The sequence below is a fragment of the Methylomonas aurea genome (assembly GCF_024505045.1).
In the GTDB taxonomy this organism is placed as follows: domain Bacteria; phylum Pseudomonadota; class Gammaproteobacteria; order Methylococcales; family Methylomonadaceae; genus Methylomonas; species Methylomonas aurea.
In genome coordinates this window covers 1-49,805 of the sequence record NZ_JANIBM010000030.1, presented here as the reverse complement: position 1 = coordinate 49,805, position 49,805 = coordinate 1, and the positions used below count along the sequence as shown (strand labels likewise).

54 protein-coding genes are annotated in these 49,805 nt (G+C 53.8%); 16 read left to right on the top strand and 38 right to left on the bottom strand.

Features of this window, described 5'->3' with window-relative positions; translation table 11 throughout:
* The 5 genes from NP603_RS17420 to NP603_RS17400 form a co-directional block, all read right to left on the bottom strand.
* Window positions 1–1,184, bottom strand: a 1,184-nt coding sequence (locus NP603_RS17420) for a transketolase family protein (protein WP_256612170.1), incomplete at its 3' end; no start/stop codon positions are given.
* A 152-nt stretch (window positions 1,185–1,336) separates the two neighbouring features.
* The gene (gene hxlA / locus NP603_RS17415) at window positions 1,337–1,984 is read right to left on the bottom strand and encodes a 3-hexulose-6-phosphate synthase (protein WP_256612169.1); all 648 of its coding nucleotides are present in this window, start codon (window positions 1,982–1,984) and stop codon (window positions 1,337–1,339) included.
* 218 nt (window positions 1,985–2,202) lie between these two features.
* Window positions 2,203–2,784, bottom strand: a complete 582-nt coding sequence (locus NP603_RS17410) for a UbiX family flavin prenyltransferase (RefSeq protein WP_256612168.1) — start codon at window positions 2,782–2,784, stop codon at window positions 2,203–2,205.
* An 11-nt stretch (window positions 2,785–2,795) separates the two neighbouring features.
* Window positions 2,796–3,743 carry a prolyl aminopeptidase gene (pip, locus tag NP603_RS17405; RefSeq protein WP_256612167.1) on the bottom strand — a complete coding sequence of 316 codons (948 nt, stop codon included), beginning with the start codon at window positions 3,741–3,743 and terminating at the stop codon, window positions 2,796–2,798.
* A gap of 139 nt (window positions 3,744–3,882) precedes the next feature.
* Entirely contained in the window at window positions 3,883–4,800 is a 918-nt protein-coding gene (locus NP603_RS17400; protein ID WP_256612166.1) for a putative outer membrane beta-barrel protein, read from the bottom strand.
* A gap of 315 nt (window positions 4,801–5,115) precedes the next feature.
* Between NP603_RS17400 and thiO the strand changes: the two genes are divergently transcribed.
* The 3 genes from thiO to NP603_RS17385 all read left to right on the top strand — a co-directional run bounded on the left by thiO (window position 5,116) and on the right by NP603_RS17385 (window position 7,966).
* Entirely contained in the window at window positions 5,116–6,219 is a 1,104-nt protein-coding gene (thiO, locus tag NP603_RS17395; protein WP_256612165.1) for a glycine oxidase ThiO, read from the top strand.
* A complete protein-coding gene (locus NP603_RS17390) occupies window positions 6,216–7,259 on the top strand; it encodes a quinone-dependent dihydroorotate dehydrogenase (protein ID WP_256612164.1) in 1,044 nt (347 codons plus the stop codon). The genes thiO and NP603_RS17390 overlap by 4 nt, the downstream gene beginning before the upstream one ends.
* Window positions 7,260–7,435: 176 nt before the next feature.
* Window positions 7,436–7,966: a PEP-CTERM sorting domain-containing protein gene (locus tag NP603_RS17385; protein WP_256612163.1), complete on the top strand. Its 531-nt coding sequence runs from the start codon at window positions 7,436–7,438 to the stop codon at window positions 7,964–7,966.
* A gap of 76 nt (window positions 7,967–8,042) precedes the next feature.
* On the opposite strand, the gene pmbA is transcribed toward NP603_RS17385, so the two are convergent.
* From pmbA to NP603_RS17355, 6 genes are read right to left on the bottom strand one after another with little or no spacing between them, the layout of a single operon-like run.
* Window positions 8,043–9,374 (bottom strand): metalloprotease PmbA, encoded by a 1,332-nt coding sequence (gene pmbA / locus NP603_RS17380; RefSeq protein ID WP_256612162.1) that lies wholly within the window; start codon window positions 9,372–9,374, stop codon window positions 8,043–8,045.
* A gap of 58 nt (window positions 9,375–9,432) precedes the next feature.
* On the bottom strand, window positions 9,433–10,869 hold the full coding sequence (gene tldD, locus NP603_RS17375; protein ID WP_256612161.1) for a metalloprotease TldD: 1,437 nt from the start codon (window positions 10,867–10,869) through the stop codon (window positions 9,433–9,435).
* A 36-nt stretch (window positions 10,870–10,905) separates the two neighbouring features.
* Window positions 10,906–11,370: a hypothetical protein gene (locus NP603_RS17370; protein ID WP_256612160.1), complete on the bottom strand. Its 465-nt coding sequence runs from the start codon at window positions 11,368–11,370 to the stop codon at window positions 10,906–10,908.
* Window positions 11,371–11,372: 2 nt separating this feature from the next.
* Window positions 11,373–12,239, bottom strand: coding sequence for a 23S rRNA (adenine(2030)-N(6))-methyltransferase RlmJ (locus NP603_RS17365; protein ID WP_256612158.1), 867 nt, complete (start codon window positions 12,237–12,239; stop codon window positions 11,373–11,375).
* 39 nt (window positions 12,240–12,278) lie between these two features.
* A complete protein-coding gene (locus NP603_RS17360) occupies window positions 12,279–12,629 on the bottom strand; it encodes a DMT family protein (protein WP_256612157.1) in 351 nt (116 codons plus the stop codon).
* Window positions 12,626–13,864 (bottom strand): multifunctional CCA addition/repair protein, encoded by a 1,239-nt coding sequence (locus NP603_RS17355; protein ID WP_256612156.1) that lies wholly within the window; start codon window positions 13,862–13,864, stop codon window positions 12,626–12,628. The genes NP603_RS17360 and NP603_RS17355 overlap by 4 nt, the downstream gene beginning before the upstream one ends.
* 158 nt (window positions 13,865–14,022) lie before the next feature.
* Between NP603_RS17355 and NP603_RS17350 the strand changes: the two genes are divergently transcribed.
* The 7 genes from NP603_RS17350 (at window position 14,023) to pqqE (ending at window position 18,772) form a co-directional block, all read left to right on the top strand.
* Entirely contained in the window at window positions 14,023–14,811 is a 789-nt protein-coding gene (locus tag NP603_RS17350) for a sulfite exporter TauE/SafE family protein (protein WP_256612155.1), read from the top strand.
* Window positions 14,812–14,964: 153 nt separating this feature from the next.
* Window positions 14,965–15,039 (top strand): pyrroloquinoline quinone precursor peptide PqqA, encoded by a 75-nt coding sequence (gene pqqA / locus NP603_RS17345; protein WP_054760176.1) that lies wholly within the window; start codon window positions 14,965–14,967, stop codon window positions 15,037–15,039.
* Window positions 15,040–15,145: 106 nt separating this feature from the next.
* Window positions 15,146–16,057: a pyrroloquinoline quinone biosynthesis protein PqqB gene (gene pqqB / locus NP603_RS17340; RefSeq protein WP_256612154.1), complete on the top strand. Its 912-nt coding sequence runs from the start codon at window positions 15,146–15,148 to the stop codon at window positions 16,055–16,057.
* A 12-nt stretch (window positions 16,058–16,069) separates the two neighbouring features.
* Window positions 16,070–16,798, top strand: coding sequence for a pyrroloquinoline-quinone synthase PqqC (gene pqqC, locus NP603_RS17335; RefSeq protein WP_256612153.1), 729 nt, complete (start codon window positions 16,070–16,072; stop codon window positions 16,796–16,798).
* A gap of 2 nt (window positions 16,799–16,800) precedes the next feature.
* Window positions 16,801–17,364: a Uma2 family endonuclease gene (locus NP603_RS17330; RefSeq protein WP_256612152.1), complete on the top strand. Its 564-nt coding sequence runs from the start codon at window positions 16,801–16,803 to the stop codon at window positions 17,362–17,364.
* 33 nt (window positions 17,365–17,397) lie between these two features.
* Entirely contained in the window at window positions 17,398–17,670 is a 273-nt protein-coding gene (gene pqqD / locus NP603_RS17325; protein WP_256612150.1) for a pyrroloquinoline quinone biosynthesis peptide chaperone PqqD, read from the top strand.
* A complete protein-coding gene (gene pqqE / locus NP603_RS17320; RefSeq protein ID WP_256612149.1) occupies window positions 17,648–18,772 on the top strand; it encodes a pyrroloquinoline quinone biosynthesis protein PqqE in 1,125 nt (374 codons plus the stop codon). The genes pqqD and pqqE overlap by 23 nt, the downstream gene beginning before the upstream one ends.
* 46 nt (window positions 18,773–18,818) lie before the next feature.
* Here the strand turns inward: pqqE and msbA are convergent, their stop codons facing one another.
* Window positions 18,819–20,567: a lipid A export permease/ATP-binding protein MsbA gene (gene msbA, locus NP603_RS17315; protein WP_256612174.1), complete on the bottom strand. Its 1,749-nt coding sequence runs from the start codon at window positions 20,565–20,567 to the stop codon at window positions 18,819–18,821.
* Window positions 20,568–20,644: 77 nt separating this feature from the next.
* Here msbA and NP603_RS17310 point away from each other — a divergent pair, with 77 nt between their 5' ends.
* The 6 genes from NP603_RS17310 to NP603_RS17285 all read left to right on the top strand — a co-directional run bounded on the left by NP603_RS17310 (window position 20,645) and on the right by NP603_RS17285 (window position 26,849).
* On the top strand, window positions 20,645–21,733 hold the full coding sequence (locus NP603_RS17310; protein WP_256612148.1) for a glycosyltransferase family 9 protein: 1,089 nt from the start codon (window positions 20,645–20,647) through the stop codon (window positions 21,731–21,733).
* A 171-nt stretch (window positions 21,734–21,904) separates the two neighbouring features.
* A complete protein-coding gene (locus tag NP603_RS17305; RefSeq protein WP_256612147.1) occupies window positions 21,905–22,843 on the top strand; it encodes a hypothetical protein in 939 nt (312 codons plus the stop codon).
* Window positions 22,844–22,995: 152 nt separating this feature from the next.
* Window positions 22,996–24,285, top strand: coding sequence for an O-antigen ligase family protein (locus tag NP603_RS17300; RefSeq protein ID WP_256612146.1), 1,290 nt, complete (start codon window positions 22,996–22,998; stop codon window positions 24,283–24,285).
* Between the two features lie 19 nt (window positions 24,286–24,304).
* Complete coding sequence (locus NP603_RS17295; RefSeq protein ID WP_256612144.1) at window positions 24,305–25,129, top strand: glycosyltransferase family 2 protein; 825 nt, start codon at window positions 24,305–24,307, stop codon at window positions 25,127–25,129.
* A gap of 77 nt (window positions 25,130–25,206) precedes the next feature.
* Entirely contained in the window at window positions 25,207–26,013 is an 807-nt protein-coding gene (locus NP603_RS17290) for a glycosyltransferase family 2 protein (protein ID WP_256612143.1), read from the top strand.
* Window positions 26,014–26,021: 8 nt separating this feature from the next.
* Complete coding sequence (locus NP603_RS17285) at window positions 26,022–26,849, top strand: glycosyltransferase family 2 protein (RefSeq protein WP_256612142.1); 828 nt, start codon at window positions 26,022–26,024, stop codon at window positions 26,847–26,849.
* A gap of 24 nt (window positions 26,850–26,873) precedes the next feature.
* On the opposite strand, the gene NP603_RS17280 is transcribed toward NP603_RS17285, so the two are convergent.
* From NP603_RS17280 to NP603_RS17155, 26 genes are all read right to left on the bottom strand, one after another.
* Window positions 26,874–27,293, bottom strand: coding sequence for a DUF2802 domain-containing protein (locus NP603_RS17280; RefSeq protein WP_256612141.1), 420 nt, complete (start codon window positions 27,291–27,293; stop codon window positions 26,874–26,876).
* Window positions 27,293–27,466: a hypothetical protein gene (locus NP603_RS17275; RefSeq protein ID WP_256612140.1), complete on the bottom strand. Its 174-nt coding sequence runs from the start codon at window positions 27,464–27,466 to the stop codon at window positions 27,293–27,295. The genes NP603_RS17280 and NP603_RS17275 overlap by 1 nt, the downstream gene beginning before the upstream one ends.
* A gap of 37 nt (window positions 27,467–27,503) precedes the next feature.
* On the bottom strand, window positions 27,504–27,977 hold the full coding sequence (locus NP603_RS17270) for a chemotaxis protein CheW (RefSeq protein ID WP_054760137.1): 474 nt from the start codon (window positions 27,975–27,977) through the stop codon (window positions 27,504–27,506).
* 25 nt (window positions 27,978–28,002) lie between these two features.
* The gene (locus tag NP603_RS17265; RefSeq protein WP_256612138.1) at window positions 28,003–28,743 is read right to left on the bottom strand and encodes a chemotaxis protein CheW; all 741 of its coding nucleotides are present in this window, start codon (window positions 28,741–28,743) and stop codon (window positions 28,003–28,005) included.
* Window positions 28,740–29,543: a ParA family protein gene (locus tag NP603_RS17260; RefSeq protein ID WP_256612137.1), complete on the bottom strand. Its 804-nt coding sequence runs from the start codon at window positions 29,541–29,543 to the stop codon at window positions 28,740–28,742. Before NP603_RS17260 ends, NP603_RS17265 begins: the two co-directional genes overlap by 4 nt.
* Before the next feature lie 2 nt (window positions 29,544–29,545).
* Complete coding sequence (gene motD / locus NP603_RS17255; protein WP_256612136.1) at window positions 29,546–30,430, bottom strand: flagellar motor protein MotD; 885 nt, start codon at window positions 30,428–30,430, stop codon at window positions 29,546–29,548.
* 10 nt (window positions 30,431–30,440) lie between these two features.
* Complete coding sequence (locus NP603_RS17250) at window positions 30,441–31,187, bottom strand: flagellar motor protein (RefSeq protein ID WP_054760144.1); 747 nt, start codon at window positions 31,185–31,187, stop codon at window positions 30,441–30,443.
* Window positions 31,187–32,287 carry a protein-glutamate methylesterase/protein-glutamine glutaminase gene (locus tag NP603_RS17245; protein WP_256612135.1) on the bottom strand — a complete coding sequence of 367 codons (1,101 nt, stop codon included), beginning with the start codon at window positions 32,285–32,287 and terminating at the stop codon, window positions 31,187–31,189. Before NP603_RS17245 ends, NP603_RS17250 begins: the two co-directional genes overlap by 1 nt.
* Window positions 32,288–32,296: 9 nt before the next feature.
* Window positions 32,297–34,534, bottom strand: coding sequence for a chemotaxis protein CheA (locus tag NP603_RS17240; RefSeq protein ID WP_256612134.1), 2,238 nt, complete (start codon window positions 34,532–34,534; stop codon window positions 32,297–32,299).
* 11 nt (window positions 34,535–34,545) lie between these two features.
* Complete coding sequence (locus tag NP603_RS17235) at window positions 34,546–35,271, bottom strand: protein phosphatase CheZ (protein ID WP_256612133.1); 726 nt, start codon at window positions 35,269–35,271, stop codon at window positions 34,546–34,548.
* Between the two features lie 17 nt (window positions 35,272–35,288).
* Window positions 35,289–35,663, bottom strand: a complete 375-nt coding sequence (locus NP603_RS17230; protein ID WP_443192647.1) for a chemotaxis response regulator CheY — start codon at window positions 35,661–35,663, stop codon at window positions 35,289–35,291.
* Between the two features lie 101 nt (window positions 35,664–35,764).
* A complete protein-coding gene (locus NP603_RS17225; protein ID WP_256612131.1) occupies window positions 35,765–36,511 on the bottom strand; it encodes an RNA polymerase sigma factor FliA in 747 nt (248 codons plus the stop codon).
* A complete protein-coding gene (locus NP603_RS17220; RefSeq protein WP_256612130.1) occupies window positions 36,508–37,341 on the bottom strand; it encodes a MinD/ParA family protein in 834 nt (277 codons plus the stop codon). Before NP603_RS17220 ends, NP603_RS17225 begins: the two co-directional genes overlap by 4 nt.
* Window positions 37,342–37,372: 31 nt before the next feature.
* Complete coding sequence (gene flhF, locus NP603_RS17215) at window positions 37,373–38,788, bottom strand: flagellar biosynthesis GTPase FlhF (RefSeq protein ID WP_256612129.1); 1,416 nt, start codon at window positions 38,786–38,788, stop codon at window positions 37,373–37,375.
* A gap of 18 nt (window positions 38,789–38,806) precedes the next feature.
* On the bottom strand, window positions 38,807–40,903 hold the full coding sequence (gene flhA, locus NP603_RS17210; RefSeq protein ID WP_256612127.1) for a flagellar biosynthesis protein FlhA: 2,097 nt from the start codon (window positions 40,901–40,903) through the stop codon (window positions 38,807–38,809).
* A gap of 18 nt (window positions 40,904–40,921) precedes the next feature.
* Complete coding sequence (flhB, locus tag NP603_RS17205) at window positions 40,922–42,049, bottom strand: flagellar biosynthesis protein FlhB (protein WP_256612126.1); 1,128 nt, start codon at window positions 42,047–42,049, stop codon at window positions 40,922–40,924.
* A complete protein-coding gene (gene fliR / locus NP603_RS17200) occupies window positions 42,050–42,826 on the bottom strand; it encodes a flagellar biosynthetic protein FliR (RefSeq protein ID WP_256612125.1) in 777 nt (258 codons plus the stop codon).
* Window positions 42,823–43,092: a flagellar biosynthesis protein FliQ gene (fliQ, locus tag NP603_RS17195; protein ID WP_256612124.1), complete on the bottom strand. Its 270-nt coding sequence runs from the start codon at window positions 43,090–43,092 to the stop codon at window positions 42,823–42,825. The genes fliR and fliQ overlap by 4 nt, the downstream gene beginning before the upstream one ends.
* 8 nt (window positions 43,093–43,100) lie before the next feature.
* The gene (gene fliP, locus NP603_RS17190) at window positions 43,101–43,805 is read right to left on the bottom strand and encodes a flagellar type III secretion system pore protein FliP (protein WP_256612173.1); all 705 of its coding nucleotides are present in this window, start codon (window positions 43,803–43,805) and stop codon (window positions 43,101–43,103) included.
* 37 nt (window positions 43,806–43,842) lie between these two features.
* A complete protein-coding gene (locus NP603_RS17185; protein ID WP_256612123.1) occupies window positions 43,843–44,247 on the bottom strand; it encodes a FliO/MopB family protein in 405 nt (134 codons plus the stop codon).
* Between the two features lie 44 nt (window positions 44,248–44,291).
* Window positions 44,292–44,741, bottom strand: a complete 450-nt coding sequence (gene fliN, locus NP603_RS17180; protein ID WP_256612122.1) for a flagellar motor switch protein FliN — start codon at window positions 44,739–44,741, stop codon at window positions 44,292–44,294.
* A gap of 19 nt (window positions 44,742–44,760) precedes the next feature.
* Window positions 44,761–45,744 carry a flagellar motor switch protein FliM gene (fliM, locus tag NP603_RS17175; protein WP_256612121.1) on the bottom strand — a complete coding sequence of 328 codons (984 nt, stop codon included), beginning with the start codon at window positions 45,742–45,744 and terminating at the stop codon, window positions 44,761–44,763.
* On the bottom strand, window positions 45,745–46,287 hold the full coding sequence (locus tag NP603_RS17170; protein WP_256612120.1) for a flagellar basal body-associated FliL family protein: 543 nt from the start codon (window positions 46,285–46,287) through the stop codon (window positions 45,745–45,747). It lies immediately after the preceding gene.
* A 287-nt stretch (window positions 46,288–46,574) separates the two neighbouring features.
* The gene (gene fbaA, locus NP603_RS17165; protein WP_256612119.1) at window positions 46,575–47,651 is read right to left on the bottom strand and encodes a class II fructose-bisphosphate aldolase; all 1,077 of its coding nucleotides are present in this window, start codon (window positions 47,649–47,651) and stop codon (window positions 46,575–46,577) included.
* A gap of 104 nt (window positions 47,652–47,755) precedes the next feature.
* Complete coding sequence (locus NP603_RS17160; RefSeq protein WP_256612118.1) at window positions 47,756–48,745, bottom strand: transaldolase; 990 nt, start codon at window positions 48,743–48,745, stop codon at window positions 47,756–47,758.
* Between the two features lie 253 nt (window positions 48,746–48,998).
* A complete protein-coding gene (locus NP603_RS17155) occupies window positions 48,999–49,706 on the bottom strand; it encodes an LPXTG cell wall anchor domain-containing protein (protein ID WP_256612171.1) in 708 nt (235 codons plus the stop codon).
* Window positions 49,707–49,805 lie beyond the last annotated feature (99 nt).

The window sequence follows — 49,805 nt, the reverse complement described above, 5'->3', positions numbered from 1 at the left end:
AAGGTCAGGTTGGAGCCGGCCAGGTCGGCGGAGCCGCCCATCAGTTCCGGCAGCAACGGGCCGAAGCCGTTCAGGGTGTTTTGCGAGGCTTTGCGGCTGGCGATGGTTTCGGCTTTGGCGTTGACCTCGGCGATGAAGGCGTTGGCTTTTTCGCTCCAGTCTTTCGGCAGTTCGCCGGCCATGCGGCGTTCGAATTCTGCAGCCAGTTCCGGGTGCGCGGCTTGGTAGGCGGCGAATTTGTCGTTCCACGCGCTTTCCAGGCGGTCGCCTTTGGCTTTGGCATCCCAACCGGCGTAGATGTCGGCCGGAATTTCGAACGGCGCGTGCGGCCAGCCCAGTTGTTCGCGGGTGGCGGCGACTTCGGCTTCACCCAGTGCAGCGCCGTGGCATTCTTCTTTGCCTTGTTTGTTCGGCGAACCGAAGCCGATGATGGTTTGGCAGCAGATGATCGAAGGTTTGTCGGTGACTTTTTTAGCTTCTTCGATGGCTTTTTTCACCGCGTCCGGATCGTGGCCGTCGACTTTGGGGATGACGTGCCAGCCGTAGGCTTCGAAACGGGCCGGGGTGTTGTCCAGGAACCAGCCGGTGACGTCGCCGTGGCCGCGGACTTCGCCGTCAATGGAGATGTTGTTGTCGTCGTAGATGGCGATCAGTTTGCCCAGTTTCATCGAGCCGGCCAACGAGCAGGCTTCGTGGGAGATGCCTTCCATCAGGCAGCCGTCACCCAGGAACACGTAAGTGTAGTGGTCGACGATGTCGTGGCCGGGACGGTTGAATTGGCCGGCCAGGGCGCGTTCGGCAATGGCGAAACCGACGGCATTGGTGATGCCTTGGCCCAGCGGGCCGGTAGTGGTTTCGACGCCGTCGGTGTAGCCGTATTCCGGATGGCCCGGGGTTTGCGAGTGCAGTTGGCGGAACTGTTTCAGTTCGTCGATCGGCAGGTTGTAGCCCGACAGGTGCAACAGCGAGTAAATCAGCATGGAGCCGTGACCGTTGGACAGCACGAAGCGGTCGCGGTTGGCCCATTTCGGGTTGTTCGGGTTGTGGTTCAGAAAATCGTTCCACAGTACTTCGGCGATATCGGCCATCCCCATCGGGGCTCCAGGGTGTCCTGAATTGGCTTTTTGTACCGCGTCCATGCTAAGTGCGCGGATGGCGTTCGCTAAGTCTCGACGCGAAGGCATGTTGGTCTCCTAAATTGAATCTTCTAATGGTGCTAGCAGACCCTTGAGTGGGGCCAAGCAAAAAAAACTGGGGGTATAACAAACAAAAGGACGAGTGGCGCGAACCACCCGTCCTTAGTATTTCCTAGAAACTAGGCGTTGCCAAGGTTGGCTTATGCAGCAGCAGCGTCAACCAGTTCGCGGATTTCGCGAGCAGCGGTTGCAGGGCATGGCGCACCGTAGATAGCCGCACCGACGACGATGATGTTGGCACCGGCTTTAACGGTTTGGTCGATCGTGGCTGGTTTGATACCGCCGGCAACAGAAACGCGAACGTTCAGGCCCAGTGAAGCCACTTCGTTCAAATCGCCGAACGGTGTTTGGCCAGCGGCTTGAGCGTCCAGACCGGTGTGAACGCCCATGATTTGCGCGCCCAATTTGGCGGATTCGCGTGCGCACTCAGCTTTGTTAGGCACGTTGATCAGGTCGACTTGAACTTCGGCAGCGTGTTTTTTTGCTGCTTTGATCACACCGCCGATGGTGGCCAGACCGGATACGCCCAACACGGTGCAGATGTCTGCGCCGGCTGCGTAGAAAGCGCCTGCTTCGTATTCGCCGGCGTCCATGGTTTTCAGGTCGACCAACAACAATTTGTCTGGGTAACGGTTTCTCAGTTCTTTGACCAAGTTGATACCGTTGTATTTGATGCAAGGGGTACCGATTTCAAAAATGTCGACGTAAGGCGCTACTTTATCTGCCAATGCTACGGTTTGGTCGAAATCCAATGAGTCCAACGCCATTTGAATTAATGGTCTTGCCATATTTATGTGCTCCGATTGTTGTAGTTACAGTTATTGTTTTTAAGACCCACCCCTACCGTAAACCTCTCATTTGTCGCCAAATCGAGAGCGCCGCAAGCCTTTGTCAGTGGGCGGTTTAAGCGAGTGGGGCAACTCTAAATCAGAACGTGGCGCCCTGTCAATTGAAGAGCAGCTATTTCCGGGCGAAAAACCTTAATCCGGCTTGGGATAGACGGCATTCAGCCGCCGAGACCGGTCCACGGCCTGTATAAACCGCAGGCGTCGACGCCAAACATTTCCAGGATGCGGCCCACCCCCTCATCCACCATGGCGCGCAACGAATCGCTCTTGTTATAGAAGGCCGGCATCGGCGGAAAAATAATACCGCCCATTTCAGTCACGGCAGCCATGTTGCGAATGTGAGCCAGATTCAGCGGCGTCTCCCGCGGCACCAACACTGTTTTCCGCCGCTCCTTCAGTGCCACGTCCGCTGCCCGGGAAATCAGGTTGTCGCCGAATCCGTGAGCTACGGCGGCAAGAGTCTTCATCGAGCAGGGCGCAATCACCACGCCTTCGGTTTTGAACGAACCGCTGGCAATACACGACGCGATATCGTTGATGCCATGGGTAAAATCGGCCATTCGATAAAGCTCGGCTCGGTCCAGGTCCAACTCGTACTTCAAATTGACCAACCCGGCGGAAGAAATTACCAAATGGGTTTCCCAACCGCCTCGTTCGCGCAAGATCTCCAACATCCGTATGCCATAAATCGCACCGGTCGCCCCCGTCATGCCGATTACGATCCGCTTGATATCCGCCATACTTTCAATCCTTAAACCAAAACAGCCACCATCTCATCGGTAGCGGACACTAACGCATCGATCATTTCCTCGCCACGGGCGATGTGCCCGGCATTCTGCAAGATCCGTAAACTCGATTGCGGGAGCGCCCGATGCAACCGCCAGCCCGACTCGATAGGGCAAGTCAAATCGTTACGACCATGAATAATCACGGTTGGAATCGCGCTCAACCCGGCGCAATTGGCCAAGATCTGATTATCGACGATAAAGTAATCATGGGCGGCATAATGCAACTCCATCTTGACCTGGCGCAGCATTTTTTCGTTAACCGCTTCCAGGCTTTCCTGGTAATCATTGCCAAGCGCCACTTGACCGCTCCATGCCTGCCATAGCCTCACCGCACACTTGGCCATCTCCTGATCGGCACTGAACAACGCCTCGCAGAAACGCTCCAGCATCGTGCCGCCCGGCAAATCGGGCAGATAATCCTGCAACTCCTGCCACAATTCCGGATAGATCTTGTTTACGCCATTTTCACCGAGAAACCATTCCATATCGACGCGGCGCGCCAAGAATACACCGCGCAGAATCATAGCCAACACACGTTCCGGATGGCGTTGGGCATAGAGCAAGGCCAAGGTTCCACCCCAGGAGCCGCCGAACAATAACCATTGCCGAATACCCAAACGCTCACGAATACGCTCCATGTCCGCCAGCAGATCTTGCGTCGTGTTACCCTGCAATTCGCCGAAAGGCTCAGACAGGCCGCATCCACGCTGATCCAGCAAAATGATGTGGTAGCGCTCGGGATTGAAAAATCGCCGATGGTCCGGTTTCGTACCGGAGCAGGGACCACCATGCAGAAATATCGCCGGAATCCCGGCCGGATTACCGGATTGCTCTACGTAGATGCGATGATCGCTCCCGGTTTCTAGAAAGAAGGTATGAAAAGGGGTAATTTCAGAATAAAGAGACTTCATTGTTCTCCAAGATACAACTTGACTCGCACGGCTTTATCAGCGATACCAGGGCGTGGCAGTATAACAAAGTCTTTGCGGCATAAAAAAAGGGAAGGCGAAGCCTTCCCTTTTTTGAGATCAAGCAAATTTGCTCGCGAACTTAGAATTTAAAGCCCACAGAACCGCCGGCGCTGAAACCATCGGTCTCTGTACCATCGATTTTGCTGGTCGAATAGTGGTAACGCACGTCGGAACCCAGGACGATACCTCTGAACAATTCGTATTCCAAACCACCACCGAATTGCATGCCTGAGTTAAGCACGGAAACCGCGCGAGAAGGAACACCCAGGATGTTCAGCTCCAGACCTACTGGAATAATCCATGGGCGCAATTTGCTGCCATGCATGAATTTGATTTTGGGAGAGGCATTGATACGCAAACGATTGTCGGTAGAAGTGCCTGGGTTTACGGCAACACCGGTTGTACCCAAAGCCGCAGGATATGTGGCTGTCAGGTTGTTTTGGCCGGTACCGAATTCAGAGTATTCGACACCCAATTCGATTCCGAACGAAGTATCGTCCATCAAACCGAACAAATCGTTGTTAACATTGAAGTCGAAAGCGCCACCAAAATAGAAGCCGTCTGCGTTTCCGTTATCAGACAATAAGTCAGATCCACTCAAGATAGCTCCTGGCTGGTTAGCGCCTGCTTTTCTGGATTGGTCCAGACGAGTCCAACCACCACGCACCGCAACCAAGTTGTCTTTAGCACCGGAAGCGGCAGGAGCTGCTTTAACAGACGCCATCCACTGATCCAATTCTTGAATTTTGGCGGTTTCGGTAGAGTCTTTGGAAGCAGCGGCAGATTTGACGCGGCTCAACTCGGCCTGCATTTGCTGCATCATGCTGTTCATTTGTTCCATTTGCGCTTCCAGCGCTTCAGCCTTTCTGGCTGCGGCATCGGCAACGCGCTCGGCTTTGTTGTCTGCTGCTTGGGCTTGCGGGGCAACCATTGCTCCAGCCATTGTCAAAGTCGCTGCGGCAACGCCCAGCGCTAATTTGGTTTTAGTAAAACTCATTGTTGTTCCCCCCCAAGGGTTGTTATTGTTAAGACTGAATTGGCTTTATAGCAACACAGGATTTCTTCACGCGGGCAATAATAGCAGCAAAACACCAGCCACACAAGTTTTGACCTTATTTTTTTGCTCAAAAAAAATAGTTTTATTTCAAATAGTTGCAATATCTTTGTAATCTGAAATCAAAAATTGTCAAAAATAAACAACATTCTTTTGTTTTTTAACACAGCCGACACAAACACCTCAAGCCTACCGAGCACGATGGCTTCGTGGTAACTTAAATAATGCAACCATAGCCCGACACTCCCCCTATTCCGCATGAGCCATCACCTGGACATTTTGATCATCGGCGCCGGCATTAGCGGCCAACTTGCCGCCCGTGAATTCCGCAACGCCGGTCGAGAAGTCACCCTGTTGGACAAATCTCGCCCCGGACTGGAATCCTCATGGGCCGGCGGCGGCATATTACTGCCGATTTATCCCTGGCGACAGGCTACAGCGATTTCCGAACTTGCGATACAAAGTTTGAAACTATATCCGCAATTAAGCGCGGAACTATTAGCCAAGACCGGGATAGACCCCGAATGGCGGGAATGCGGCATGCTGATCTGCAAAAATCCCGATTTCGAAGCCGCGGAACGCTGGTGTCGCCGCTACGACGTGGTATTCCAAACCGCTTTCGCCGAGCAGACCTCAACGCTGACAACCCAATTCGAACAGCCAATATGGCTTCCGGGAATTGCCCAGGCCCGCAATCCGCGCCTGTTGAAATCTCTATCCGCATATTTGTCCCAACTCGACACCGAATTCATCAGCGACACCGAAATCGAGGAAATCGATATCGTCGATCGCCGCGTCACAGGTGTAAAAACCAAACATGGTCAATATTCGGTGAATGAACTGGTCGTAAGCACTGGCGCCTGGACCCGCGAATTTTTAAATAATTTGTTGCCGGATTGGCCAGCCGATATCGACATCCAACCGGTCCGAGGCCAAATGCTGCTATTCGACGCTAAGCCGGAGACGCTGCATTACATGGTTCTGGACGGCGACCAGTATTTGATTCCCCGCCGCGACGGCAAGATTCTGGTAGGCAGCACGGTCGAACAGGCCGGTTTCGACAAAACCACCACCGAACAGGCCCGCGAACAACTCTATCGGTTCGCTACGCAACTGCTACCAATCCTAAAGAACTTCCCGGTCAGCCACCATTGGGCCGGCCTGCGTCCCGGCAGCCCGCAGGGCATACCCTTTATCGGCCAGCATCCAGATATCGAAAATCTTTATATCAACGCCGGCCATTTCCGCAATGGCTTGGTCATGGGGCCGGCGGCCGCCCAGCTGTTAGCTGACTTGGTATTGCAACGCCCGACCAGTATCGACCCAACCCCTTATTCGCTGAATCGACCAACCGCATCATGAATCTATATTCCTCAGTCCGCCCGTTACTATTTTCTCTACCTCCGGAAACAGCACATCACCTGACGCTTGACCTATTAAAGCTGGCGCAGTTGAGCGGCCTTTCCGGCTTGATCAAGGCCCAGTCGACAGTCAAACCAGTCATGGTCATGGGCCTGGAATTTGAGAACCCATTGGGCCTGGCCGCAGGCCTGGATAAAAACGGAGATTACATCGACGCCCTGGCGGCATTGGGCTTCGGCTTTATCGAAATCGGCACGGTAACACCCAGGCCGCAGCCCGGAAACCCCAAGCCGCGCCTGTTCCGCCTACCGGAACACCGGGCCATTATCAATCGGATGGGATTCAACAACCTCGGCATCGACCATCTACTGGAGCAAACCGGAAAGCGGCATTACCAAGGTATTTTGGGTATCAATATCGGTAAAAACGCCGATACGCCGTTGGAACAGGCGACTGACGACTACTTGATCGGTTTACGCAAAAGTTACGCTGCCGCCAGCTACATTACGATCAATATCTCCTCACCCAACACCAAAAATTTACGCCAGTTACAACAAGGCGACGAAATCAAGCATCTGTTGGAAACACTGAAAAACGAACAGAACCGGTTGCAGGCGCAGCACGGGAAATATACGCCAATCGCAGTGAAAATCGCACCGGATTTGAATGATGAGGAAATCAGACATATTGCCGAGTTACTACTGGATTTCGGCATCGACGGCGTAATTGCTACCAATACCACGATCACACGTGACAAAGTACAGGGTCATATTCACGCCGAGGAAAGCGGCGGCCTGAGCGGCGCGCCGGTCAAAGATGCCGCGACCAGAGTAGTGAAGGGGCTGGCCGAGACCTTGCAAAACCGGGTTCCGATTATCGCTGCCGGCGGCATTCTCTGCGCCGAAGACGCCCAAGAAAAACTCAATGCCGGAGCCAGTTTGCTGCAAATTTATAGCGGCTTGATTTACCGCGGCCCGAAACTGATAGAAGAGATTTTGGCGGCGCTACCAGTTCAACCGAACCATGAACCACCTCGTTAACCGGTCAATCAACCCAACTGCCGGACCGTCGGCCGCTTTTACAAATACGGTTTGCGCACCAAACCAATAAACACATAAGCCCATAAAAACATTATATAAGTAAATGTTGGCCTATTTTCTGCGTGACAGTCTTCAAGGGGAGAGAGTTTATTCATCTCAGTCAATTGGAGCATACAATGAAATACTGCCTACTCGGAATATTCTTGACGCTAGCCTCAACGGGGATTGCCCAGGCAAACACGATATTCGTACCCAGCTTCGGCGATTCCGGACTGCAAACATTTAACTATACGTTTGTCGCTGATTTTACCGGCACAGTCACTATCGGGGTCAGCGATGAAGGTGATTCGAGCATAGAGTCCTACCTCGACCTTCCCGGCTACGTAAAAGCCTTGAGAACCAACCCGGCCAGCCCTGCAGATACTGCAAACTATGCCAACACCCAGAATGAGCACGGCACCGACGGCGAACTGTATACGTTTGCGTTAACAGCGTTGGCCGGCGAGTCATTCAGTTTCGACTGGCGCTTCCATACTGACGACTACCATCCGTTCAACGACTTTGCTTTCGTGTCTCTGGTCGACGGTAACCAATCCCAAGTTCGCTACGCGGTGTTAGCGGAGGTCGCAGCAGTTCCTGTACCCGCAGCAATATGGTTATTCGGTTCCAGCCTGGTAGGCTGGTTCGGTTTGCGCCGCAAAGCTTAGATTATCCGACTAAAAGGAAGCTTGGGGACCCCGGCTTCCGTCACCAACGCATTCTATTCAGTCGAAACAGCAGCATCTACTCGCCGGCGATTGCCATCCGCTCCAACAGGATCGAGCCCACCCGGATGTTGCCACGTAAGTCCGTATCGCTGCCAATCGCGACGATATTGCGCAACATATCCTTCAGGTTACCGGCGATCGTGATTTCCTGTACCGGAAATTGAATCGCGCCGTTCTCGACCCAGAATCCGGCCGCGCCGCGCGAATAGTCGCCGGTCACGCGATTGACGCCCTGCCCCATCAATTCGGTTACCAACAAACCGGTACCCAACAGCTTCAACATTCCTGCAAAATCGCGGTCGCCCGGCTCGACAATCAGGTTATGCACGCCGCCGGCATTACCGGTAGTCTGCATCCCCAGCTTTCGTGCAGAATAGGTACTGAGAATATAGGATTGCAGAATGCCGCTGCCGACAATGTCGCGCGCCCGCGTCGCCACGCCTTCCGCATCGTAGCTGGCGCTACCCAGTGCGCGCGGCAACAACGGTTGCTCGTGTATCCGCACGAACTCAGGCAATATCTGCGTCCCGAGGCTGTCCAGCAGAAAAGAAGATTTTCGGTAAAGGCTGCCGCCGCTGATCGCGCCCAACAAAGCGCCGATCAAACCGGAAGCCATCTCTGGCGCGAACAACACCGGACACTGCCGGGTGCCGAGAGTCCGCGCACCTAGCCGGGCAACCGTGCGCTGGGCGGCTTGTTCGCCAACCTGCGCCGCAGACTCCAAATCGAACGGATTACGCGCCACACTGTACCAATAATCGCGCTGCATCGAGTCGCCGCTACCCGCCAGCACCGAACAGCTCACAGAATGGCGACTGGATTGGTAGCCTTGCAAAAATCCCGAAGAATTACCGAACACCCTAGTACCTTGGTGGGTATTGACCGAAGCGCCCTCGGAATTACTGATCTCCGAGCTATATCCGCGCGCTGCGTTTTCGCATTCGATCGCTACTTCAATCGCCTGCTCGGCATTCAACGCCCAAGGATGATTCAGATCGAGATCGGGAAACTCTGTGGCCAGTAATTCCGGATCGGGCAGCCCGGCAAACTCGTCCTCGCTGGCATAACGGGCAATACTGCACGCCGCCTTGACGGTTTCCTTCAGCGAACCCGCAGAAATATCGTTGGTGCTGGCCGAGCCTTTCTTTTTGCCGAAATACACCGTGACGCCGACGCCTTGGTCGCAATGGTATTCCACGGTTTCCACGTCGCCGAGCCGGGCAGATACCGACAGGCCGTTATCGACGCTGAATGCAGCTTCTGCGGCAGTGGCGCCTTGTAATCTGGCTTCGTCCAACAAATGCTGGACAACCTCTTTTAATCGATCGATTTCTTCCTGGTTTTGCACGGTGAATCTCTTGTTTAGTCGTTACGCGCGAAGGCGGTTCCATTCGCACTTCATTGCTTCAGACGCCGGTACCGCCGACCGTTAATCCATCGATTTTCAGCGTCGGCTGGCCGACGCCGACCGGAACGCTTTGCCCGTCCTTGCCGCAGGTGCCGACGCCGCTGTCCAAAGCCATGTCGTTGCCTACCATCGAAACTTTGGTCAGTACGTCGGGACCATTGCCGATCAGCGTGGCGCCTTTTACCGGCCGAGTGATTTTACCGTTTTCGATCAGATAGGCTTCGCTGGCCGAGAATACGAACTTGCCAGACGTAATATCCACCTGGCCGCCGCCGAAATTGCGTGCATACAGGCCTTTCTTTACCGAGGCGATGATTTCTTCCGGATCGCTTTGCCCCGGCAACATGTAAGTGTTGGTCATTCTGGGCATCGGCAGATGGGCATAGGATTCGCGGCGGCCGTTGCCGGTAGGCACCACACCCATCAGCCGGGCGTTCAGTTTATCCTGCATGTAACCTTTCAGAATGCCCTTCTCGATCAACACGGTATTTTCGGTCGGAGTCCCCTCGTCGTCGATATTCAACGAACCGCGCCGGCCTTGCAGCGTGCCGTCGTCCACCACGGTACACAGATCGGAGGCCACCCGTTCGCCGACTCGGCCGCTAAAAGCCGAGGTACCTTTACGGTTAAAGTCGCCCTCCAAACCATGGCCGATGGCTTCGTGCAGCAAAATCCCCGGCCAACCGGAACCCAAGACCACGGTCATATTGCCGGCCGGGGCCTCCTGGGCTTGTAAATTGACTTGCGCCTGGCGCACGGCCTCCCGGCCATATTCCAACGCGCGATCGCCCTCCAGGAAATAGCCGTAGTCGCTGCGGCCGCCGCCGCCCATGCTGCCCTGTTCACGCCTGCCCTTCTCGACCATGATCACCGTGACATTCATCCGCACCAGCGGTCGAATGTCGGCTGCCAACGAGCCGTCCTGGTTTGCGATCAGCACATGGTCGTAGGCGGCGATCAAACTGACCATGACCTCTTCGATGCGCGAATCCAGCTTACGGGTTTCTCGATCGACTCGCATCAACAATTCGATTTTTTGCCGGTCGTCCAAAGACTTTAGCGGATTCACGGGCCGGTACAAACAGGGCGCGCCGCGATAGGTATCGATCCGACGTTGGGCCTGCTGCCCCTGGCGAACGATGGCTTTGACGTTGTTGGCGGCTTCCAGCAGTATCGGTAATTCGATCCGGTCGCTATAAGCAAATCCGGTTTTATCGCCGCTGATGGCCCGCACCCCTGCTCCGTGCTCTATCGAATGACTGCCTTCTTTGATGATCCCGCCCTCCAAAGACCAGGATTCGAAATGGCTGGATTGAAAATAAATATCGGCGGCATCCACCGGCGCGCTGAGCAGCGCAGCCATGATCCTGTCGATATCTTGAGTTTGCAGACCGTTGCCGGCCAGAATGGATTGCTTGACTTGTTCTAATGGCATCAGATTGCTCAAAACTGTTTGGCAAAGCGCAGTTACTTACATCACGAAAAAGGAAGCGATATATGCGACGAGCAATGCGGTAATTGCAAGAGTCACCTTATTGCGCATCGTCAGCGACAACCAGTACAGTTGCAACTCGGTTTTGCGCCGGACCCAGATGTTCAGTAGCCGCAATTTTAAAAAAGCGTGTACCCGCGGCAAAGTTTTCCATAATTTGTAAAATCCGAAACCGAAAATCGACAGCAGGATGTAAAACGTCACGACCTGGCTGCCGTGGCGATCCGACTCGAACAAATATTCGACAATTTCGCCTACATCCAGCACGTGAAATATCAGCTCAACCGTTTCCTCGATACCCAACTCGACGTATTCGAAAGCCACGTGCAGACCTTCGAACATCAAGTGCATCAATTCTCCCAACAACTCCAGCGTCACGTCATACATCACGAGCGCCAAGACGATAAAGCCGACGACGATTAGATCGAGATTTTTTCTCAACATGGCTAATTCCGTAACGCGCTACCCGCACCGATCTCAGGTACGATCCAGTCGACTTTCCAGCGTCCGCCGCCGTCGGCCAAAACCCTGTCCAACCAGGGTAACAATGTTTGCGCCTGGCTGGCCAACATCCAGGGCGGATTGATAAACAGCATGCCGGATCCTGTCATCCCCCGACCGGCACCGTCGTCGGCAACGCAATGTTCAATACGCAATTGCTTGGGAATGCCGGTCCCGGCCAGTTTGGCAACGAAATCTTCAGTCGCGGCCCGTTCGATGACCGGATACCAAAGCGCATAGACTCCGGTAGCGAAATGACGGTGGGCGCTCACCACAGCTGCGACCACTTTTTTGTATTCGTCTCTCATCTCGTAACTGGGGTCGATCAAAACCAGCCCGCGGCGCTGAATCGGCGGCAATTTTTTCGCTAACATGCTCAAGCCGTCCTCCCTGGCTACGACCACCTGCTTATCACCGGCAAACAACTGCTGCAATGCATCGGCGTCGGAACTGTGCAATTCGGACAATAATAACCGATCCTGGGGCCGGACCAAGCGCCGGACCAATTGCGGCGAACCCGGATACCGCAGCAGTTGCTTGCCGGTATTTTCCGCGCGTACTGCTGCCAGATAGTCGCGTAATTCCGCCGGCGGATCCGATGCTCGCCAAACAGGTACGATACCCTGTCGATATTCGCCGGTCTTTTCGGCGAACTCCGATTTAAGCGAGTACTTGCCGGCTCCGGCGTGGGTATCAATGTAAACGAATGGCTTGGTCTTCTGCTTAAAAGCCGCGATGACCAGAGTCAGCAGGCTGTGTTTCAAAACATCGGCAAAATTGCCGGCATGAAAACCGTGTCGGTAACTCAGCATATTGGATATCCGCTATTCCGGCTGCTTAGCCTTAATCGTTTAATTGAATTTGGCCCTGAAGATAAAAAACACCGCGCCGAGCAAACACAATCCGGCCCACAAATAATCCAGTTTCAGCGGCTCCTTCATGTAGTACACCGAAAACGGCACGAACACGCTCAACGCAATCACCTCCTGCATAATCTTCAACTGGCCGACGCTGAGCGCAGTGTAGCCGATACGATTTGCCGGAACTTGTAGCAAGTATTCGAACAAAGCCACCCCCCAACTGGCCAATGCCGCGACCAGCCATGGTTTGTTGTTCAATTCTTTCAAATGCGCGTACCAGGCAAAGGTCATGAAGACATTGCTGCAAACCAACAAACCGGCGGAAATCAGAACGGTATTCATGCAACGATAGACCGGTAGTGGGTTTTGTAGCGGCTGACGGCCTGTATCCTCAAGCCACGGATTGCCGCACCAATCTGCTCGCCGCGCAAGCCTTGGTCAAGCAAGCCGTCGGTGCCAGTCGCAGCGGCAGCCGCAGCGACGCCACGTATATAGTCCGCCTGCGGATAGGCACGCTGCTCGAAACCGCTACGGCCTCTGGCATCGGCCTCGCAAGCCAATAAAAATTCCTCCAGCCGACTGTCCGGTTTGAATGCGCCAAGCGCCATCAGCATGTCGACCAAGGTATCCGCCCGCAATTCCAGCGCCCGATGACAATGGGTATGGTATTCCATCACTTGAGCACTCAAGTTTTTAAACGAATTGGGTACCCGTAACCGCTGGCAGAAGCGCTGCAACACCGGCAAACCTTTTTTTTCGTGGCCATGATGGCTTGGCCAATGCGCCTGAGGCGTCAAGGCCTTACCCAAATCGTGCAGCAACGCCGCCAAACGCACCTCGGCTTTGGCGGAGAGTTGTGCCGCCTGTTCCAACACCATCAAGGCATGCACCCCGGTATCGATTTCCGGATGATGCTTTTCCGGTTGCGGCACACCGAAGAGAGCGTCGAGTTCCGGAAACACCACCCGCAATGCCCCGCAATCGCGCAATACCTGAAAAAATGCTTGCGGGGTACGTTCCAACAACGCTTTGTGCAATTCGGCCCAAACCCGCTCTGATACCAAGTAGTCGGCCTCGCCGTCGGCGACCATTTGCCGCATCAACGCCAAAGTTTCGTCGGCCACCCGGAAGCCGAGGTGAGCATATCGAGCGGCAAAACGCGCCGCGCGCAATATCCGCACCGGATCTTCGCTAAAAGCCGGCGAAACATGCCGCAGCAGTCTTTGCTCGAGATCCTGCCGGCCGCAAAACGGATCGACCAATACGCCGTCGTCGCCGATGGCCATCGCGTTGATGGTCAAATCGCGCCGCTGCAAATCCTCTTCCAGCGACACATCCGGAGCGGCATGCACGGCAAAGCCTTTATAACCGCCGGCGGTTTTGCGCTCGGTTCTGGCCAAGGCATACTCTTCATGAGTGTCGGGATGCAAAAACACCGGAAAATCCTTTCCTACCGGCCGAAAACCGCGCGCCAGCATGGACTCGGCGGTTTCGCCGACTACCAGCCAATCGCGCTCCTCGACCGGGTAATCCAGTAAACGATCACGCACCGCGCCGCCGACCAGATATGTCTTCATACCTAACGAATCCGCAATTTCAAAAAAGACACAGTATAAATGAGTCGCTATGATAGCGTCCGGCTTATTCCAACCAGCCCTTGCCAGAACCAAAGAGCAGCCGAGTCCAATTCAACGCGTTAATCCGCCAGCGCTTACCCACCTGAATCAATTACCCAATGACTGAAGTATTTTTCGCCAGCTTATTGCTGGGCCTGTTCGCCGGCCTTGCCGCCGGGTTGTTCGGCATCGGTGGCGGGACCATTATCGTACCTGTCCTGGTTTGGTTATTCCAAGCCCATGACTTCGCTGCGGAGCGGGTCATGCTTTCCGCCGTCGCCACATCACTGGCATCGGCCTTATTGACATCGGCGGCATCGGCACGCACCCATCATCAACTCGGCAATATCGCCTGGCAACGCGTGTCGAGACTGGCCCCGAGCCTGCTGGCCGGCGCAGCTGCCGGTGCCGTGGCTGCAAACCATTTCAATCCGGAGATATTGCGTTGGTGCTTCGTCGCATATTTACTCTACACCGGCGTCAACATGATCCGCCCACAACAAGCCAAAACCACCATAAGAACCGGTAGCCGCTGCATCGACTACATCGTCGGCTTCTTGATTGGCGCGTTATCGGCAATATTAGGCATAGGCGGCGGCACGATGAGTGTCCCCTACTTGGCCGGCAGCGGCTTGGCCATGAAAAACGCCATTGCCACTTCCAGCGCGTGTGCCGTAGCGATCGCGTTTTCCGCAGCGGCGAGTTACGCCTTATTGGGGCAAGACGAGAACGATGCGATGCGCGGCCAGCTCGGCCATCTGTACCTGCCGGCATTTGTAGGAATTTCATTAACTAGCGTATTGACCGCACCGGTCGGGGCAAAGTTGGCACACCGTTTACCGGCTAAGCGCTTGAAACGCTACTTTGCTTTGGTCTTGATTGCTACCGCGCTAAAAATGACGCAATAGAGCGGGAACTTCAAGGTTCGAAAGCGGCTCCGAACACCGCCAAGAGTCTTGAATTCGCTCTGTTGCGCAAAGAAAAACTTCATCGTATACTTCGGCGCAGCTTTCTCGATCAAGCTATCGCACACAACAACAAAACCTCTGGAGGGTATACAAATGAAATGGGAAACACCAGCTTACAACGACATGCGTTTCGGTTTTGAAGTTACCATGTACATCTACAACCGTTAATTATTACGGTTGGTCACAAAAAAGGGGCAAATTCCTGCCCCTTTTTTTTGCCTGGCGTTTTTCAATCCCGTATCATGCGGCGCTCGTTCACCAATCCGAATCCGACATGAAAATCAGAGTTCTCGGCGCCGGCGCCGGCGGCGGCTTCCCACAATGGAATTGCAATTGCGACAATTGCGGCCGTTACCGCAGAGGCGAATTCAACGGCAAGGCCCGCACCCAATCCTCGATTGCGATCAGCACCGACCACCGCAACTGGCTGCTGTTCAACACCTCGCCGGACATTCGCGCCCAACTGGAAGCGTTTCCAGCGATTCAGCCAAAACAAGGCATTCGCGATACCGGCATTAAGGCGGTTTTGTTAATCGATAGTCAAATCGACCATACCACCGGCATGCTAATGCTGCGCGAGGGCAAGCCCTTGAAAGTATATTGCACCGAGATGGTTCGACAAGATTTAACGACCGGCTTTCCCCTGTTCACGATGCTGAAAGATTACTGCACGGTCAACCATCATCCGATTGCCTGCGACGAAACTCCATTCGAAATTCCCGGTATAGACGACATTCGGATTTACGCCCACGCCTTAAAAAGCAAGGCGCCGCCCTATTCGCCGCACCGCCACGATCCGCATGACGGCGACAATATCGGCGTCATCGTCGAACAAATCTCGACCGGTAAAAAGCTGTATTACTCGCCCGGCCTGGGCGAAATCGAGCCGCATGTGTTCAAGGCCATGCAAAACGTTGACTGCCTGATGGTGGACGGCACGTTTTGGACCGACGACGAAATGGTCGTCCGCGGCATCAGCCAGAAACGCGCCCGCGAAATCGGCCACTTGCCGCAATCCGGCCCCGGCGGCATGATTGAGGTATTGAACGGCGTGCCGAACGCTCGTAAGATTTTGATTCATATCAATAACACCAACCCGATTCTCGACGAAGATTCGCCGGAGCGTAAGACCCTGGAGGCCAACGGCATCGAAGTGGCTTACGACGGTTTGGAAATCGACTTATAACAAAGGTGTTACATGACTGCTGACAACCAACCCTGGAGCCGCGAAGAATTTGAAGCAAAATTGCGCGGCATGGAAAAGTACTACCACATCCATCACCCGATGCATGTGCTGATGAACGAAGGCAAGCTGACCAAGCAGCAATTGCAAGGCTGGGTCGCCAACCGTTTTTATTACCAGGTTATGATTCCGATCAAGGACGCCAACATCATGGCCAATTGCCCGGACCGGGAAACCCGCGCCAAATGGGTGCAACGCATCCTCGACCACGACGGCCACCCCGGCGACACCGGCGGCATCGAGGCCTGGATACAATTAGGTATCGCGGTCGGCCTGACTCGCGAAGAGATTACTTCGTTGAAACACGTGTTGCCCGGCGTGCGTTTTGCCGTGGACGCTTACGTCAATTTCGCCCGCCGCGCCGAGTGGCACGAAGCCGCCAGCTCTTCGCTGACGGAACTTTTCGCGCCGAAAATTCATCAACAACGCCTGGACAACTGGCCTGAGGTTTATCCATGGGTCGAACCGGAAGGTTATGCTTACTTCCGTAAGCGTTTGACCGAGGCGCGCCGCGACGTTGAACATGGTCTTGAATTGACTTTGGATTGGTACAAGACCCGCGAGCAGCAGGAACGCATGCTGGACATCCTGAAATTCAAACTCGACGTGCTGTGGACCATGGCCGATGCCATGTATCTGGCTTATGTCGCCGACATGCCGCCATATTTCAATATCGACAAATAACGATGCAGACCGCCGAGCGGCTTCATTTTAGTGCCGAGGATTATCTGGCTTGGGAAGCAACCCAGGCCGAGAAGCATGAATTCGTCGCCGGCGAGGTGTTTGCCATGGTTGGTGCGCGGCAAGATCATGTTGTCGTCAGTTTGAATATCGCGTCTGCGTTGAGACAACGGCTGCGCGGCACGCCTTGCCGTTCGTATATGGCTGACATGAAATTGAAAGTCGAAGCAGCCGATGCGTTTTTTTATCCTGACGTGATGGTGTCCTGTCATCTGGATGATCGTAAATCGGAGCAATTCATTTCGAATCCATCACTGATCGTCGAAGTATTGTCCGACTCCACCGCCGACTACGACCGCGGCGGCAAATTCGTCGCCTACCGCAAACTCAACTCGCTGAAGGAATACCTGATCGTCGACATAGCCGCCCGTCGGGTTGAATGCTGTCGCCGCACCACCAGTAACGACTGGCTGCTGCACGATTATGTCGGCGAAGTCGATTGCGAGCTGACTAGTCTTGGTATTCAAATCCCTATGGCCGAAATTTTTGAAGACATCGAAGCCGCGTAAACCGGCAATCACCTTTTCCAAATCCGAAGCCCAATGACCATCAATCCAGAACAAACCCTGCAATTCTCACCACTGCATCGTCTGCAATGGGAAGAAGCTCAACAAAAATACGTGATCCTCTATCCGGAAGGCATGGTAGAACTCAATCAAAGCTCGGCCGAAATTCTCAAGCTGTGCGACGGTGCCCATAACTCGGCGCAAATCGTCGCCGAACTGGAAGCCAAATTCGAAACCAGCGGCTTGAGCAACGACATCCATAATTTCCTGAACATCGCGCTGCAAAATGGCTGGATCAAACAAGGCTAACATCACCCCGCCGCGCTGGCTGTTGGCGGAACTGAGCTACAAATGCCCGCTGCAATGCCCGTATTGCTCCAATCCGCTGGATTACGCCAAATACCCGGATGAGCTAAACACCGAGGACTGGAAACGGGTACTGAGCCAGGCCCGCAAAATGGGCGCGGTGCAACTGGGCTTTTCCGGCGGCGAGCCGCTCACCCGCCAAGACTTGGTCGAGCTGGTGAGCCACGCCCGCGAGCTGGGTTATTACTCCAACCTGATCACCTCCGGCTACGGCCTGACTGAGCAGAAAATCGTCGATTTGAAACAGGCCGGCCTCGACCACATCCAGATCAGTATTCAGGCCAGCACCCAGGAACTGAACGATCACATCGCCGGCACTCAAACTTACCAACAAAAACAGGAAGTGGCGCGTTTAATCAAGAAGCACGGCTACCCGATGGTGTTGTGTGTGGTGATCCACCGCGCAAACATCCACCAAATGCCGCAGATTCTGGAAATGGCCGAAAACCTCGGCGCCGATTATCTGGAACTGGCCAACACCCAATACTACGGCTGGGCCCACATCAACCGCGATGTGCTACTGCCGACCAGGGAACAGTTCGAGGAAGCCGAGAAAATCGCCCAGGCCTACAAGGAAAAAGTCGCCGGCAAGATGAAGATTTATTACGTGGTGCCGGACTATTACGAAAGCCGCCCGAAGGCCTGCATGAACGGCTGGGGCACCACCTTTCTGACCATCGCCCCGGACGGCACCGCCCTGCCCTGCCATTCCGCTCGCGAACTGCCCGGCCTGGATTGCCCCAACGTCAAGGATTACAGCATCGAGCAAATCTGGAACGAATCGAAAACCTTCAACTTCTTCCGCGGTACGGAATGGATGCAGGAGCCCTGCCGTAGCTGCGACGAAAAACTTAAGGATTTCGGCGGCTGCCGCTGCCAGGCTTATTTGTTTAACGGCGACATGTACAGCACCGATCCGGTTTGCAGCAAATCGCCGGAGCGGCATCGAATAGACGAGGCGATTACCTCAGCCCGTGCCACGGCAATGGCCGGCAACGAAAAACCGCTGGTCTTCCGTAATTCGAAGAACTCCCGGCAATTCTGACGGCTCCGTCCGGAGCCGCCGAATCTCTGCAGTGGGCTCTAACGCGCTAGCCTTCGCCCAGAACCACGGGTTCCGGATCCTGAAACTGCATTTTATGCAGTTTTGCGTAAGCGCCATCTAGCGCCAACAAGTCGGCATGTGAGCCCTGTTCGACGATACGCCCCTTATCCATCACCAAAATCACATCCGCACCTTCTATCGTCGACAAACGGTGCGCCACCACCAGCGTGGTTCGCCCCCGCATGACCCGGTTCAGTGCCGCCTGAATGTAGCGCTCTGATTCGGTATCCAGCGCCGAAGTGGCTTCGTCCAGTATCAGAATCGGCGCGTCCTTCAACAAGGCCCGCGCCAACGCCAAACGCTGGCGCTGGCCTCCGGACAGTTTGACGCCGTTCTCGCCGATCTCGGTATCCAGACCGTGCGGCATCCGGCCAATAAAATCCATCGCATAAGCGTCGATCGCCGCTTGCTCGATCTTGCTCCGCTCCGCGCCCTGCAATGCGCCGTAAGCGATATTGTTGGCAACAGATGTGTTGAACAACGTAACATGTTGCGTGACCAGTGCAATCTGCCGGCGCAGACTTTCCAGGCGGTAACGCTTCAGTTCGACGCCGTCGATCAAAATCTCGCCGTCCGTATAATCGTAGAAGCGCGGCAACAAATTGATCAGGGTACTTTTGCCGCCGCCGGATGCGCCAACCAAGGCCACGGTTTGCCCGGGCTCTATCGTTAAATTGATATTGCTCAATGCCGGCGTTTCGGCACCGGGGTAGCGAAAATTCAGATTGCGAAATTCGATCCGCCCCCGACAACGGTCGGTTTGGTAATCGCCTTGGTCTTTCTCGGTCGGTTCGTCCAACACCTCGAACAACGACTCGGCGGCGGCGATACCGCGCAATATTTCGGAATTGGCATCGCTTAACTGGCGTATCGGTTTCGGCAACAAAAAGGCGGCCGTAAAAAAACCGACGAACTCGCCGGGACTGGACGATTTCATCATGATCAGCGCCAGATACATCATGCCGGCCAAGGCAAAGGAAATCACCAATTGCATCAACGGATTGTTCAGCGAAATCGTCATCATCAGCTTGCGGTGCTGGGCTCGGTTTTCCAGGCTCGCAGCCTTGAAGCGCTGGCGCTCGTATGCCTCGCCGACAAAGCTTTTGACGATACGGTTGCCGGCCACGGTTTCCGACGTAATCTGGGTCAAATCGCCGACGGTGTCCTGCATATTGCGGCTCAAGCGCTTCAAGCGCTTGCCAACGTAACGCACCATCGTCGCCACGACCGGCGCCAGCGCCAGGAACACCAGCGACAATTGCCAGTTGGTGTAAGCCAAATAGGCCAATAGCCCCAGCGCGGTAAAGCCCTCCCGCACGAAGGAACGGATCGAATCGGACGTCGCTCTAGTCACTTCGCCGATGTTATTGGTGATCCGCGAAATCATATAGCCACTGTTGTGGCTATCGAAATACTGGACCGACAAGCGCGTATATTGGTTGAAGATTTCGCAGCGCAATTTATGAATCAGATTGCCGGAGATCCTTGCTAGATAGTAGTTCCCCAAAAAAGAGCCGATGCCGCGCACCAGAAACAGCACCACAAACGCCAGCGGCAAATATTGGATGCTCGAACGGTCCGGAGCGCCGAAACTGTCGATGATGCGTTGGATGATCATGACCACAGCCGGCTCGGTACCGGCATAAATCGCGAAGCCAACCGCTACCAGCAAAAACAAACGCCAGTAGGGCAGCACGAACTTCAGCAAACGCCGGTAAACCTGACCATCGGTCATAGTGCGTTGCGAATTTTGTAACGTGTCCAATATATTTACCTTTAAAATGTGCGCTTATGCCGATCAACCAGCGCTCAATGCCAAACCAAAAACCGCTCAATATACATCCGAAACGCATTTTAGTAATCACCTTGCGTTACCTGGGCGACACTTTGCTGGTTACCCCGCTGATCAGCTCTTTGAAACAAGCCTACGCCGATGCCGATATCGACGTATTGCTGCCAGCCGCCAACGCCGACATGCTGGAAGGCAACCCGGATATCCGCCAATTGATCCGGCTACCGAGCAAACCCAGCCTGGGACAATTCGTAAAACTGCTATTCGGCATCCGCCGCAATTACGATTTGGCGATCTCCACCCAAGCCGGCGACCGCCCTAGTTTGATCGCATGTGCCGCTGGCAAAACAGCGATAGGTTTTGTGCCTGACGCCCCAGGCAAAGCCTGGTGGAAAAAACTGCTGCTGGACCGGTCTCTGGCATTCGGCGACGATTACGATCATGCCGTACTGGAAAACTTGCGCTTCTGCGGCGTATTGAACATCGAGCCTAGCTACCGGCTAACGCCGCCGCGCAGTTCCAAGTCAATAGCGCATCTGCCAACAAAACCTTATGCCGTTCTGCACATTATGCCGCAATGGCGCTACAAGCAGTGGCACCACGACGGTTGGCTTAGCTTAATGGAATTTTTGAATCGGTCAGGCTACCAGGTGGTACTGACCGGTAGCGGACAACCGGCCGAACTGGAAAGCTTGCGCGAACTGGAACAACACTTGACCTTCCCTGTAACCAATATGGCCGGCCAACTGTCCCTGGCCGAACTGGCGGAATTGATCGCGCAAGCAGCGCTGTTTATCGGGCCGGATACCGGCATCACCCACCTCGCGGCGGCCACCGGCACTCAAACGGTTGCGTTGTATGGTCCGACCGATCCGAAAAAATGGGCTCCTTGGCCGTACGGCTATGCCGGACCAACCAGCCCGTTCGCAAAGGTTGGCAGCAAACGCATCGCTAACGTTTATTTGCTGCAGGGATTGTCGGACCACAACTGCGTCCCATGCCAACTGGAGGGATGCGACCGCCACCGGAATAGCCACAGCGAATGCCTGGATCGGTTGCCGGCGAGCCAGGTCATCGAGGCAGTTACCGAGGTATTACGACTTGGATAAAGCAAGTTGCCTAGTCGCCAATTCGGTATGTTTAACGGCTCGCCTATGGTTACTCGACTAATCAGATAAACTCTCGGCCCGAACGCATGACATTTGCCCTTACAATTCGACTCGACAGAAACCACAGTGCCCAAATTTAAAAAAATATTAGTCGTATGCCCGGCGGGGGCCGTGACCGGCGGACCGGAAGCTTTGCACCAATTGGTCGACCATATGAACCAGCTCGGCTTGCCGGGGTACATTACTTATTTGCCGTTCGACAAAGCGGCAAACACACCGGAGCCCTACCTGCGATATACGGCCCCGATAGCCAATTACGAAGATGCGGCCGGCAACCTGATTATTTTTCCGGAGGTTTATCCGCAATTAGCTAATAAAGTGCGCCATGCCAAAGCGGCAATATGGTGGCTGTCGCTGGAAAATTTTCTGGAACGACGCCATATCTGGCCACTGCACGATAAGGTGCGGTATTTGAAACGAGTAATTCAGGGAAAGCGACCATTAATGGGCGCCAAATCCTTGAAGCATATGATCCATTTCTCGCAGACCCAACACGCGACCGAGTATCTTAAACGGTGCGGTATCGAACCGGTTCCGCTGATCGACTCCATCAACGAAGATTTTTTGAACGATAACCACCTGGAATTCGCCAACACCAAGCGGGACATCATCCTGTATAACCCCAACAAAGGTAAAAAGGTGACGGATAAGCTGATTGCCGCCAATCCGCAGTGGCAATTCGTCCCGCTGAAAGGCCTGAACCGCGAACAACTGTCGCAACAACTCTATGCAGCGAAACTCTACATCGACTTCGGCCACCATCCTGGCCGCGACCGGATGCCAAGGGAGGCGGCGATGCACGGCTGTTGCCTGATAACCGGCATACTGGGTTCCGCTGGTAACGATGTCGATCTGCCTATTCCCACTCGTTACAAATTGGACAGTTCGGCCGCCGAATTCGTAGCGGCGTTTTCGCGGCTGGCATCGAATATATTGACCAACTTTTCGGCCCATTACCACGCCTTAGACGATTATCGGGATTATTTGAAATCGGAACCAAAAATTTTTCGGCAACAAATTTCCGACTATTTTTTACCGGCACAAGAATAACTTTCAGCGCGTTCAATATCGCCGCGGCTGAATTGCAAACGATAAAAATGCGTTGCGCCGAAGCAAACCTAATCTATAAGCCCGGCAGGAACAGTAACAATACCCTGGGTTTGAAATGCTCTTAATAGCGTAAAGCAAAACCGATGCGGAAAATGGCTATATCCCGAAACCAATTTATCGAAAATGCCCAAACCTCCTGGCTTGACTGGCCGGTTATTATCGTAACGGCCAGCAGTATCATCGGTTATTTATCGGTCCGAAGCTGGACCAATATTACTGTTTTTCTGTTGCTACTTCCTGCACTTGCGGCTTTCAAGAGCGCGTGGCACAGCGCCAATTCCCAAAAGCAGATAAACTCGATTTTGCCGCTGATTATCACAATGGCTTTGCCGGTGTTGGCAATACTCGTCAGCCAAGCCTTAAGGCATGAATGGTCCTTTAAGCCCTACGACGGCCCTTCCCGAATATTACTTTGCATCCCGGTATTAATTTATTTTCTTCATATAAAACTTAACTTCTCCAAAATCGTTGCGCTTTCCGCGCCAATCGCGTTATTAATTCTGATTCCGGTAATTTACTCGCACCCGGAAATATTGGAACGTTGGATCGGCCGTTTCGCCACCCCGGCAGTGGATCCGACCGAATTCGGCACCTATAGCCTGGTTTTAACGGCTTTTTGTTTGTTCGGGATTGAAACTGAAGCGGATAAACTCAACTTCAAACTCGTGGCTTACCAGACGACAGGTATATTGGCCGGCCTGTATTTGATACTCGGCTCCGGCACCCGCGGTAGCTGGATCGCTATCCCGCCGTTATTGGTTTTATGGGCAGTTTTAAACCGAAAAAATTTACCGCCGAAAATTTTGAAACATTTAGGCATGCTGGTAATTGTCGGCATTATTTTAATTTTTCTGGTAAGGCCTTATACGCTTGACCGAATATTCAGCGGAATCTACGAATTAAGCTCTTGGCTGAACGGCAGCAATACCGAAACCTCCACCGGTTTACGCCTGACTATGTGGCAAATTACCTGGGAACTTTTCCAACACAATCCATTACAGGGATATGGCGACCACAACTTTAAACAATATCTCGACGCCCCCTGGATAAGTTCGTTTGCCAGTATCGAAGCCAGGGAAACTATTCTGCATAACGGCCCGCACAACGAGCTATTGGCCAATTTGCTACGCTCCGGCGTCATGGGCGGCATCTCGGTGATGGGCTTATTCATGGTTCCGTTTACCGTCTTCTGGCGTAACAGAAATCTAGAAAGGTCGAAATACGCTTGCCATTTAGGCCTTGCCTATATCACCAGCCTGGTTTTATGCAGTCTCAGCAGCGAAGTATTAACTTTTAAATACACCAGTTCCTTTTACGGATTGATCATCGCCGGAATTTCGGCACAGATCATTTCAGCCCAAACACCAATATCGCGCGATTAATATCCAGCCAGCCAAACACATGAAACCAGACCAATACGCCATCACTTTTGCCTGCTACAACCAAATCAATTACACACGCCAATGTATCGACAGCATGGTCAAACATGGGGTGGATTTAAAGCGCGTGGTCGTGGTGGATAACGGTTCGAGCGACGGCACTTGCGATTATCTGGCCGCGTTGGGACTGGGCGGTTTGATTCTGAACAAATCCAACCTCGGCTGCGGCGTAGCCTGGAACCAGGGGGCTCTGGCGCTACAGGCGGAATGGACCGTGGTCATGAATAACGATGTACTGGCCAGCGCCAATTGGTTGGAAAATCTGATCGAAACCGCCGAGCAAAATCGGCTGAAAATCATTTCGCCGGCATTGGTGGAAGGCAAACTGGACTACGACTTCGACCAGTTCGCCGGCGATGCCTCGCTAAAGATGGCCAATGCCCTGCGTTTAGGCGGAAAGCACGCCGTCTGTTTGGCAATCCACGACTCGGTGTGGCATGAAATCGGCTATTTTCAGCCAATACCCAAATTGCTCGGCTATGAAGACACGCTGTTTTTTCACGAGGCCGAGAAGGCCGGCATTCCTTGCGCAATGACCGGCGCATCCTGGCTACACCATTACGGCTCGGTGACCCAAACCGCGATGAAACAGGAACGGGGCTTATCCGATAAACAAGGCTTGGGCAACCGCTACAATTACCGTCTGCTGCAGCAAAGCTGGCTGGAACGGAAATTAAAGAAAATGGCCCGTTTACGCCAAGCCAATCAATGGCGTGACAGCGAATTGGCGCAATTCGGCATGACCATGCATGGCATTCGGCTCAACGGCGAATTTAACTGGCAATAGCGGCATTAACCAACATGCCCTACCAAGCCTGAGACCTCAGCTCAAAGCACCATCAATAGATTTTTTACGGCCACGCCATGACAGAAACATCCGCCAATCGCGTTCCGACCGGGCCTCGCCCGAAATTGAGCGTCTACATCATCGCCTATAACGAGGCCGACAAAATCGCCGCCGCGGTGGAAAGCGTGCTGTGGGCGGACGAAGTGCTGGTACTCGACTCCAATAGCAGTGACGGCACTGCAACAATAGCCGCCGACTTGGGCGCAACGGTGCAACAAATCCCGTTCACGACCTTCGGCAAATTGCGTAACGATGCGATTGCGGCCTGCAGCCACGACTGGGTGTTCAGCCTAGACGCCGACGAACGCTGCACACCGGAGGCAAGGGCCGAAATCGAGCGCCTGTTATCCGCACCCGAGGCAGACGCTTACTACGTACCGCGCCGCAATTGGTTCATGGGCCGTTGGATCGAGCATTGCGGCTGGTATCCGGATTACCGGCAACCGCAGTTGTTCCGCAAGCAGGCGATGGTTTTCGACGATCACGCCGAAGTTCACGAAGGCTTCACGGTAAACGGCAAAATTGGCTATTTCAATTCGGCCATCATCCAGGTGCCGTTTTTGAACCTGGAGCAGTTGCTGCATAAGATGCAGCGTTATTCGACGTTGGGCGCGCGCAAACTGGAGCGCGCCGGCAAACGGCCGACCATGGCGACGGCCCTGCTGCACGGAATATGGGCATTCTTTAGAATTTACGTCCTCAAGCTCGGTTTTCTCGACGGCTGGGCGGGGTTCGTGTTGGCACTGGGCAACTTCGAAGGTACTTTTTACCGCTACGCAAAAGCCGCCGCCGCCAGTTTGAAGTGGACGCCCGAACAACGGTAAACCTGCCCATGCCGCCAGCCAGCGAACTGATTTCGGTCATCGTTACCACATACAATCGGCCCCCCGCGCTGCTTGCCTGCCTACGCAGCCTGCAGGACCAATTGGATCGAAACTTCGAAATCCTGATTGCGGATGATGGTTCTGGCGAAGCCACCCGCCAGCTAATCGAGCGGGAAAGTAAGGCCAGCCCGATACCGATTCGCCACATCTGGCACGAAGACAAAGGCTTCCGCGCCGGGACCATACGCAACAAGGCCGCTGCGGCTGCAACCGGTAACTATCTGTTGTTCATGGACGGCGACTGCATAGCGTTTCCGAGCTTTATCGCCCGCCACCGTCTGCTTGCCGAAACCGGTTATTTCGTGCCCGGCAACCGGTTGTTGCTCAACGCCAGCAGCACCGAACAAGCGCTAAGCAGGGAAATTCCGTTACACCGCCAATCCATCGGTTTTTTTATCGGATTATGGCTACAACGAAAGCTGAACCGGTTGTTGCCGCTGGCCTATTTGCGACTACATGGATGGCGCTATCGCAATCCGCAGCGCTGGCAAAAAGCCATGACCTGCAATTTGGCGTTTTGGAAAGCCGATTTTCTGGCCGTGAACGGCTTCGACGAAATGTTCGAAGGCTGGGGATACGAAGATTCCGATCTGGTGATTCGCTTGATCCACTCCGGTTGCAAACGCAAGGAGGGCAGGTTTGCCGTGCCGGTGCTGCATCTTTGGCATCCGTATAACGACAGAAGCCAACACGACGAGAATTACCGGCGGTTGTTGGAACGGATTGCCGATCCGAGGATTGTGGTTGCCGAACGCGGAGTGACGCAATACATTTAAGAACCGGGGCTTGGCGCGTAGCCGTCAACGCTTACCGCCACCGTGCAAACGCATCAGCAACAAAGCTTCGTCTCGAGTCAGGCCGCAGTCCCTGACCAATTCGTCGATATCGGCACCACGGCGAATTTTTTGGATCACGTCCTCGTAGCCTTGGGCCGGAGTCGGTTCTTCCTGGATTGGATGGGGCTGAGGCGCCGACGCCTGAACCGGCCTACTGACCCGGTCGGCGATCGTGTTCAACCGGTTATCGTTGGCTGCCAGCCGGCGGTCTACCGCGACAGCCGCCGAACATAAACCGGCTAGATCCTCGTTGCTGCGCTGCACGCGCTCTTCCAGCAGCTTAAGCTCACGTTCCAGACGTTTTTGGCTGCCGATCAGGCGTAGCAATACCGCCAATATGACCAGTTCGCCTGCCGCCAACCCCCACACTAAGTAATCGGTCATTACACTATTTCGTCTATGTGTTCGGCCGGCTGCGGGTTAGCATTGCTTCGATTCCGGTCCTGCTTCGCTTGCGGCGGCCTTTGGTCGGGATGACGTTTATCGCGCTGTTCCCGTTCCACTTTCAAAGGCGCATTGACCGGCTGGTAAGGTGTGATCGGCGTGATTTCTATCATATGCCCTCCCGCCGCGTCGTCCGCCGGCCGGTTCGGTTTAAAACATATCCAATTCAGCCTTTTCGTCGTCGCTGAGGAATTTATTCAAATCCACCAGTATCAGCAATTGGTTATCGCGGCTGGTTACGCCTTGAATATATTTCGAGCTTTCCTCGTTACCGACGTTGGGCGCGGTTTCGATTTCGGAAGCGCGCATCTCCACGACTTCGGCCACGCTATCGACCAAGATACCGATGATATGACGGTCGGTTTCGATAATCACTACCCGCGACGCGTCGTCGGTCTCTTTCGATGGCAAACCGAAACGGTTGCGGGTATCGATGACGGTGACCACGTTACCGCGCAAATTGATAATTCCCAATACATAAGAGGGCGCGCCCGGCACCGGCGCGATCTCGGTAATCCGCAATACCTCCTGCACCTGCATCACATTGATACCGTACTTTTCGTCACCCAGACAAAAAGTCACCCATTGCATGACGGGATCGCCTTGTTTTCTATCTTCACTCATGTTGTCTTATCCAAAGGCTATTAAATTATTTTCGATGCGGCACCAATTGTTTTACGTCAACAATTGCTGTCAGCTCGTCTATCACCGTACCGATCAACCACGGCTTTTTCTGTCGGGCGGTGCGCCAGCGCACTCCGTCCGGTTTGATTTTGCCGATCGACAGAATTTCGTCGCAGATCAAGCCCCACCTTTTGTCCTGGGTAATCAAGATGCGGCTGGCGGGAGAATCTTCTAAATTTCGCACCCTGGCGCGGCTCTTGCCGAAAATCAACTGGTTGGTATCCAGCACACCGATACGGCAATCATGTTCGTCGACCAATCCCAGGAACCACGACGGCTGGCCTGGAATTTGACTGGGTTTGCGGTCCATTTTGATGGTTCGCGACAGTTCGACTAACGGCGTTGCCAAAATCAATTGATCGACCTTGAAAAACAATGCCTGAAACTCGTACTGCGACCACTCCGGCATCACCGACAACGCCTGAAGTTTAGCCGGATTTTCAACGGCGGCAAGCGCCGTGACCGGACTGACGGTTTGGGGTTTGGCGACTTTCGGTTCTGCTATCAAAGCCGCCGGCGGCAATGCCTCGACAAAAATCCGGGCCGGTTGTCGCGCTACTGAAGTTACTGGACTAGCTTTGACGGGTGGAGATGCTTCCGCCTCGACGCTCGCGTCCGCCTCGGGTACATCGTCCAGTAAAGTTTGCAGGTAGGCATCGAGTGCCAGTTGTTGTTTGACGATACCGGGAGGGGATTTTTGCTTCATGAATGCGGCGCCAAGGTTTTGTCTCCACCTTTCTCAAGCAATAACAATTCCAACAATTCGGTATAGGCTTCGCTGGCCCGCGCATTTTTATCGAACAGCGGCAGCGGCGCACCGGCTTGGCTGGCATCCCTAACTTTTGTATCTACGGGAATCACAGAACGCCAAGCGTTATCCGGATACTGCTGATACAAAGCCGCCAAGCTATCGCGGGCGGCCTTGGTCCGCTTGTCGAACATGGTCGGTACTATGGTGAATTTCGGCGGAGTCTTCCGCGAATGAAACACCATTTTGATAGTATGCACCATGCGGTCCAAGCCTTTGAGCGCCAGGAATTCCGCCAATACCGGAATCAGCAGATGGTCGCAGGCCGCCAAAGCGTTGATCATCAACACCCCCAGCATCGGCGGGCTGTCGATAATCACGTAATCGTAGCGGTCGGCCATCTTGTGCAGCGCGGTCGAAATAACCAAACCCATTCCGCCGATTGCCGCCACTTGCCGATCCAGCGTCGCAATCGCGGTGGCGGCGGGCAACACGTCAATACCGTGGAAGCGGGTCTTGGCGACATAGACCTGGGGATCGATATTCTTCTTCTTTTCGCTGGCATCGAGAAAGAGATTGTAAACGCCCAACTCGACTTCTTCGGGATTTATGCCGAAATAACTGCTCAACGAACCGTGCGGGTCCAAATCCACCAATAAGGTTCTAAAACCCCAAGAGGACAGCAGCCCTCCCAAAGTCACCACGGTAGTGGTTTTTCCGACGCCGCCTTTTTGATTGGAAACAGACCAGATCTTCATAATCACTGTGCCGGTGCTGCCGGCGAGTCTTCGGTAATGGGCTCGGGGTTCGGCGAGGGTTCGGATGTTGGCGCCAAATTCAATGCCTTCGCCCTTTCATCGTCGGTCATACCGTACCTGGCAAATGCTTGCGACATCAAAACCAACACCACCCGCCGGTTTTTGAAGCGCCCCTCTTCATCCTTGTTATCGGCAACCGGATGGAATTCTCCATAGCCCACCGCCGATAAACGCGTGGCCGGGATATTGTTCTTCACCAATTCCTTGACCACACTTGTAGCGCGCGCAGAAGACAGGTCCCAATTCGAAGGGTACATGCCGCTGGAAATCGGCACGTTATCGGTATAGCCCTCTACGTTAATCACGTTAGGTACATCGCGCACCACTTCCGCAACTTTTGCCAACACCGGAAGGGCTTTACTCGACAGTTCCGCCTTGCCGCTGGCGAAGAGCAGTTCGCTGTTCATCTCCAGTTCGACCCAGAAATCGTGCTTTTTAATGCCGACCAGTTTGCTTTCGACGAAGGGCTGCAGCGCGCCCTGAAATTGTTCGGAAACCTCGCTCAACCGCTGTTTTTCCTGCAGTATTTCTTCGCTGAGCTCCCGTTCTTCGGCCGTGGCCAGATTCGGCAGCTCGATCGGCTGTATCGTAGTCGGGATGGTACCGATTTGGATCGGCTCCGCTTCCCTCTCGACTTTTTCGTTGTGAAACAGGGCTTGGTCCAACGATTCGGAAAATGTCTCGTATTTGCCTTTGTTGACCGACGAAATCGAGTACATCACGACGAAAAACGCGAACAGCAACGTGACAAAATCGGCATACGACACCATCCAGCGGTCATGGTTGTCAGTCGGTAGCGGAGATTTAACGCGTTTGCGCCGGCTCATTCCCAATTCCTTATTTTTCGATCAAAAACCCGGATAATTTCAACTCGATGTTGCGTGGGTTTTCGCCTTCGGCAATCGAAGAAATGCCCTCTATCACCATCTCCCGCGCCTGCGAGACTTCGAAAATCAGGCTTTTCAGTTTATTGGCGATCGGAATGAACAGCAAATTGGCCAGCCCGACTCCGTAAATGGTCGCCACAAATGCGGTGGCGATGCCGCTGCCCAATAGCTCGGGTTTGGCCAAATTCTGCATCACGTGTATCAAGCCGATCACCGCGCCGATGATGCCGATGGTAGGGGCGTAGCCGCCCATAGCCTCGAACACGCGGGCGGCTTGGTTATCCAAATGCTCCTTGGTCGTCAACTCCACTTCCAAACAATCGCGAATCACTTCCGGTTCGTTGCCATCCACCAAAAGTTGCAGGCCTTTTTTGGCGAAAGTGTCCTTTTCGCTATCGATGACGGTTTCCAGGCCAAGTAAGCCTTCTTTTCTGGCCAGCGTACTCCAACGCACGATTTTATCGATCTGTTTTTTCAACTGCAGGTTTTGCGGCATAAAAATCCAGGCCAGTATGCGCATGCTGCGCAGAAAAACTTTGGGCGGGAATTGCAGCAAAGTTGCGCCCAGGGTGCCGCCCACCACGATGACGAAGGCGTGAAAATTGACCAGGGCGCCGATCTCGCCGCCGCCCATCAGGTTGCCGCCGATAATCGCGGCAAATCCGATCAAAACACCCAGAACGCTAAGAATATCCATCAGTGCAGTTTGTTAAATTGGTTCGCAATCTCGTCCAGAGAATAAACATGGTCGGCCAGCCCAGCCTCGGCAATCGCCTTTGGCATACCGTAAATCGTGCTGCTGGCTTCGTCCTGCGCCCAAATCTGCGCACCGTGCTGGCGCAATTTCATCGCGCCGAGTTTGCCGTCCGCCCCCATGCCGGTCAGTACCACGGCTAACACCCGGCCATTGAAGCAATCGGCCAAAGAACTGAACGTGATGTCCACGCTGGGGCTATAAATTTCGCCGGCTTGTTTCGGCCGTAACGCGATTTGGCGGGAGCCCGGAGTCGGTTTGAGTTGCATCTGCACGGCTCCTGGGCTTAACAACGCCAAACCGGGTTGCAGCATATCGCCGTCCTGCGCTTCCCGAACTTCGATACTGCATAGCGAATTGAGCCGCTCGGCGAAGCTTTTGGTGAAGTTCGGTGGCATATGCTGCACCAACAATATCGGCACGGAACAACTCGCCGGAATCCGGCTCAACACATATTGCATGGCGACCGGGCCGCCGGTAGAAGCGGCGACGACCACCAAATCGATTTTACTGATACCCGCTTCAATCGGCTTGACCGGTAATACCCGCTCCTTGATGACCTTAGCAACAGGGGTTTCTGCGGCATCCCTCCCTCCCCGTCTCGAGCCTGCATCAATACTGGCTCTGGAAGCGGCTATTTTCGCTGCCTGTCCGGCCACCATCCTGACCCGATAGCGCAACAGATAACGAGCAGTTTCCCGATTGGCATCGATATCTTCCAATTGCTTAGGCAGAAAGTCGATGGCGCCAGCGTTCAAGGCATCAAAAGTCGCTCTGGCGCCGACCTGGGTCATGGCGGAAAACATCAGAATCGGAACGGGCCGGGTACTCATGATATGCTTGACGGCTGAAATCCCATCCATCACCGGCATTTCCACATCCATCGTGATCACATCCGGTTGCAGCGCCGCAGCCTTTTCAACCGCCTGCCGCCCGTCATGGGCCACACCGACTACTTTGAACTCTTGGTCTTCTTCCAGAATTTCGGTGATTCTGTGGCAGATGAAATGAGAATCATCGACTACCAATACCCGAATGGCCATATCGCCACATCAAACCGCGTACTTCTTCATCAAGCCCGGCACATCCAAAATCAGCGCGATTTTACCGTCACCTGTGATCGTCGCCCCCGCCAAGCCCTCCAAACCATGCAATTTAGCGCCCAATGCTTTGATCACCACCTCCTCCTGGCCGATTAACTGGTCAACCACGAAACCTACGTGACGGCCCCCGGCGTTGACCACTACGACATGACTGGTAGCCTGAGGTTCGCTACTCGCGTAATAATCCTTGACCAACCACTCGCTGAGATAGAACAAAGGCAAAGCTTTGTTCCTGACCATGACTACCAACTGCCCGTCCACCTTGTTGGTTTTGCTCAAATCCAAATCCAGAATTTCCAACACGCTGGCCAAGGGTAACGCAAAAGCCTGGCCGCGTAACTTGACCATCAAGGTCGGCATAATCGCCAACGTCAACGGCACCTTGATGATAATGGTACTGCCCTTGCCTTCCACCGAATCGATTTCGACCACTCCGTTCATTTGCGCGATACGGGTTTTGACAACATCCATGCCGACGCCGCGGCCGGAGACGTCCGATATTTCGCTTTTGGTGGAAAAACCCGGCAAAAAAATCAGGTTGTAACACTCTTTATCCTCCAGGCGGGCGGCACTTTCTTCGTCCATCAAACCTTTTTCCACGACTTTTGCGCGTAGCAGCTCGGGATTCATGCCTTTGCCGTCGTCCTTGATCGACAACTGGATATGGTCGCCTTCCTGCGAGGCTTTCAAGATCACGACGCCCTCGCGCGGCTTACCTTTCGCTTCGCGCTCGTCCGGCGGCTCGATACCGTGGTCTACGGCATTCCTGACCAGATGCACTAGCGGATCGGCCAAGGCTTCTACCAGATTCTTGTCCAGATCAGTTTCTTCTCCGACCAGTTCCAGCCGGATTTCTTTTTTCAGACTGCGCGCCAGGTCGCGCACGACGCGCGGAAAACGGCCGAAGACTTTTTTGATCGGCTGCATGCGCGTTTTCATTACCGCCAATTGCAAATCGGCGGTGACCACGTCCAAATTAGATATGGCCTTAGACAATTGCTCGCCGGCCTCGGCATTGGCCTTCAGCGTCTGGAACCGATTGCGTACCAGCACCAACTCTCCGACCATGTTCATGATATCGTCCAAAATCTGGGTATCGACCCGAACGGTGGTATCCGCTTGCGGTGCCGCCTTGGATTTGTCCAGCCCCGAGTCCAACGCCGAGGCCTTGTTCGCCGACCTTTCGGTCTCGTCGAAAACCGTAGTCGAAACAGCCGGTTCGGGCTTGGCTCGAACCGCCGGTTTAGCCGCGATCGGTTCAGCGGGCGGCTCGACTTTTGGCTGATGGGTGATTTGCAGTTCCGGAATCGAGGATGGGTCGATATTTTGCAGGTTGGTCGCGTCGAACTTTCCCTTGCCGTGCAATGCATCCAGAATCTGGTCGAATTCCTCTTCACTAATATCGCCGGAGTCCGTCGGCGCAGCCGACGGCTCGTCTTGACTGGGTACTGCGACTGTTGCCGAAAACTTGCCCTTGCCGTGCAATTCGTCGAGCAGGTTTTCGAACTCCTCCTCAGTTATCTCATCATCGGCGGGCGCTTGAGAGGATGCTGGCGCTTGGCTCTTCGCCGTCGGCGCCCCGCCTTTGCCGTTCAGAGCATCCAACAAATCCTCGAACTCCTGTTCGGTGATTTCGTCGGAATCCGCCGCGGATTCGTCTGCTGCCAAAAGCTCTTCCGGATCCAACATGGCGTCGAAATCCTGCATCGCGGAACTTTGGGCGGAAATCGGTTGCACGGGGTCTGCCGGCATTTCGGCGGCCTCCGCTTCAACCACTTCCGCTTCCATCGCCGCTCCGACCGGCTCGGCATAAGCTTTCAAACGAGTCAACAGACCTTTGTCGGCGGGTCTGGGAGCATTTCCCGAGCGAACCTGACCGAACATTTCGTTGACGATATCGACCACTTGCAAGATCACATCCATCAGATCCGGCGTGACTTGGCGATCTCCCTGCCGCAACACGTTGAACACGTCTTCGGCGCTATGGCAGACATCGACTAGCTCGCTGATCGCTAAAAATCCGGCACCGCCTTTGATCGTGTGAAAGCCGCGAAAAATCGCATTGAGTAAATCCAGATCGCCAGGCGACTGCTCCAACTCGACCAGCTGCTCGCCCAACGAATCCAGAATCTCTCCGGCCTCAACCAGAAAATCCTGCAATATTTCATCGTCCAGATCGATCGCCATGACGTTTTTCCTCAAAAACCTAGACTAGACAATAAATCATCGACATCGACCTGACTCGTCGCGACGTCGCCCTCTCTATCGTCAACACCGGGCACCACCGGCCCCGGCAACTCGTGATGGGCGGCGGGAGTTTGCGCATTGGCCGAGACTTTACGGCTGGAGATTTTGATCAGATTGACCATGCTGATTTCCAGATCCTGAACCAAATCGATCACCCGACGAATGATTTGCCCGGTGATATCTTGAAAGCCTTGCGCCATCAAAATGTCGTTCAATCCGGCCTGGATTTTGTCCATGGCTTGCCGCGACTGGTTGAAATATTGGCTTAAATCGGCGCTCATGGCTTTGAATTCGTCGAACGGCATTTCCCGATCCAGAAACCGGTTCCATTGCCCCGCCAATTGATTGACTTGAGTGCTCAACTCGTCGGAAACCGGCAGCAGATCTTCCACCGCGGTCAGGGTCTGGTTGGCCGCCTGTTCGGTCATCGCAATCACGTAATGCAATCGCTCCTTGGCATCCGGTATGTCATGTTCGGCCATCGCGGTAATTTTCGAATCTACCGAGAAACTCACCATCGTGTCGTGCAATTGCCGGGTCAGCCGGCCGACTTCCTTGAACAACTGCGTCTCCCGGACCCCGGCAACTTGATCGAGTATCTCGTCGGCAACCGCTTCGTCGCCTTTCTCCAAAGCCGCAACCAATTCCCGGGCCAAACTCAACAGGTCATTATTCATAGCGCGCTTCCTGGCAGTTAACCGTCGATACGTTCGAAGATCTTTTCGATCTTTTCTTTCAACGTCGCTGCGGTAAACGGCTTGATCACGTAACCGTTTACGCCGGCTTGCGCTGCCATAATGATCTGTTCGCGCTTGGCTTCGGCCGTAACCATCAGCACCGGAAGGTTGGCCAGATTCGGCGTCGATCTGACCGCCTTCAGCAAATCTATGCCGGTCATACCAGGCATGTTCCAGTCCGTAATTAGAAAATCGATGCCGCCTTTTTCCAAAATCGGTAATGCGGTTTTGCCGTCGTCCGCTTCGACCGTATTGGTAAAGCCGAGATCTTTTAACAAGTTTTTTACAATTCTCCGCATTGTCGAAAAATCGTCGACAATCAGAATGCGCATATTTTTATCCAAGAAAAATCTCCACCCAGATCACATAATTTATTAAGAAACAAGCTTGCAATTGCCGAAAACAGCAGAAAAAATCCTGAAATAACCGCAATTTAGCTGCACTTTTCATTATCTTTCCGTTCTATCCAATCCGCAAGCCTGGCACGCAGGCGCAACATGGCTTGGCTACAGATTTGACTGACCCTCGATTCGCTGACGTCGAGCACTTTGCCGATCTCGCGTAAATTTAGCTCTTCGTCGTAATAAAGCGAGATCACCAACCGCTCGCGCTCTGGCAATTCCGCAATCGCCTTCGCCAAGGCTTTATGAAAATTCTGCTGAAGTAACAATTCGTCGGGTTGGTGATGGCCTTGAACATCGTCGATGATGCTGTCTTCGCCCTGAATCAATTCTTCGACGCTAAAGGTTTTGCAAGACACCGCATCCTGCAGAATCTGATGGTATTCGCCCAAGTCGATTCCCATGTGCTTGGCAACTTCGGCGTCTTTGGCATCCCGGCCCAAACGATTCTCGACCTCGCGGATCGCGTCGGCTACCATTCGCGCCTTTTTATGTACCGAGCGCGGCGTCCAATCGGAACGCCTTAATTCGTCCAACATCGCGCCGCGGATCCTGATCCCGGCATAGGTTTCGAAGCTGGCTCCCTGACCGGCGTCGTAGTGTTTTAAGGCTTCCAGCAAACCCAACATGCCAGACTGTATTAAATCGTCAAGCTGTACCGTGTCCGGCAAGCGGCCCATTAAGTGGTAGGCAATGCGTTTTACCAGCGGCGTGTGTTGAACCACCAAAGCGTCAATATTTGCAGCTTGCACGGCAGCATACATTGCCGCTCCGCTCATGCAACATCCTCTCTCATGCTGTATTGGATCATGCGTTCGACGAAAAACTCCAGGTAACCGCCCGCTTTGGGTTTGATCGGCCAATGGTCGATTTTTCTGGCCAAATTTTTGATGGCTAATGCCGCTTTGCTTTGCGGAAACGCCTCTACCACCGGTACCTGTTTTTGCACCGATTTTTTCAAGTATTCGTCTTGCGGCACCGCACCGACAAATTGCAAGGCCACGTCCAGGTAGCGGTCAGTCACCTTACTCAACTTATTGAACAGTGCCTGACCGTGCTCCGCAGACTGCACCATGTTGGTGATGATGTGAAAGCTGTTTAAACCGTAGTCCCGGTTTAACAATTTGATATAAGCATAGGCGTCGGCCAAAGACGTCGGTTCGTCGCAAACCACGACGATAATCTCCTGGCAGGCGCGGGCAAAGTTGACCACGCTGGCCGAAATACCGGCAGCAGTATCGACAATCAGCACGTCCAGTTCTCTATCGATCTCGCTGAAGGCCCGAATCACGCCGGCCTGCTCCGCGCTGGACAAATCAGACATGCGTTGCACGCCGGAAGACGCCGGAATGATTTTCAGCCCGGCCGGGCCGGTCATCATGATCTCTTTCAGGGATTTCTCGCCGTTTAGCACGTGCGACAAGTTGAACTCCGGAAACAGACCTAACAAGATGTCGACGTTGGCCAACCCCATATCGGCATCGAGGATAGCCACCCGCCGGCCGATCTTGGCCAGCGCCACGCCGATGTTTACGGAAAGATTGGTTTTACCCACCCCGCCCTTGCCGCTAGTCACGGCGATCACTCGTACCGGTTTCATATGTCTCATCTGTCTTATTCCAGCTGCTTGATCGAATGGCCTATGCATGGCTTTCCGCCGCCCACTCGCCATAATTCAAATCGCCGCCATACGGACTGTCGACTTCGCTGCCGCTCATGCACTGGCGAATCAAGCTGTCGGCTTCCGGCTGATAAATATCCTCCGGCACTTGCTGGCCGTCGGTAATAAATGACAGCGGCATACGCCGCTCGATCACCGCCGACAATGCGGTGCCTTTGCTGACAGCCTCGTCCATCTTGGTAAGTATAGTCGCTTGTGGCTCCAGTATTCGGAACGCATCCATAATTTCCAGCATTGCCTTGTATTGCGTCGTAGCGGACATCACCAGGTAGGAACGGATCGGCAAATCGCCGTGTTGCAGGGTTTTCAACTGCTCGGCCAAGCGCATATCGCGCTGGCTCATCCCTGCAGTATCGATCAAGATCAGGCGCTTGTCGGCAAAACTATCGATGTGCCGGCGCAGCTCGTCGGCATCGCCGGCCACGCGCACCGGGACGTCCAGAATTCTGCCATAGGTGTTGATTTGCTCGTGGGCACCAATCCGATAGTTATCGGTGGTGATCAATGCGATTTGGCGGGAGCCGTGCTTCAGAATGAATTGCGCCGCCAATTTCGCGACGGTCGTGGTTTTACCAACGCCGGTCGAACCGACCAACGCCGCGATACCGCCTTGTTCCAGCAATCTGTCGTCGGCGATAGGCACCAATCCGGCCAGCATTTCTCTAGCCTTGTCCATTGCCAGATCGAAGCTTTTATGGCTGCCCAGACGGTTGGCGATTTTGCCGGACAAATTTTTGGAAAAGCCGAAATCGGTCAGGCGCTCGCGCAATTCGTCGTGCATGGTCTGGCCGTGCTGGGGCATTTGCATGACGATGCCGGACAACTTGGCGTCCAACATACTCCGCAACTCCTTCATTTCCTGACGCATTTCCTCGATGAATTTGTCGGAGACATTGGCTTGAGCCGGCCGCAAATCAACTGGCATCGGTTTCAGCTTGGGATCGGCGCTAGCCCAGGCCGGTTTCTCCGCCGGGCGCACTTTTTCGGCAATTTTCTGGGCATTGGCGTTGCCAACCTGCAATTTCTCGGCGTAACCGATGTATTGGTCCAGATGGCGCCTGATCGGATTTTCCGGTACCGAACCGTCGGCACCGCGCTTTCTGGTACTGCTCAATACGTGTAACGGTTTTTTGTCGCCGTCGAAATCGGGCAAATCGACCTTTTTCGGCTCGCGTAGTGGCACGGGCGCCTTTTCTTCCTCGCGCTGTTTCAGATTCCGGTGGATCACCTGTTCGTCGAAGTCGCGAGCCGCCACAATTTCGACGCCGCCGTCCACCGAACGGTTGGACATGATCACCGCATCGGCGCCCAATTCTTCTTTGACCATGCGCATGGCCTGCCGTATGTCTGCTGCAAAAAAGCGTTTGATTTTCATTGCGCAACCCCTGTTTTTTTAACGCTGCCCCACTGTGGAAACCACCCTGATCTGCCGATCCTGGGGAATTTCGTTATAGGCCAGCACATGTAGCCCCGGTATCGAATGACGAACGAAGCGAGCCAGCCAAGGGCGAATGTAAGAAGACACCAGTAACACAGGTGCCTGCCCTTCCATTTCCATCCGCTGAGCACTATCCTCGAGGGATTTGTGCATCTGCTCGGCCAGCCCCGGTTCCAAACCGGCACCGCTTTCGCCCGCCGTCTGCAGCGATTTATGCAATATCTGTTCCAATCCTGGCTCAAGAGTAATCACAGGAATTTCCACCTGTACACCGTTGATTTCATGCACAATTGACCGGCCGAGCGAGGCACGCACCGCCGACGTCAAGATGTCCGGATCTTGACTCTTGACCCCGTACTCCGCCAAAGTTTCGGCGATCGTGCGCATGTCGCGGATCGAAACCCGCTCTTGCAACAGGTTTTGCAACACTTTCACCAACACGCCCAACGGCAGGGTTTTCGGCACCAAATCCTCGACCAGTTTCGGCGCCAGTTTAGCCAAGTTATCCAGCAACTGCTGCGCCTCTTCGTAGCCGAATAATTCGTGGGCATTGGTTTGCAAAATATGGCTCAGATGGGTAGCGACGACAGTACTCGGATCGACCACGGTATAACCTAGAGTCTGCGCCTGATCTTTTTGGTTGCTGTCGATCCAGACCGCATCCAAGCCGAAAGCCGGGTCCCGGCAAGGGCTACCGGGCAAACTGCCGAACACGCGACCGGGGTTAATCGCCATCTCTTTATCCGGCATGATATTGGCCTCGCCGACGCTGACCCCCATCAACGAAATCCGGTATTCGGTAGGCGCCAGATCCAGGTTATCGCGAATATGCACCGACGGAATCAGGAACCCAAGTTCTTGCGACAATTTCTTGCGCACGCCCTTGATCCGCATCATCAACTGGCCGCCTTGGTTGCGGTCCACCAGCGGAATCAGGCGGTAGCCGACCTCCAAACCGATCGCGTCTACCGGCATCACGTCGTCCCATCCCAACTCCTTGATCTCGGTCTTAGCCGCTTGCGGCGAAGCGATATTCACCGCCGCCAAGGCTTTTTCTTCCTCTAATTTGCGACGGCGGTCGATCAAATAGGCGCCACCGGCCAAGGTCGACGCCAGCAAAATGAACACCAAGTTCGGCATGCCGGGAATGATGCCGAGCAAGCCCATCACCGCGGCGGTAACCAACAGCGTTTTGGGGTCCTCGAACATCTGCGAGGTCAATTGCTTGCCGATGTCCTGTTTGGCGCCGCGCACCCGAGTCACCACCATCGCCGCGGCCACCGACAACAACAAGGAAGGAATCTGGGCGACCAAACCGTCGCCGATTGTTAACAACACATACACATTGGCCGCATCGGCAAAACTCATGCCGTGCTGGCCGACGCCGATCGCCAACCCGCCGATCATATTGACGAACATGATGATGATGCCGGCCACCGCGTCGCCGCGCACGAATTTGCTGGCTCCGTCCATCGAACCGTAGAAATCGGCCTCTGCGGCCACCTCTTCGCGCCGGGCCCGCGCCTCGTCCTGATTGATCAGCCCGGAATTCAAGTCGGCGTCGATCGCCATTTGCTTGCCTGGCATCGCGTCCAGGGTAAACCGCGCGCTGACTTCGGCCACCCGCCCGGCACCTTTGGTCACCACCATGAAATTGATCACGATCAGGATCACGAACACGACGATACCGACCGCAAAATTGCCGCCGATCACGAACGAGCCGAACGCCTCGATCACTTTACCGGCGGCATCGCCGCCCTCGTGGCCGCGAATCAGCACGACCCGGGTCGAAGCCACGTTCAAGGCCAGCCGCAGCAACGTCGCGATCAGGATCACGGTCGGAAACGAGGCGAATTCCAACGGCTTCAGCGTGTAAACCACCACCAGCAGGATGATCAGCGAAAACGCGATGTTGAAGGTAAAAAACAGGTCCAACACAAACGGCGGCAGCGGCAGAATCAGCAGCGACAACAGCATGATGATCAGCAGCGGCGCTCCCAGGCCGAGGCCGGTGACCATTCTCAAGGCATTGGTTAATTTACTGAAATCCATAACGGGCTCGGTATCGCGCTATTGTTTAAAATCGTCCGGCACCGGCACGTCGCCCGGCGGCACCGGCTTGATCCAGCCGTATTGAGTGGAAGCGCGCAATTGGTAAACATAGGCCAACACTTGTGCGACCGCCAAAAACAGGCCGCGCGGTATTTCCCGGTTCAAATCGGTGGAGTAATATAGGGCGCGGGCCAGAGACGGCGCCGCTACCAGCGGCACTTTGGCGCCTATCGCCAACTGCCGGATCTGCGCCGCAATCAAATCGACGCCTTTGGCGACCAATACCGGCGCACCGTTACCGTTCTGATCATATTTCAGCGCGACGGCGAAATGGGTCGGATTGGTAACAATGACATCCGCGCTAGGTACTGCGTCCATCATCCGCCGTTGCGCCGCTTCCATTTGCAGGCGCCGCTGCCGGCCCTTGACTTCCGGACTGCCCTCCTGCTCCTTGGACTCGTCGCGAACTTCCTGCTTGGTCATTTTCAATTGGCGCTGGTAATTCCAAAGTTGGTAAGGCGCATCCAGCATCACCAACAAGACGAACGTGGCGCTTAAAATCAGCAGCGAGACCGATATCATTTCGCCGGTCTGCTGCACCGCTTGCGCGATCGGCAGCCTGCTTAGCGCCATGTATGCGCCGAAATTCCATTTGAACAGATTCCAGGCTACCAACGCCACCAATACGGTCTTCAACACCGCCTTGACCAATTCGACCACACCCTGGACACCAAAAATTTTCTTGAGTCCGGCCAAAGGATTCAATTTGGCGAAATTAAAGGCAAAGCCTTCGCTGGTAAAGTTCCAGCCACCTAACAGCGTCGCGGCCAGTAAGTCGAAAACAGCCAAAATCGCCAAAAATGGCAAGATAATCCAAACACCGTCGGCAAAGGCCGCTTTTAGATAGGTCGTCAACGTCACCGGGTCGAAAATTTGCTCGCGCGATACCCGCAACGGTCGCTTCATCACTTCCAACAAGCCTTGCCACATGCCTTGGCCGACATAAAAGAACAGCGCCGAGCTAACCATTAGCGTGACAAAAGTATTCAGCTCTTTGGAGCGGGGAACCTGGCCTTTTTTACGCGAGTCGGTGACCCGCTTACCAGTGGGGTCTTCGGTTTTGTCCTGACCGGATTCTTCCGCCATCTACTGCAACCTCAACAATTCGTTCACCAACGCAAACCCTTGGTGCAACATATCGGCAAAGACTTCTAGTAAGGTCGGCAGTCCTATCCAAATCAAGACCATGCCCAACATGATCGTCGCCGGAAAGCCGACGCCGAAAATCTGCAATTGCGGAGCCGCTTTGGAAGCCACGCCAAAGCTGATATTGACGAACAGCAGCGCCGCCATAACCGGCATCGACAATAACAAGCCGTCGGCGAATATGGTGCCACCCCATAACGCGATCCGCCACAAATCGGCTTTTTCGATTCCGGTTGCCGCAACCGGCAACGTATGAAAGCTTTGCGCCAGCATCTCGATCAAAAGTAAATGCCCGTCTACCGCCAAAAACAACAGACTGCCGCTGATCACGAACAATTGGGCCACAACCGGGACTTGCACCCCCGAAACCGGATCGACCATCGACGCGAAGCCGAGCCCCATGCTGTAGGCGATGGCCTGGCCGGCGAACAGCATGATCGAAAACACCATTTGCAAAATGAAACCGACAGTGGCGCCCAGAGCCACTTGCTGGAGGGCAACCAGAAAACCTTGATAGCCGAACATATCTATCGGCGGCATGGCCGGAAGGGTTGGAGACACGGTTAACGTGATCAACAGGCTGGCGATCACGCGAACTTTGGCCGGCAAGGCGTTGACGCTGAATACCGGGATGGTGATGAACATCGAACTGATGCGAAAGAAAGGCCAGATGAAACCGGCAACATACCCCAGCAACTCGTTTTCGGTAAGGTTCATCCAATCAAGGTGGGAATATCGCGCATCAAATCCTGAAAATAGTCGATCAGCATTTGCAGCATGCCCGGACCGGCAATCATCAGCACGGCAATAATCGCCGCCAACTTAGGGATGAAGGTCAAGGTCTGTTCCTGGATCGAGGTTGCCGCCTGAAACATCGAAACCAGCAAACCCACCAACAAGGAAGCGATCAAAATCGGCCCCATCAGTTTCAGGCCGATCAGTACCGTGTCCTGCGCTACGTTCGAGATCGTCTCCGGAGTCATATGCAAGCTTAGACGTAAAAACTGGCAGCCAGCATTTCCATGACCATGGTCCAGCCGTCAGCTAGTACGAACAACATGATTTTAAACGGCAGGGACACGATCATCGGCGACAGCATCATCATCCCCATCGACATCAGCACACTGGCCACGACCAGATCGATCACCAGAAACGGCAAAAAAATCAGAAAGCCAATTTGAAATGCGGTTTTCAATTCGCTGGTGACATAAGCCGGCACCAACAACGAAAACGGCACGTCTTCGGGTTTGTTGATTTGCTCTCGGCCGGATATCCGGACAAACGTATCCAAATCCGCCTCGCGCGTTTGCTTCAACATGAATTGTTTGAAAGGTTCCGACGCCTTTTGCAGAGCGGTGACGGCATCGATCTTTTCTTCCAGGTACGGCTGTACGGCGGTTTCGTTCACTTTTTCCAGCACCGGCGTCATGATGAAAATCGTCAGAAACAGCGACAACCCCAACAACACCTGGTTGCTGGGGGCCTGCGCCGCACCGATCGCCTGCCGCAACAGGCCCAGTACAATCATGACTCGGGTAAATGCGGTCATCGACAACAACAATGCCGGCAGCAAAGTCAGCATCGTCATCAGAGCCAATATCTGGATCGTGACCGTATAGGTTTCGCCACCTTTCGGGTTAGTGGTCACGGTAATCGCGTCCACACCGGGCACGGCATTAGCCTCGGCAACCCACATCAGCGCGCAGCCCCCCAGTAAAGCCACAGCCCGCATACTAGGCCTGTTCATGCGTCTTACCTTGTATCGCTTGCAATAGTTTTTGCGCGAAGAGGCCCAAATCCTGCGATTGGTCCTGGTTGGAGAATAGCCGCTGCTCGCCTTCCAGCTCGAGCAATTTGTCGATCCGGCCATTACTCACACCTAACAACAACTCTTTTTCGCCGACTCTGACCAAGACCAGTTTCTCCCGCATGCCCAACGAAAGCCCGGCAAGCACCGTCAATTTGCTTTTACCGGCCGTGGCCAAACCGCCGGATTTTTTCAGCATCAAGACCAGGAGTAGAAATACGCCCAAGACCAGTACCAAGGCCAACAGCCACTGAATGACGTCGGCCGAAGTCACGAATTTGGCGCTGGATTTAGCTGGTGCGGGAATTTCGTCCGCCCAAGCGCTCGACATCGTCCCAATCGCGAAAATTAGCCTAGCCAGAGCGTGCACGGTTATCAACCCAGCTTTCGGACCCGTTCCGATGGGCTGATAATATCGGTTAAGCGGATACCGAATTTATCGTTAACCACGACGACTTCGCCGTGGGCGACCAAGGTACCGTTGACCAGCACATCCATCGGTTCGCCGGCGAAACGGTCCAATTCCACCACCGACCCCTGGTTAAGCTGCAGCAGGTTACGGATATTGATTTTGGTCCTGCCAATTTCCAAAGACACGGTAACCGGCACGTCCAGAATCACGTCCAGTTTGACCTCTTCTCCACCGGCGGTTGGCTTCGGCTTTTGTTCGCCCAGATCCGGAAACTCGGCCGCTGAATAGCCGCCGGGGCTTTTTGCCGCGGCGGCGGCCTGTTCCTTCAGAGCATCTCCCCAGTCTGCTTCGGCCGCGGCCTGCTCGTTCATCGCCGCCGCCCAGTCGTCACCAATTTCGTCGTTTTCGCTCATGTCAATTCCTCCCTGTCCATTAAATATTGTCCAGCGTCATTTTATCGATGATTTCAATGGCGTAATTACCATCGGACAAACCCAATTTACCGCGAAACACCGGTACTCCTTCCACTTCCAACAATACCGTTTCTGGCATTTCGATCGGAATCACGTCGCCTTTTTTAAGTTCGATAACGTCGCTGATAAACATCTCTTTTTCGATCAATTTACTATTCAATGTCACTTCGCTACGCATGATCTCGGTCCGCAACGAATCTTGCCAACGGCCGTCGACCTCCCCTCTGTCGCTGGTTACAGCATCGAGCAACTCCCGGATCGGTTCGATCATAGAATACGGCATGGCAATATTAATATCGCCGCCCCCGCCTTCCAGCTCGACGTGGATTGTGGAGATGACCACGATCTCGGAGGGACTGACGATATTGGCAAACTGGGGGTTTACCTCGGAGTTGATGTACTCAAACTCGACATCCATGACCGGTTTCCAGGCTTCGGACAGATCCTTGAAAATCATGTCGATAATCAAGCGGATGATACGCATCTCGGTAGGCGTAAACTCGCGGCCTTCGACCTTATTGTAAAATTGGCCGCCACCGCCGAAAAAGTTGTCTACAGCCGTAAATACCAGACGAGGCTCCATCACAATCAGCGCCCGGCCGCGCAGCGGCGCCATCCGAATTACATTCAAATTAGTTGGAACGAACAACCCCTGAATGAATTCGGAGAACTTCTGTACCTGAATCCCCGACACCGATATCTCTGCCGCACGCCGTAAGAAATTGAACAATGCGATGCGGAAATGGCGAGCGAAACGTTCGTTGACCATTTCCAAGGTCGGCATCCGGCCACGGACGATACGCTCTTGGCTATTGAAATCGTAAAGCCGCGCAACCCCTCGACTGTATTCGTCATCGTCAGCAGCGGTGTCGACATCGCCGTCGTCTACGCCGTGCAGCAGCGCATCGATTTCATCTTGGGAAAGTAGATCGGCGGTAGACATTTATTGCATTACAAAATCGGTGAAATAGACTTCTTTAACAGTGTTCTTGCCGGCCATCTTTTCCAAAACCTTGCCGATCTCTTGCTGCATCATCGCCCGCAGCTCCTGCTTGCCTTCCAGAGTTTTTGCCTTATCGGCGCCGACCGAACTGATGGCCATCAACAAGTTGTTCCGGATCATCGGTTCGTGTTTTTTCATCGCTTCTATGCTGGCCTCGCCTTTAGTCAATACGGTCAGGGAAATTTTAATGACCCTGGCGCTGGACCCGCTCGGATAATCGACCAACAACGGCGTGGGAAACTCGTAATAGACATCGGGCTCTACCGGCTTATCGTGGTCCGCCTCGGCCTCATGTGCTGCCGATTCGGCATGTTTATCCTCTCCGTGTTTTTCAGCATCGGCCTCTTTGCCGCTCTCAGCGGGTTTCGCCAAGAAAAAATAGGCCGCTCCGCCTCCCGCCAGAGCCAAAACAACCAACGCAATGATAATTATCAGTTTCTTGGACGATTTTTTTCCTTCATCTTTTCCTTGAGCTTCAGCCATTTATCACCTTTATTATTCTCAGAGCACAAAACACGCCAGATCATTCGAAAAATCGCAAATCGCGGAGCGTATCGACCCGCCGGTTTCCGATCATACAAGAAAAATCATGGTTTTAGAATGATAGTATAGCCGGCCGAACCGATACGGCGAGGCTGAAAAGCCTAATTTCGCGCACAACGGCGGCAGGAAGCCGAAAGATGGGCAGTCAATTATTTGACGAACTAACTACACCGGAAAGACAGGAAAAGCTGCAAAAGCTGTTTGCTTTTGCAGCTTGCTGAGGCGTATTACAAAGAATTTACGGCGTTCAATTCTTGGAACGCTTGCTGCAGACGGACGACCATACCTTCCTGGCCGGCGCGTTGCCATACCCGTGGATCGTAGTATTTTTTGTTTGGCTTGTCGGCACCCTCCGGATTACCGATTTGGCCTTGCAAATAACCTTCGTTTTTCTTGTAGTAATTCATCACGCCTTCCCAAGTCGCCCATTGGGTATCGGTGTCGATGTTCATTTTTACCACGCCGTAGCTGATGGATTCTTTGATTTCTTCCGGTGAAGAACCGGAGCCGCCATGGAATACGAAGGTCAATGAATTGTTCGGCAGACCGAATTTCTCGGACACATATTTCTGCGAGTTATCCAGAATTTTCGGTGTCAGTTTGACGTTGCCCGGTGAGTAAACACCGTGGACGTTACCGAATGACGCGGCGATGGTGAAACGGTGGCTGATTTTGCTCAAATGTTCATAAGCGTAAGCCACATCTTCCGGTTGGGTATACAACGCCGAGTGGTCCATGCCGCTGTTGTCGACACCGTCTTCTTCGCCGCCGGTGCAACCCAACTCGATTTCCAGTGTCATGCCCATTTTTGACATCCGCTCCAGGTATTTGCCGCAGATTTCGATGTTTTCTTCCAGGCTTTCTTCGGACAGGTCCAACATGTGCGAGCTGAACAGCGGCTTGCCGGTCGCGGCGAAGTGTCTTTCGCCTTCGTCCAACATGCCGTCAACCCAAGGCAGCAATTTTTTGGCTGCGTGGTCGGTATGCAGAATGACCGGCACACCGTACAGTTCCGCCATGCGGTGAACGTGTTGAGCGCCGGAAATAGCACCGTGGATGGAACAGCCTTGGCCGTCCAGTTTCAAGCCTTTACCGGCAACAAACGCCGCGCCGCCGTTAGAAAATTGTACGATAACCGGAGATTTGGCTTTCGCAGCGGCTTCCAATACGGCATTGATGGTATCGGTGCTGATCACGTTAACTGCCGGCAATGCAAATTTGTTTTCCTTGCAGATTGCAAAGACTTTTTGCACGTCTTCACCGGTGACCACGCCAGGTTTTACTACATCTAAGATTTTTGCCATGAAATTTACCTATTAACTAAAGAACAAAGGCCGCGTACTCGATTCGGCGGCCTTGCACATAAAATAAGATCGCGCGCAAACAAGATTGCGCGCGATAAGAGCCCTTAAGCTTCCAGCGCAGCCAAACGGTCGGCCAGCAATTTTTCCAGAGTTTCCAATGCCTTGGCGAAACCGTCGATACCTTCCTTCAGTTTCTCGTTTGCCATGCGGTTCTCTTCGTGCATACGATCGAATGTCGCTTTATCGACACTGATTTTTTCGATGTTGGCGCTAGCGGCCTTGGCTGGATCCAGTTTGCGCGGCAATTCGCCTTCAACGGATTGCAATTCGGCCAACAGAGAAGGCGCGATCGTCAACAGATCGCAACCGGCCAATTCGGTAATTTCGCCGATGTTACGGAAGCTGGCGCCCATAACTTCGGTTTTGTAACCGAATTTTTTGTAGTAGTTATAAACTTCCGTCACCGACAGAACACCCGGATCTTCGTGCGGTGCGTATGAATCGCGGCCGCTATCTTTTTTGTACCAGTCCAGAATACGGCCAACGAACGGAGAAATCAGTTGGATGCCGTTTTCGGCGCAAGCGATCGCTTGGTGCATGCCGAACAACAGAGTCAGGTTGGTGTGGATGTTTTCCTTCTCCAGCACTGCCGCGGCTTGAATACCTTCCCATGTCGCAGCGATTTTGATCAGGATACGTTTTTCGGTATCGATACCGGCCGCTTTATACTGAGCGATGATGTCGCGAGCTTTGGCCAGAGTGCCTTCGGTATCGTAGGACAAACGGGCGTCAACTTCGGTAGACACGCGACCTTCGATGATTTCCAGAATTTTCAAACCGAAAGAGACTGCCAGACGGTCGAACGCCAAAGACGCGACTTCCGCAGGAGAAGCGCTAGCGCCCAGAGTTGCGCGAGCCGATTTCAAGGTATCGTCGACGATGCCTTGATATTGCGGCATTTGTGCTGCAGCGGTAATCAAAGACGGGTTGGTGGTCGCATCGCGCGGTTTGAAAGTCTCGATCGCTTGAATGTCGCCGGTATCCGCCACCACAACAGTCATTTCACGGAGTTGCTCTAATAAATTTTTTGCCATAAAAATATCCTCGGTTAATGTGTCCCCTTTGATTTGGTATCAAACCGTTGCCGATATTCGAAATTTCGGCTAATGGTCTGAACTATTTATTGCTTGGCGGGGAATTTTTCCAAAATGCGGGTGTAACAGACTGAATCGCCACTTGACATATTTTGAAGCAGTCATTCTCTCCAAAACACGCTAAGTGGCGATTCTGCAGGTAACTCAGTGGGAAGTCCCACCGAATTTATACCTAAGAATAATTACCGATAAATCAGCCTTTATCGCGCAAATATTTTTCTACGCCTGTAGCTTTTGCAGCTGCGCTCTCTCTGTCTTTTATGATCTGCTTCGCCATATACTTGGCTACGCCGGTCGCTGGAGTGGAGTCTTGTTTTTCCAAATATTTAGCGACACCGGTTTTGTTAATACCCAACCTGTCGATATACTTTTCAACTCCTGTCGAACCGCTCGCTTCCCCGTAACTTGGACTAGAACTACCGGCCGCGCCAGAACCAGAACCGCCTTTTTTGTTAAACAGGAAGAAGCCGACAGCCGCCAATGCAACCAAGCCCAACAAGCTAGTATTGGACGAACCTTTGTCACCGGCACTGGATACAGCCTCTTCGCCGGCTTCGCTTACCGCTGCCGATGATGAAGATGCCACAGACGACGAACGGGCGCCGGGAGCTTGAGGAGCAGTCTTATCGTGTTTATAAGCTGAGTCGCTGAAGAGTACTTTGGGTTGGAAATTAGTCGCTGGGAAGTTGGGATCGTTTTCAACGACTTCAACTTCTTTGGCTTTAGCAGCCGCAGCCGGTGCAGCAGCTTTTGCTGCAGGAGCAGCAGCCTCAGGCTTGTAATCCGGGTTGGTGTACAGAACTTTTGGCTGATAATCAGCCGCCGGATAATCCGACTCCGCCATTGCTACGGAACTGGTCAGCAACAACGCCGCCATTACGCCTTTTGTCAATTCATTCATTTTCACGTCTATCACCTATAGCTGTTGGAAAAGAGAAGCCTCGGCATTCGATAAATCAAAAACCGAAGCTCCGCCTACTGATTATCAAAATTAAAGAAC

Coding starts and splice junctions, on each gene's coding strand:
- NP603_RS17155 (WP_256612171.1), bottom strand. CDS start 49,706: ATGAATGAATTGACAAAAGGCGTAATGGCGGCGTTGTTGCTGACCAGT.
- pqqB (WP_256612154.1), top strand. CDS start 15,146: ATGAAAATCAGAGTTCTCGGCGCCGGCGCCGGCGGCGGCTTCCCACAA.
- flhA (WP_256612127.1), bottom strand. CDS start 40,903: ATGGATTTCAGTAAATTAACCAATGCCTTGAGAATGGTCACCGGCCTC.
- NP603_RS17230 (WP_443192647.1), bottom strand. CDS start 35,663: ATGCGCATTCTGATTGTCGACGATTTTTCGACAATGCGGAGAATTGTA.
- NP603_RS17285 (WP_256612142.1), top strand. CDS start 26,022: ATGCCGCCAGCCAGCGAACTGATTTCGGTCATCGTTACCACATACAAT.
- fliP (WP_256612173.1), bottom strand. CDS start 43,805: ATGTGGGTTGCCGAGGCTAATGCCGTGCCCGGTGTGGACGCGATTACC.
- fliN (WP_256612122.1), bottom strand. CDS start 44,741: ATGAGCGAAAACGACGAAATTGGTGACGACTGGGCGGCGGCGATGAAC.
- NP603_RS17160 (WP_256612118.1), bottom strand. CDS start 48,745: ATGGCAAAAAATTTATTAGAGCAACTCCGTGAAATGACTGTTGTGGTG.
- thiO (WP_256612165.1), top strand. CDS start 5,116: ATGAGCCATCACCTGGACATTTTGATCATCGGCGCCGGCATTAGCGGC.
- NP603_RS17260 (WP_256612137.1), bottom strand. CDS start 29,543: ATGAAGATCTGGTCTGTTTCCAATCAAAAAGGCGGCGTCGGAAAAACC.
- NP603_RS17240 (WP_256612134.1), bottom strand. CDS start 34,534: ATGGCGATCGATCTGGACGATGAAATATTGCAGGATTTTCTGGTTGAG.
- NP603_RS17350 (WP_256612155.1), top strand. CDS start 14,023: ATGACTGAAGTATTTTTCGCCAGCTTATTGCTGGGCCTGTTCGCCGGC.
- NP603_RS17270 (WP_054760137.1), bottom strand. CDS start 27,977: ATGAGTGAAGATAGAAAACAAGGCGATCCCGTCATGCAATGGGTGACT.
- pqqE (WP_256612149.1), top strand. CDS start 17,648: ATGGCTGGATCAAACAAGGCTAACATCACCCCGCCGCGCTGGCTGTTG.
- fliQ (WP_256612124.1), bottom strand. CDS start 43,092: ATGACTCCGGAGACGATCTCGAACGTAGCGCAGGACACGGTACTGATC.
- NP603_RS17280 (WP_256612141.1), bottom strand. CDS start 27,293: ATGACCGATTACTTAGTGTGGGGGTTGGCGGCAGGCGAACTGGTCATA.
- NP603_RS17245 (WP_256612135.1), bottom strand. CDS start 32,287: ATGGCCATTCGGGTATTGGTAGTCGATGATTCTCATTTCATCTGCCAC.
- NP603_RS17390 (WP_256612164.1), top strand. CDS start 6,216: ATGAATCTATATTCCTCAGTCCGCCCGTTACTATTTTCTCTACCTCCG.
- NP603_RS17385 (WP_256612163.1), top strand. CDS start 7,436: ATGAAATACTGCCTACTCGGAATATTCTTGACGCTAGCCTCAACGGGG.
- pqqC (WP_256612153.1), top strand. CDS start 16,070: ATGACTGCTGACAACCAACCCTGGAGCCGCGAAGAATTTGAAGCAAAA.
- tldD (WP_256612161.1), bottom strand. CDS start 10,869: ATGCCATTAGAACAAGTCAAGCAATCCATTCTGGCCGGCAACGGTCTG.
- NP603_RS17295 (WP_256612144.1), top strand. CDS start 24,305: ATGAAACCAGACCAATACGCCATCACTTTTGCCTGCTACAACCAAATC.
- msbA (WP_256612174.1), bottom strand. CDS start 20,567: ATGACCGATGGTCAGGTTTACCGGCGTTTGCTGAAGTTCGTGCTGCCC.
- NP603_RS17220 (WP_256612130.1), bottom strand. CDS start 37,341: ATGAGACATATGAAACCGGTACGAGTGATCGCCGTGACTAGCGGCAAG.
- NP603_RS17410 (WP_256612168.1), bottom strand. CDS start 2,784: ATGGCGGATATCAAGCGGATCGTAATCGGCATGACGGGGGCGACCGGT.
- pqqD (WP_256612150.1), top strand. CDS start 17,398: ATGACCATCAATCCAGAACAAACCCTGCAATTCTCACCACTGCATCGT.
- NP603_RS17365 (WP_256612158.1), bottom strand. CDS start 12,239: ATGCTGAGTTACCGACACGGTTTTCATGCCGGCAATTTTGCCGATGTT.
- NP603_RS17370 (WP_256612160.1), bottom strand. CDS start 11,370: ATGTTGAGAAAAAATCTCGATCTAATCGTCGTCGGCTTTATCGTCTTG.
- NP603_RS17235 (WP_256612133.1), bottom strand. CDS start 35,271: ATGAATAATGACCTGTTGAGTTTGGCCCGGGAATTGGTTGCGGCTTTG.
- fbaA (WP_256612119.1), bottom strand. CDS start 47,651: ATGGCAAAAATCTTAGATGTAGTAAAACCTGGCGTGGTCACCGGTGAA.
- motD (WP_256612136.1), bottom strand. CDS start 30,430: ATGAGCCGGCGCAAACGCGTTAAATCTCCGCTACCGACTGACAACCAT.
- NP603_RS17290 (WP_256612143.1), top strand. CDS start 25,207: ATGACAGAAACATCCGCCAATCGCGTTCCGACCGGGCCTCGCCCGAAA.
- fliM (WP_256612121.1), bottom strand. CDS start 45,744: ATGTCTACCGCCGATCTACTTTCCCAAGATGAAATCGATGCGCTGCTG.
- fliR (WP_256612125.1), bottom strand. CDS start 42,826: ATGAACCTTACCGAAAACGAGTTGCTGGGGTATGTTGCCGGTTTCATC.
- pip (WP_256612167.1), bottom strand. CDS start 3,743: ATGAAGTCTCTTTATTCTGAAATTACCCCTTTTCATACCTTCTTTCTA.
- NP603_RS17310 (WP_256612148.1), top strand. CDS start 20,645: ATGCCAAACCAAAAACCGCTCAATATACATCCGAAACGCATTTTAGTA.
- flhF (WP_256612129.1), bottom strand. CDS start 38,788: ATGAAAATCAAACGCTTTTTTGCAGCAGACATACGGCAGGCCATGCGC.
- NP603_RS17355 (WP_256612156.1), bottom strand. CDS start 13,864: ATGAAGACATATCTGGTCGGCGGCGCGGTGCGTGATCGTTTACTGGAT.
- NP603_RS17330 (WP_256612152.1), top strand. CDS start 16,801: ATGCAGACCGCCGAGCGGCTTCATTTTAGTGCCGAGGATTATCTGGCT.
- NP603_RS17360 (WP_256612157.1), bottom strand. CDS start 12,629: ATGAATACCGTTCTGATTTCCGCCGGTTTGTTGGTTTGCAGCAATGTC.
- flhB (WP_256612126.1), bottom strand. CDS start 42,049: ATGGCGGAAGAATCCGGTCAGGACAAAACCGAAGACCCCACTGGTAAG.
- NP603_RS17170 (WP_256612120.1), bottom strand. CDS start 46,287: ATGGCTGAAGCTCAAGGAAAAGATGAAGGAAAAAAATCGTCCAAGAAA.
- NP603_RS17400 (WP_256612166.1), bottom strand. CDS start 4,800: ATGAGTTTTACTAAAACCAAATTAGCGCTGGGCGTTGCCGCAGCGACT.
- NP603_RS17185 (WP_256612123.1), bottom strand. CDS start 44,247: ATGTCGAGCGCTTGGGCGGACGAAATTCCCGCACCAGCTAAATCCAGC.
- NP603_RS17225 (WP_256612131.1), bottom strand. CDS start 36,511: ATGAGCGGAGCGGCAATGTATGCTGCCGTGCAAGCTGCAAATATTGAC.
- NP603_RS17300 (WP_256612146.1), top strand. CDS start 22,996: ATGGCTATATCCCGAAACCAATTTATCGAAAATGCCCAAACCTCCTGG.
- NP603_RS17250 (WP_054760144.1), bottom strand. CDS start 31,187: ATGGATATTCTTAGCGTTCTGGGTGTTTTGATCGGATTTGCCGCGATT.
- hxlA (WP_256612169.1), bottom strand. CDS start 1,984: ATGGCAAGACCATTAATTCAAATGGCGTTGGACTCATTGGATTTCGAC.
- NP603_RS17265 (WP_256612138.1), bottom strand. CDS start 28,743: ATGAAGCAAAAATCCCCTCCCGGTATCGTCAAACAACAACTGGCACTC.
- NP603_RS17275 (WP_256612140.1), bottom strand. CDS start 27,466: ATGATAGAAATCACGCCGATCACACCTTACCAGCCGGTCAATGCGCCT.